The sequence below is a fragment of the Dyella sp. KRB-257 genome (assembly GCF_049445995.1).
Classification (GTDB): domain Bacteria; phylum Pseudomonadota; class Gammaproteobacteria; order Xanthomonadales; family Rhodanobacteraceae; genus Dyella_A.
This window is the reverse complement of record NZ_JBMSDZ010000012.1, coordinates 1-56,886: the sequence shown is the minus strand read 5'-3', so window position 1 is coordinate 56,886 and position 56,886 is coordinate 1. Positions and strand designations below refer to the sequence as shown.

Here is a 56,886-nt window from a genome sequence, read left to right as displayed (position 1 = left end):
GCACACGGTCGGGTAACCGGCCGGCTCGGCCGGTTCGAAGCAGTCGATCAGCACATCGTTCAGGCGCACGCTGCGACGGCCATCGTCGTGCTCGTCCCAGCGCACGAACTTCGCCGGCGAGCACACGCCGTGGCGGTTCGGCGAGGCCCCGGTGACATAGCTGGAAAGCTGGCAGCGGCCCTCGACCATGATGCACAGGCTGCCGAAGGCAAACACTTCCAGCGGCACCGGACTGGTCTGGCAAAGTCGCTCCACCTGCTGGACCGAGAGCACCCGTGGCAGCACCGCGCGGGCGATGCCGAAGCGTTCGTGCATGTAGCGCAGCGCCGGCGCGGTGGTGGCCGAGCCCTGCACCGACAGGTGCCGCGCCAGCGCGGGATGGTTGCGCGTGGCGTAATCGAGCACCGCCATCTCCGCGGCGATGATCGCGTCGCAGCCCAGCGCCGCGGCCTTGTCCACCGCGGCGTACCACTGCGCCAGCCGCGCGCTGTCCGGGTAGGTATTGAGCGCGAGGTAGACCTTGCGGCTGCGCGCATGCGCGTAGGCGATGCCCTGCTGCAATTCGGCGTCGGAGAAGTTCAGGCCGGGAAAGGCCCGCGCGTTGGTCTGGTCGCGCAGACCGGCATAGACCGCATCGGCGCCGGCGTCGACCGCCGCCTGCAGGGCCGGCAGGTTGCCGGCGGGGCACACCAGTTGCATGGGCGATCCTCGGCGCGATGGGGAGGCGCATGGTGGCGCGCGCGCCATGGCCTGTCGTTGACCTGGATCATGCGTGTCCGCGCCGCGGCTGTACGGTCGAGCGGTCCGCGCTGCGCGACGGCATGGCGCGCATCCGTTCGGCATTGGAAGCACTGCGTCACTACGAGTTGGGGCACATGGACGCGACCATGGCGCCGGACCGGGCCGGCCTGATCGAATCGGCCTGATCGAGCCGGCCGACGACGGAGCTCCCTTCTCACCCGCCCCGGGTAGGAGCGCACCCTGTGCGCGAATGCTCCTGCTCCTGATCGACATCAGAGCCAAGAGCATTCGCGCACAGGGTGCGCTCCTACGTGGTCAGCGTCGTCCACAGTGCATCGACCCGACGTTCGATGCCGGCGTCCGGGATGATTGGCCGACCCCAGCTGCGCGTGGTCTCGCCCGGCCACTTGCCGGTCGCGTCGATGCCCAGCTTGGAGCCCAGGCCCGCCACCGGGCTGGCGAAATCGAGGTAATCGATCGGCGTGTTCTCCACCAGCATGGCATCGCGCGCCGGGTCGACGCGGGTGGCGATCGCCCAGATCACCTGCGCCCAGTCGCGCACGTCGATGTCGTCGTCGGTGACGATCACGAACTTGGTGTAGGTGAACTGGCGCAGGTACGACCACACGCCCATCATCACGCGGCGCGCGTGGCCGGCGTACTGCTTGCGGATGCTGACCACCGCGATGCGGTACGAGCACGCCTCCGGCGGCAGATGGAAATCCACGATCTCCGGGAACACCTTCTGCAGGATCGGCACGAACACGTCGTTCAGCGCCAGCGCCAGCACCGAGGGTTCGTCGTGCGGTGCGCGGCCCATGTAGCTGCCGTGGTAGATCGCGCCGTGGCGCAGGTGCATGCGCTCGATCGTGAGCACCGGGAAGTGGTCCTGCGCATTGTAGTAGCCGGTGTGGTCGCCGAACGGACCTTCCAGCGCGGTGTCGTCCGGGTGGATGAAGCCTTCCAGCAGGATCTCCGCGCCGGCCGGGGCGTCCAGGCCGGTCAGCGGGCTGCGCCACACGCGCGTGCGCTGGCCGCGCAACAGGCCGGCGAACTCGTACTCGGACAAGGTGTCCGGCACCGGCGCCACCGCAGCCAGCAGCGTGGCCGGATCGACACCGATCGCCACCAGCACCGGAAACGGCCGCGCGGGGTATTCGGCGCACCAGTCGGCGTAGTCCAGCGCGCCGCCACGGTGCGGCAGCCAGCGCATGATCACCCGGTTCGGCCCGATCACCTGCTGGCGGTAGATCGCCACGTTCTGCCGCGGCTTCTGCGTGCCGCGCGTCACTACCAGGCCGAAGCTGATCAGCTTGCCGGCATCGCCGGGCCAGCAATGCTGGATCGGCAGGCGCGCCAGGTCGATCTCGTCGCCATGCAGGGTTTCTTCCTCGAACGCCGCCTCGTGCACGCTCAGCGGCGCCACATGGGCGAGCTGCGCCAACTCCGGCCACGTGGCAAGCGCCTGACGCAGGCTGGCCGGCCAGCGCGGCTCCTTGATCGCGGCGAGCAGCTGGCCAAGCTCGCGCAGGCTGGCCAGCGGCCGGCCGGCAAGCGCCAGTTCGATGCGCCGACGGTGACCGAACAGGTTGCCCAGGAACGCGTGCCGGGATCCGGCCGGGTGCTCCATCAGCAATGCCGGACCGCCTTCGCGCAAGGCGCGATGGCACAGGGCGGTGGACTCCAGATGCGGGTCGACCGTCGCCTCGACGCGGGCGAGCTGCTGCTGGCGTTCCAGCTGGGCGAGAAAGGTGCGGAGGTCGTGATGGCTCATGGTGGAAAGTCGGCAGAAGGGGGTCCGGATGGCCCGGATGGAAATTGCGCCGCCAGTAGACGTGATCGCGCAGGAACTCGACCAGCAGCTTTTCCAGCAGCGTGTCGTTCTCGCCATACGGGCCGAGGAAGCAGGCATCGAGCATGCGCTCGCGTTTCATGCGGCCAGCCCGTACAGCCAACCGAGCGGCTGGTGCATGTATGCCACGCCCAGGATGTAGAGGTACGTGGCCAGCGCCGCCGCAAAGCAGATCGTCCGCTGGCGCGGGCTGCGTCCGCGCCGGAGGGCAAGCATGCCCAGCACGACATAGGCCACCAGCAGCAGGAGCTTGGTGGCGAGCCAGCCGTTGGCGAACACCGCCGCGGGCAGGATGGTGAGCAGCATCAGCGCCGCGGTGAGCAGCGTGGTGTCGATGGCGTAGCTGAGATAGCGCAGCGGCGCCCAGTGCGCGGCGATGCCGCGGCCGACCAGCACCAGCGTGCCGCGCAGCGCAAACAGCAGGCCGCTGAGCAGGACGCAGGCGATGTGCACGGCCTTGATCTGGGGATAGAACTCGAACATCGGAGCACCGGGCAGGTGGTAGGAGCACACCCTGTGCGCGAACGCTCTTGCTCTTGCTCTTGCGGACGTTTCGACAAGAGCATTCGCGCACAGGGTGCGCTCCTACCGGGGCGGGAAGGGGCGCGCCGGACGGCGCGCCCCGGAGAGCTCAGGCACCTTCCCGCACCGCCTGCGGCAATGCCGCGCCCTTGGACTGGCGCTTGCGCAGCAGCCACAGCGAGGCGACGAACACCGAGGTGAGCAGGGCGCCGACCGCGAACAGGCTGTCGCCGGGCACGCGCATCCATACCAGCAGGTGCACCAGCGGCCGATCCATGAAGTGCTCGGAGCGGGCGAACCAGTAGCCGTGGTCCAGCGCGGCACTGAGCTGCAGCACGCCCAGCGGCAGCAGGGTGAGCAGGGCCATCAGCGACAGGCCGATGTTGAGCAACCAGAACGCCCCCTTCAGCCAGCCCTCGCGCCATTCGGCCTCCGGCTTGATGCCGCGCAGGCAGAACAGCATCAGGCCGATGCCGAGCATGCCGTACACGCCCATCAGTGCGGTATGGCCGTGCAGCGGAGTGAGGTTGAGGCCCTGCATGTAGTACAGCGCGATCGGCGTGTTGACCAGGAAGCCGAACAGCCCCGCGCCGACCAGGTTCCAGAAGCTCACCGCCACGAAGAACATGATCGGCCAGCGGTAGCGCGCCATCCACGGCGCGGCGTGCTGCTTCCTCCAGTTGTCGTAGGCCTCCAGCCCGATCAGCGCCAGCGGCACCACTTCCAGCGCCGAGAAGCTCGCCCCCAATGCGATCACCGCCGTGGTGGTGCCAGTGAAGTACAGGTGGTGCAGGGTGCCGAGCACGCCGCCGGCCATGAACACGATGGTGGCGAACAGCACGCTGGTGGACGCGCTGGCCGCGCGCAGCAGGCCGAGCTTGACGAACAGGTAGGCGATCACCGCGGTGGCGAACACCTCGAAGAAGCCCTCCACCCACAGATGCACCACCCACCAGCGCCAGTACTCGACCATCGCGATGTGGGTGTGCTCGCCCCACATCAGGCCGGCGCCGTAGAGCAGGCCGATCGCGACGGTGGACAGGAACAGCAGGCCCACGATGTTGGAGGTCTCGTCGCGGCGCCTGATCGCCGGCATCAGCGCGCGACCGACCAGGAACAGCCACAGCATCAGCCCGACGAACAGGAAGATCTGCCAGAAGCGGCCGAGGTCGGTGTATTCCCAGCCCTGGTGGCCGAACCAGAAGTTGTACTTCAGGCCCATCTTGTCCATCACCGCGAACCACTGGCCGGCGAAGGAACCGACCACGATGATCAGCAGGCAGACCCACAGGAAGTTGACGCCCAGCCGCTGGAACTTCGGTTCCCTGCCGCCGATCAACGGCGCCATGTACAGGCCGGTGGCCAGCCACGCGGTGGCGATCCACAGCACGGCCAGTTCGGTATGCCAGGTGCGGGTGATGCTGTACGGCAGCACGTCGGCCAGCGCAAAGCCATAGGCCTGCTGGCCTTCCACCTGGAAGTGCGCGGTGGTCGCGCCGAGCAGGATCTGCACCAGGAACAGGCCCATCACGGTCCAGAAGTACTTCGCCGTCGCCTTCATCGAGGGCGTGGCCTTGAAGTCGGCCAGCGGGTCGCGCACCGGCGGTACCGCCGGTGCCTCCCTGTGACTGAGTACCGCGTGGTGCCAGCCGAGCAGGCCGATGCCGAGGATCAGGAACAGCACGCTGAACACCGACCAGATGAACGTGGTGCCGCTGGGCCGGTTGCCGACCAGCGGGTCATACGGCCAGTTCTGCGTGTAGCTGACGCTGTGGCCGGGACGCTCGGCGGCGGCGGCCCAGCTGGTCCACCAGAAGAACGCGGTGACCGCGCGGCGATGTTCCATCTCGGGGATGGTGTCCTCGCGCATGGCGTAGGTGACGCGCAGCGCGTGGGTGGCCGGGTCGTTGCTGAACAGGCTTTCGTAGTGGCGCGCGACCACGTCCATCGCCTGCGCGCGCAGCGGCGAGACGGTGATGGTGCCGGTGGCCGCATCCCAGGTATTGCGGCGCTCCTCGGCCTGCACGCGCGCCTGCAGCGCGGCCTGATGCCCGGCATCGAGCGATGCGAACGACGCGGCGCCCTCGTCGCGGGCGAGCAGTTCCAGCATGGCGTCGGCTTCGCGGTGCAGCCAGTCGGCGCTCCAGTCCGGCGCCACCAGCGCACCGTGGCCCCAGATCGAGCCGAGCTGCTGGCCGCCGATGCTCTGCCACACTTCGCGGCCCCGTTCGATGTCGGCATGGGTATACAGCGTGGCGCCGTCGGTGGTGACCACCGCGTCGGGCAGCGGCGGTGCCTGCTGGTGCACCTCCTTGCCGACCCACAGCAGCACGGAGAACGAGGCCAGCAGCAGTACTGCCAGCCCCAGCCAGAGTTTTCGGGTGGTCGTCATTGCGCATCTCCCTGGAGGACATGCGCATGGTCGATGGCGCGCGCGCGACAGCCCCTGATATGGATCAGACGCGGCGCAGGCGATCGGCGCGGATTGTCGCAGGCGGCGCGGCCGCGTCCGTCCCGTCAGCGCTCGGCGATCGTCAGCGCCGCATCCTCGCCGGGCGCGAGCAGCCGGCGGTGGATACCCTGCAGCGCATCGATCAACTGCGCGCGCGCCTCTTCGGCGAACGGGTTCTCCTGCTGGATCGCGGCGAACAGGTGGCCGGCGTCGCCGCGCACCGCCGCCAGCATGTTCTTCAGGCCCTGGAACGACGGCGGCGCCACCGTCAGCTCGTCGTCCACGCCGATGTCGACCAGCCCCTTGGCGATGAAGAAGGCCAGCGCATGCGTATGCGCCATGGCGCGGTCGTGCACGGCCGGCGCCTGCTCGATGACCTCGCAGCCGAGCCCGGCGAACAACTGGCGCGTGCGCGCGGCGGCGTCCGGATGCCGTGGACTGGCGCAGACCACCGTGCGCAGCGGGCGTTCGCCGCGGGCCAGGCTGAGCGGGCCGAACAGCGGGTGCGTGCCGGCATGCGCAATGTCGTCGCCGAGCAGTTCGTCCATCAGCGCGCAGGGGTGCATCTTGACGCTGCCCACGTCGATCACCGTGTGCTCCGACCGCAGCCGCGGGCGCAGCGCGCGCAGTGCCGCGTCCATCTGCGGCACCGGCATTGCCAGCACCACCCACGAGGCGCCTTCGAGTGCCGCGTCGATGGAATCAGCGACATAGTCGGGCGGCACGTCGGCATGCGGATCCCAGGCCCGCACGGCGTGGCCGGCCTCGCGCAGCAGTGCGGCGAGGGCCTGGCCGAAACGGCCGTGACCGAGGATGGCGAACGACATGGAGAACTCCGCGACAGTCAGGCCGGCGCAGCGAACGCCGCGCGGACACTCATGCTAAGGCATCGCCATCGTCGAGGCCGCGGCCGTCGCGCTGCACCGCGCGCAGGCGCGCGCCCCACGGCGCGGTGTCGATGCCGTGCGCACGCAGCCACGCGCGGTCGAACAGCGTCTCGGCATAGCGCTCGCCGCGATCGCACAGCAGGCTGACGATGCTGCCGCGCTGGCCGCGCGCGTGCATCGCCGCGGCCAGCCGCAGGCAGGCGACGAACTGCGTGCCGGACGATCCGCCGTAGCGGCGGCCGAGCAGTTCCTCCAGCCACCACGCGGCGGCGATCGAGGCGGCATCGGGCACTTCCAGCACCCGGTCGACCACCTCGAACACGAAGCCCGGCTCCACCCGCGGGCGGCCGATGCCTTCGATCACGGTGGGCCGGCTGGCCAGCGCGTGGCGGTCGTGCCGACGCCAGCCTTCGACGAACGCGCCGCCCGTCGGTTCGGCCAGGCACAGCCGGGTAGACAGGCGGCGGTAGCGCAGATAGCGGCCGATGGTGGCCGAGGTACCGCCGGTGCCGGCGCTGCAGACGATCCAGGCCGGCTCGGGCGAGCGCTCGCGCGCCATCTGGCCGAGGATGGATTCGGCGATGTTGTTGTTGCCGCGCCAGTCGGTGGCGCGCTCGGCGAGGCCGAACTGGTCGAGGAAGCTGGCGCCGCGCGCGGCATGCGCGTTCGCCGCGGCGAGCACTTCGGCCGGGTCGTCGACCAGGTCGCAGCGCCCGCCCAGCGCCTGCACGTCGCGCACCTTGCCCGGCGCGGTGCCGGCCGGCATCACCGCGACGAACGGCAGCCCGAGCAGGCGTGCAAACCACGCCTCGGAGATCGCGGTACTGCCGGAGGAGGCGTCCACCACCGTCTGCCCCGCATGCAGGCGGCCGTTGCACAGCGCGTACAGGAACAGCGAGCGCGCCAGCCGGTGCTTGAGGCTGCCGCTGGGGTGCGCGGACTCGTCCTTCAGGTAGATGTCGATGCCGGGGAAGGCCGGCAGGTCGAGCCTGAGCAGGTGGGTGTCGGCCGAGCGTGCGGCCTCCTGCGCCAGGCATTCGAGCGCGCCGTGCACCCACTCGCGGCCGGACGACGACGGCAACGGCAGCAGGTCGGCGGCGATGCTCACGACCGCCGTGCCACGATCGGCACGCCGAGGTCGCGCCCGCGCGGACGCAGGCCCAGCCCCAGTTTCAGGCTCTGCCCGATGCGCTCGGCATAGTCGATCATCAGCGCCGCCCCACTCGCGTCCAGCACCTCGGCGCAGGTGGCGCGCCACAGCGCGAGCCAGCGATCGAAGTGTTCGGCGCGCACCGGATGACGCTGGTGCGCGGCCATCGGGTTGCCGCGGTAGCTGTTGGCACGGCGCGCAACCGAGCACCAGAACGTGGTCAGTAGCTTTTTGTGCTCGGCCCAGTCGTGCACGGCCGGGTTGAACACCGGACCAAGTTCGGGGTCGATCCGTACCTTGTCATAGAAACGGTCGACCAGGCGGGCAATGGTGGCTTCGTCGGGCAGGTTGGCTGGCATGTCGCGAGAGTTGCGTGGCAAGAAAGAAAAGGGCTGCGCCACCCGGGGCGGCGCAGCCGGCGTTTACCTGCCGACGCTCAAGGTGCCCTTCATCAGGGCGGCGTGGCCGGGGAACGAGCAGAAGAAGGCGTAGGCGCCGCCCGGCTTCAGCGCGGCGACCTTGATCGTGGTCGAGTCGCTCTCGCTGCCACCGATCACCTTGGTGTGGGCGATCACGCGGCTGTCGCCTGGCTTGAGATAGTTGTTGCCAAGACCAGCAGCCGAGCCGTCACCCAGCACGCCCGCCTCGTCGGCGGCGGTGGTCAGCACCCAGTTGTGGCCCATCGCGGCCTTCGGCAGTTTGCCGGTGTGCTTCAGGGTGACGGTGAACTGCTTGCAGGTCTTCGGCACCTCGATCGAGGACTTGTTGAACTGCATCGCGTCGTTGGCCTCGATGGTGGTCGAGCATTGGGTGGCGGCCCAGGCAGGCGCGGCGACGAGGTTGAGCAGGGCAAGGGCGAACCATGAACGCATCATGTGGATACTCCAGAGTCGGAATCGGTAGGGGACGGCTCAGAGGATGCCTGTTGTCCCGGTCCCCCGTTCTGATCTGGATCATCTTCGAGCAGCGGCACGATGCCGGGGCTGTCCAGGTCGTCGAACTGCTGGTGGTTCACCGCCCAGAAGAACAGCGCCGCGCCCACGCCCACCACCAGCAGCGTCACCGGAATCAGCACCAGGATGATGTTCATGCGCGCAGCACCGGCGGTGCAGCGGCGGTGCGACCCACGCGCAGCGCATTGAGCACCACGCCGAGCGAGCTCAGCGCCATGCCGATGCCGGCCAGCCACGGCGGCACCAGGCCGAACGCGGCGAACGGCACCGCGACCAGGTTGTAGCCCAGCGCCCAGCGTCGGCTCTGTGCGGCGATGCGCTGCATCTGCGTGGCCACGGCGCGCGCGGCGAGCAGACCGTCCAGACGGCCATCGGCGAGCAGCAGGTCGGCATGCGCCTGCGCCAGCTCGGTGCCGCTGGCCAGCGCGGCGGAGACATCGGCAGCGGCCAGCAGCGGCGCGTCGTTGCTGCCGTCGCCCACCGCCAGTGTCACGCGGCCGCCGGCGCGCGCGGCCTGCAGCAGGACCAGCTTGTCCGCCGGCGACTGGCGGGCGGACCACTCATCCACGCCCAGCGCATGGGCGACCGCCGCCACGCGCGCCGGATCGTCGCCGCTGGCGATGGCCACGGCGACCTTCTGCGCGCGCAGCGCGGCAAGGGTGGTGCGGGCCGCATCGCGCAGCCCGTCGTCCACCGCAAAACGGGCCAGCTCGCCCTGCGCATCGGCCAGCACCAACGTGCCGGCCGCTCCCTCCCCCGTATCTTTCTGACCGCTGGCGGCCAGCGCGAAATCGGCGCGCCCCAGCCACAGCGGCGTGTTGTCCACCACGCCGGACACGCCCGCGCCGGCGTGCACGCGCACGTCGCGCGCCGGCAGCGGCGCCGCGGCGTCGTCGGCCAAGGCCAGGCGGGTCAGCGCACGCGCCAGCGGATGGCTGCTCTCCTGTGCCAGCGCCACCGCCAGATGCAGCGCGCGATCGGCATCGAGCCCCCGCCGCGGATGGATCGCCGCGCGGGTGAACCGCGGTTCGGTGAGCGTGCCGGTCTTGTCGAACAGCGCGTAGTCGACCCGGGCCAGTGTTTCCAGCGCGGCGGCGTCGGTGACCAGCACGCCGCGCGCGGCGAGCACGCCGAAGGCGCGCGTGCGCGTGGCCGGCGCGGTGAGCGCGAAGGCGCAAGGGCAGGCGATCACCAGCACCGCCACCGCCGACTCGAACGCACGCGCGGGATCCACCAGCAACCAGCCCAGCGCGGTGAGCGCGGTGAGCACCAGCACCCGCGCGACGAAGCGCGCCACCACCGGATCGCCGCCGTGGCGCAGGCGGGCCAGCCGGCTGCCGCGCGCGCGCCGCGCCAGCGCACCGATGCGCGCGGCCGCGGTGGCCTCGCCGCTGTGGCTGACGCGCAACTCCGCGGTGCCGGACACCAGCACGCTGCCGGCCACCACCGCGGCGCCGGCGGCGCGCCGCTGCGGCCGCGACTCGCCCGACAGCAGCGACTCGTCCAGCTCGGCCCAGGCGCTTTCCAGCACGCCGTCGGCCGGCACCGTGCCGCCTTCGGCCACGTGCACGCGATCGCCCGGCAGCAGCGCCAGCGCGGCCACCGTCTCCAGCGTGCCGTCGGCGCGCCAGCGTTCGGCCAGCAGCGGCGCCGCATCCACCGCGGCATCGCCCAGCGCGCCGCTGCGATGGCGCGCGCGCAGCTCGATGTGCCGCGCCAGCAGCAACAGGAACACGAACATGCTCACCGAATCGAAATAGATCTCACCGGCGCCGCGCCAGGTGTTCCAGGCGCTGGCGGCGAACACCAGCAGCACCGCGAGCGCCACCGGCAGGTCGATGCCGAAGCGGCGCGCGCGCAGCTCGTCGAGGGCGCCGCGGTAGAACGGCAGCGCCGCGTAGAACACGATCGGCAGCGTGGTGAACAGCCCCAGCCAGCGGAACAGGTTGCGCGTGCTGAAGTCGACGAAGTCGACCACGCCGAGGTAGATCACGAACGCGTAGGTCATCACCTGCATCGCGCACATGCCGGCCACCAGCAGGCGCTTGAGCGCGTCGTGCGCCTCGCGGCGCGGGTCCTCGTCCACCCGCGCGCGCGGCAGCGGCTGCGCGCGGCAGCCGATCGCGGCGATCGCGGCGAGCAGGCCGGGCAGGCTCTGCCGGGCCGGTTCCCACACCACCGACACGCGCTGGCTGGCCAGGTCTACGCCTACGCGCTGCACGCCGGGCAGGGCGCGCAGCGCCTGCTCCAGCCGCAGCACGCGGCGGGCGTCGGCCAGCGGCGCCACGCGCAGGGTGACTTCGGCGCGACCGTCGCGCCGCGGCCGCAGTACCTGCGCGGCCAGCTGCGGCTGGGCCCAGACGCTGTTCATGGCGCGGTGGACGAAGACGCGGGCAATGCGGACGCCGAAGCTGCCGGTGGTGCGGCATGCCCGCGGGCGGGCACGCCGAACACCGGGTGCGGCGCGTCCACCGGCACGTCGTCATGCCGGGCGCCGATCACGATGATCCAGAGGCAGCCGGCCATCGACGCGGCGAACACCGCCGCACCGAGCCACAGCACCGGCTGGCGGTACCAGGCACCGCGGCGGTCAGGGCGAGGCCTGGGCATCGGCCGCGGCCGCCGTGGCCGGGTGGGCGAGGTGGTAGACGTAGGCGGCGAGCACGCGCATCTGGTCCTCGCTGAGGCGCGAACTCCACGCTGGCATCGCGCCCTGGCGACCGCCGCCGATGGTGCGCTCGATGTCGGCCACGCTGCCGCCATACAACCAGATGTCGTCGGTGAGATTGGGCGCGCCCAGCGCCTGGTTGCCCTTGCCTTGCGGTCCGTGGCAGGCGGCGCAGGTGGCGAACAGCGGCTGGCCGGCCGCGGCCATCGCCGCGTCGTGCGGCGCGCCGGACAGGCTCAGCACGTACTGCGCGAGGTTCTTCACGTTCGGCTCGCCCAGGCTGGCCCACGGCGGCATCACGCCCGCGCGGCCGTTCCGGATGCTGGTGAGGATGGCCTTGCCGTCGCCGCCGTACAGCCAGTCGTGATCGGTGAGGTTGGGCGCGCCCAGCAGGGTGTTGCCGCGACCCTCGCGGCCGTGGCACGCCTCGCAGTTGTCCAGGAACAGCCGCTTGCCCATCTGGATCGCCGCCGGATCGCCGGCCAGCTGCTCCACCGGGTACTGGCGGAAGCGCACCAGCAGTTCATCGAGCCTGGCATCGTTGGCGGCGACGTCGTGCGCCAGCTCGCGGTGTGCGGTCCAGCCCAGCACGCCCTTGTGGTTGCCGAAGCCCGGGTACAGCACCAGGTAGGCGAAGCCGCAGACGAACATCGCGCCGGAGAACAGCACCCACCACAGCGGCAGCCTGCGCACGCCCTCGCGCAGCACGCCGTGCGCCCACACGTGGCCGCTGGTGCCGTCCGGCAGCACCGGAATCTTCGCGCGCGGACCCCACAGGAACAGGAACAGCGTGATGCCCAGGTTGAACACGATCAGGGACATCACCCACCACGACCAGCCCGTGCTCATGCCTGCTCCTCCGAGTTCGGCGCGCCGTCTTCCATCGGCAGCGCGGCCATGCGCTGGAACGTGGCGCGATGATGCCTGCGCCAGGCCCAGATCCAGATCGCGACGAAGGTGACCATCAGCACGACGGTCACCACGCCGGTGACGTGACCCCACACCGGACCGATCATGGCGCCGCTCCCGTCTTCGCCGCGGCCGTCGGCTCGTTCCTGATGCCCAGGCCCTGCAGGTAGGCGATCAGCGCGTCCATCTCGGTCTTGCCGTCCAGCGCGGCGGGCGCGGCGGCGATGTCGGCATCGCTGTACGGGTCGCCGAGCCGGCGCAGCGTGCGCATGCGCGCCTGGATGTCGGCCGCGTCGAGCTTCTTGTCGGCCAGCCACGGATAGCCCGGCATGTTGGACACCGGCACCAGCTGGCGCGGGTTCATCAGGTGCAGGCGCTGCCACTGGTCGGAGTACTTGCCGCCGACGCGGGCCAGGTCCGGCCCGGTGCGCTTGGAGCCCCACTGGAACGGTCGGTCGTACACCGACTCCTCCGCCTCGGAGAAGTGGCCGTAGCGCTGCGTTTCGGCGCGCAACGCGCGGATCATCTGCGAGTGGCACAGGTAGCAGCCCTCGCGCACGTAGATGTCCTTGCCGGCCAGGCGCAACGCGTCGTACGGCTTCACTCCCGGCGGCGCCTTCACCGCGTGGGCCTCCATGAACAACGGGGTGATCTCGGCCAGGCCGCCGATCGACACCATGATCGCGATGAGGATGCCGAGCAGGCCGGCGTGCTTCTCGATCGCTTCGAAATGTTTGTAGGCCATGGCGGTCTCCTCAGCCCACAGCCGGCAGCGGGGCCGGCACCTGGTGCGGCACCGGCTCGGGGATCGGCACCGGGATCGGCTTGATCAGGTGCGCGCGCGCGTCGGCCGCGGTGTGCCACAGGTTCCACGCCATCACCCACATGCCCGACAGGATCAAGAGGCCGCCACCCCAGCGGATCAGGTACATCGGCTTGATCGCGATCAGGCTGTCGATGAAGCCATAGGTGAGCGAGCCGTCCGGCTGGGTGGCGCGCCACATCACGCCCTCGGTGATGCCGGCGGTCCACATCGAGCCGACGTACAGCAAGGTGCCGGCCATGTGCAGCCAGAAGTGCCACTCCATGCCCTTGTGCGAATGCATCGCCGGCCGGCCCAGCGCGCGCGGCGCCATCGCGTAGAGCGAGCCGATGGTGATCATCGCCACCCAGCCGAGCGAGCCCGAATGCACGTGGGCGATGGTCCAGTCGGTGTAGTGCGAGAGCGAGTTGACGGTCTTGATCGCCATCATCGAGCCCTCGAAGGTGGCCGCCGCGTAGAACACCAGCGACATCACCATGAACTTGGCCGCCGGGTCGGTGCGCAGCTTGTCCCACGAGCCGTTGAAGGTGAGCAGGCCGTTGGCCGCCGAGCCCCAGCTCGGCATCAAGAGGATCAGCGAGAACGCCATGCCGACCGACTGCACCCAGTCCGGCAGCGCCGTGTACATCAGGTGGTGCGAGCCGGCCCACATGTACACCGAGATCAGCGCCCAGAAGTTCACGATCGAGAAGCGGTAGCTCCACAAGGGCTGCTGCGCCTGGCGCGGCACGAAGTAGTACATCATCCCGAGGAAGCCGGCGGTGAGGAAGAACGCCACCGCGTTGTGGCCGTACCACCACTGCACCATCGCATCGACCACGCCCGAGTAGATCGGGTAGGACTTCCACAGCGACACCGGCAGCGCCAGGTTGTTGACGATGTGCAGCAGGCCCACCGCGATGATGAAGGCGCCGTAGTACCAGTTCGCCACGTAGATGTGCTGGATGCGCCGCCGGGTGAGGCTGGCGAAGAACACCGTGCCGAAGCTCACCCACACCACGGCGATCAGGATGTCGATGAACCACTCCGGCTCGGCGTACTCCTTGCTCTGGGTGATCCCCAGCGGCATCGTCACCATCGCCAGCACGCAGATCAGCTGCCAGCCCCAGAAGGTGAACTCCGCCAGCTTGCCCAGCGCCAGCCGGGCGTGGCCGGTGCGCTGCACCACGTAATAGCAGGTGCCCATCAGCGCCGAGCCGCCGAAGGCGAAGATCACGCCGAAGGTGTGATCCGGGCGGATCCGGCTGAAGGTCATCCATGGGATGTCGAAGTTGAGCGCCGGCCACATCAGCTCGGCCGCGGCATAGACGCCGAACGACATGCCGATGATGCCCCACACCGCCGCGGCGAGCAGGAACTGCCGCACCACCTTGTCGTTGTAATACTCCGTGTTCGGCATGCCGCCTCCCCCGATTGATGGCGCCATTGTGCGTACACTGTTCCGCGCCCGCGTTGATGTGGGTCAAGTCCATGCGTCATTCCACCGCGCGGAGGACGCCGCCCACCGCCTTGCTCCCTCTCCCTTGAACGGCTTCGCCGTTCGGGGGAGAGGGTCGGGGTGAGGGGGGCTCTGGCTTTCAAGCGACCACCGCCGCGCCCGCGGACAGCCAGCCTCCAGATCGCCCCCTCACCCAACCCTCTCCCCCGAGCACGCTCGGGGGAGAGGGCTAAAGCGGCGAGCACCACGCTGCCTCGACGCCCACGATCTGCTCCCTCTCCCTTGAACGGCTTCGCCGTTCGGGGGAGAGGGCTAAAGCGGCGAGGGCCACGCTGCCTCGACGCCCACGATCTGCTCCCTCTCCCTTGAACGGCTTCGCCGTTCGGGGGAGAGGGTCGGGGTGAGGGGGGCTCTGGCTTTCAAGCGATAACCGCCGCGCCCGCGGGCAACCAACCTCCAAAGCACCCCCTCACCCAACCCTCTCCCCCGAGCACGCTCGGGGGAGAGGGCTTGAAACCCGGCGCCTCGCGACGACCCAACCACCCTCGAAGCCCGCCACCGCGAGCGGCGAGCGACGCGCGGCGCGAACGGAGGGAAAGGCTCAACCCGGCAGGCGCGCCAGCCAGTCGCCGAGCTGCTTCATCACCTGGCTGCGCGCCGGCTCGGCCTCGTTGAACAGCTCGTGGTAGAGCGTGTCGAAATGGCGCGCGGTGAGCCGGCCGGTGGCCCATGCGGCGGCGGCGAACTCGCGGCTGCCGGCGGCGTCGACCAGGCGATCGGCGCCGGCGGCCAGCAGCAGGGTCGGCACCGTCAGGCGCGAGGCATCCGCGATGCACGATGGCCCGGCGCGAAAGATGAAATCGGCCAGTCGCGGCGTGATGCGCGCGCTGCACAGCGGGTCGTGGCGATACGCCGCCGCCACCGAGGCGTCGTGCGACAGGCGATCCACCGCCAGTCCGGTGCGCAGCGGCAGGTTCGGCAGGGCGCGCGCCAGACCCGCCGCCAGCGACTGCAGCCACCGTGCCTCGTGACTGCGAAACGCCGGCGAGGACAGCACCAGCGCCGCCGGCGCGACGCGGCCGTCCAGCACGGCGCGCGCCGCCACCAGGCCGCCCATGCTGTGACCGAGCAGCAGCGGCAGCGCCGGCGCGCGCGCCGCGTAGTCGGCGTACACGGCGGCGAGATCGGTCAGCAGGTCATCGCTCCGCGACAGCGCGCCGCGCGGTCCGCGGCTCAGGCCGTGGCCGCGCTGGTCGTAGCCCAGCGCGTCGTAGCCGCGCGCGTTGAACCAGGCGGCGACGTGGCGGTAGCGGCCGCTGTGCTCGCCCAGTCCATGCACCAGCAGCACGGCGCGACTGGCGCCGGGCAGCGCCCAGTGCCGGCGCACCAGCTCCTGTCCATCGGCCACGGGGCGGGCATCCAGCACGCCTTCCGGCGCACGGACATAAGGCGGTTGCGGGCGCGCGTCCACGTCCATGGGCATCTTCGGGGTTGGGGTAAAGGCCCATGATGCAACGTGGGTCGGTGCCACGCCAACGCGGCCACGGCGCCATCCTCACCGCATCTGCGGCATGCTCGCGCGTTGCCTCGCCAACCGGACGCCATCGATGGGCTGCCTGCCACTGCCGCTGTTGTTCCTGCTCGGATTCGGCATCGGCCATCTCGCCGCCGGCCGCGCCGGCGCCCTGTTGGGTGCCGGCATCGGCCTGCTGCTGGGCCTGTTCGCGATGGGCTGGCTGATCCGCGCGATGCGCGGCAAGCGCTGAAGCCGCATCCTGCCCACGCCACACGACGAAGCCCTCTGCAGATACCCGCTCGCGGGCGATGCCTTTTTCGCTTTGATGCAGCATCGGAGCCAGAGCATCGCCCGCGAGCGGGTATCTGCAGGGGTGGCGATTACGCGGTCAGGGCCTGGCGAGGGTGCAGGCGGCGAGGGTGCAGTGGGCGGCCGGGAGCTGGGTGGTGGCCTGGCCGGCGATGTCGGTGGCCGAGGCGCCGAGTTCGAAACGGTAGCTGCCGGCCGTGCGCTGCCAGCCGTGCGCGGCCGGGTCCCAGGAGGCCAGGCGCACCGGGCTGGCGGTGATCGTCACCTCGCGGCTCTGTCCCGGCGCCAGCGTCACGCGCTGCCAGCCGGCCAGACGCCGCGTGTCAGCACCGGGCGGGGTCACGTACAACTGCGGCACGGCCACGCCGGCGCGCTGGCCGGTGTTGCTGACGCGCACCGTGGCGGTCACCTGCCCGCCGCTCGTGTGCACCGTCGGCGTGCCGTAGCGGAACGTGGTGTAGCCCAGGCCGTAGCCGAACGGGAACAGCGGCTGCAGGTGCTTCCTCTGGAACCAGCGGTAGCCGACGCCGGCGCCCTCGATGTTGTAGTCGATGTCCTGCTGCGGCTCGCCCTGCGGCGGGATGCCGATCGCCGCCAGGCCGGCGCCGGGGATGGTCGGGCGCGGCAGCTGCGACTCGTCCTTCGGCCAGGTCAGCGGCAGGCGGCCGGACGGCTCGACCTCGCCGAACAGCACGCGGGCGATCGCCTCGCCGCCGTTGGCGCCCGGGTACCAGGCCTCGACGACGCCCTGCACCTGGTCGAGCCACGGCATCTTCACCGGGCCGTTGGTCTGAAGCACCACGATGGTGTGCGGGTTGGCCCTGGCCACCGCGGCGATCAGCGCGTCCTGGTTGCCGGGCAGGTTCATCGTCGGCACATCGAACGACTCGGCCACCCATTGCTCGGCGAACACCACGGCCACCTTCGACTGCGCCGCCAGCCTCGCCGCCGCGGCGATGTCCTCGCCGCTGGCGTAGGCCACCTTGCCGCCGTTGCGCCGGCCGATCGCCTGCATCGGCGAGGAGCGCTGGTACATCTTCGGGCCCGGCCAGGTGGTCGGCTCGATGCCGGTGACCGGGCTGCCGCCGCGCGGCTTCACCGCGGAGGAACCGCCGCCGGTGGTGACGCCCACGTCGGCATGGCTGCCGATGATCGCCACCGCGCCGACGCCCTTGCCCAGCGGCAGCGCGTTCGACGCGTTGCGCAGCAGCACCATGCCGGCCTCGGCCGCGCGCTGCGACACCTTGGCGTCGGCGGCGTAGTCGATCGGCGCCTCCTTGGCCGGGTGCTCGAACGCTCCCACCGCGAAGAACGCGCGCACGATGCGGTGGACCATGTCGTCGATGCGCGAGGGCGGCACCTCGCCCCTGGCCACCGCCTCGCGCAGCGGCTGGTCGAAGTACACCTCCTTGTCGAAGCGCTCGCCGGCCGATTCCTGGTCCAGCCCGGCATTCGCCGCCCTGGCCGCGCTGTGCACCGCGCCCCAGTCGGACATCACGAAGCCCGGGTACTTCCAGTCGCGCTTGAGCACCTGGTTGAGCAGCCAGTCGTTCTCGCAGGCGTAGACGCTGTTGACCCGGTTGTACGCGCACATCACCGAGCCGGGCCGGCCCTCGGCGATGGCGATCTCGAAGGCGAGCAGGTCGGACTCGCGCGCGGCGGTCTGGTCGATGTTGGCGCTGAGCGTGTTGCGCGCGGTTTCCAGATCGTTCATCGCGTAGTGCTTCACGGTGGACACCACGTGCTGGCTCTGGATGCCGGCGATCGCCGCGCCGACGATGCTGCCGGCCAGCAGCGGGTCCTCGCCGGCGTATTCGAAGTTGCGGCCGTTGCGCGGGTCGCGCGCCAGATCCACGCCGCCGGCCAGCAGCACGCTGAAGCCCATGCGGTGCGCCTGGCGGCCGATCATCGCGCCGCCATCGCGGGCCAGCTGCGGGTCGAAGCTGGCCGCGGCGGCCAGCCCGGCCGGCAGCGCGGTGTCGCCGTCGCCGAACGCGGCCGGACGCGCCACGCCCTGGCCGGCGTCGGTCTCGTGGATCGCCGGCAGGCCCAGCCTCGGCATCGCCGGAATGTAGCCGGCCGCATCCTTCGAGCCGGCCGGCTTGGGCTGGCCGTTGAAGATCGCGCCGTACTCGCTGCGGATCAGCCGGAACTTCTCGTCCTGGGTCATCGCCTTCACCAGCAGGTCGGCGCGCTGGTCTGGCGTGAGCGCGGCGTTCATCCACGGCCGGGGCGACGCCGCGGGCGCGGACGCCGCCAGCGACATGCCCGCGGTAACCGCCATGGCGCAGGCGAGGCTGGTGTTGAGCAGGGTGCGTTGCAGCGGGCGGCGTGGCGACATGGTGAATCTCCTTCGATGCGAAGCGGCGCGCGAGGCGGCGCCGGGGCGGGGCACCATCCAGCATGTGCAAGCCGGGCCGCCGGCACAAGTCGCAGGGCGACAAGGCGTGCGCACGGGCACGCCGCCCGCGCTTGCGGCGTTGCGCGCCAGGCCCTATATCCATGCGGTGACGCCGACCGCTCCCGCCCCCGCGCCGAGGCCGGACATGGACACCCCGCTCGCCGACTTCCATCCCGCCGTGGCCACCTGGTTCCGCGGCCGCTTCGACGCGCCCACCGCGGCGCAGGTGCGGGCGTGGCCGGCGATCCGTGCGGGTGAGGCCACCCTGGTGGCCGCGCCCACCGGCTCGGGCAAGACGCTCACCGCTTTCCTCGCCGCCATCGACGCGCTGGTGCGCGAGGGCGTGGCGAACGGCGGCGCGCTGCCGGACGAGACGCGGGTGGTCTACGTGTCGCCGCTGAAGGCGCTGTCCAACGACATCCACATCAACCTGGAAGAACCGCTGGAAGGCATCCGCGCCGAGCTGGAAAAGCGCGGCCTGCCCGACGTGGCGATCCGCACCGCCGTGCGCACCGGCGACACGCCGCAGGCCGAGCGCGCGTGGATGCGCAAGACGCCGCCGCACATCCTGGTGACCACGCCCGAATCGCTGTACATCCTGCTCGGCTCGGCGTCCGGCCGCGCCATGCTGGGCACCGCGCGCACGCTGATTGTCGACGAGATCCACGCCGTGGCCGCGAGCAAGCGCGGTTCGCATCTGGCGCTGTCGCTGGAGCGGCTGGACGCGCTGTGCGGCCGGCGCCTGCACCGCATCGGCCTGTCGGCGACGCAGAAGCCGATCGAGGCGGTGGCGCGGTTCCTGGTGGGGGCTGGCCACGATCCGAGCGGCGACAGACTTGCTCCCTCTCCCCAGCGGGGAGAGGGGGCGAACGCGAAGAGCGACGTCACTGTCATCGACGTCGGCCACCAGCGCCCGCGCGACCTCGGCCTCAGCGTGCCGCCGGTACCGCTGGAAGCGGTGATGTCCAATGACGGCTGGGAGCTGATCTACCACCAGCTCGCTGCGCTGATCGAAAGCCACCGCACCACGCTGGTGTTCGTCAACACGCGGCGGATGGCCGAACGGGTCACGCGGCACCTGTCCGAGCGGCTGGGCAAGCAACACGTCGCCGCGCACCACGGCAGCCTGGCCAAGGAGCAGCGGCTGGATGCCGAGCAGCGGCTCAAGCGCGGCGAGCTGTCCGCGTTGGTCGCCACCGCCTCGCTGGAACTGGGCATCGACATCGGCGACGTCGACCTGGTCTGCCAGATCGGCTCGCCGCGCTCGATCGCCGCGTTCCTGCAGCGCGCCGGGCGCTCCGGTCATGCGGTGATCGGCACACCGAAGGCGCGGCTGTTCCCCCCCACCCGCGACGAGCTGGTGGAGTGCGCGGCGCTGCTCGACTGCGTGCGCCGCGGCGAGCTGGACACCCTGACCATTCCCCCGCAGCCGCTGGACGTGCTGGCGCAGCAGATCGTCGCCGAGGTGGCCTGCCGCGAGTGGGACGAAGATGGCCTGTACGCGCTGGTGCGCGGCGCCGACCCGTACCGCGACCTGTCGCGCGCCGATTTCGACGCCGTGGTGCGCATGCTGGTGGAGGGCTACAGCACCCGCCGCGGCCCGCGCGAAGGCTATCTGCACCACGACGCCGTGCACGGCCAGCTGCGCGCGCGCCGCGGCGCGCGGCTCACCGCGATCACTTCCGGCGGCGCCATTCCCGACACCGCTGACTACCTGGTGGTGCTGGAACCGCAGGGTACGGTGATCGGCTCGGTGCACGAGGATTTCGCCGTCGAGAGCCTGGCCGGCGACATCTTCCAGCTCGGCAACACCAGCTACCGCATCCAGCGCGTGGAAGCCGGCCGCCTGCGCGTGGAAGACGCCCACGGCATGCCGCCGAGCATCCCGTTCTGGCTGGGCGAGGCGCCGGGGCGCAGCGATGCGCTGTCGTTCGGCGTGTCGCGGCTGCGCGAGGAAATCGACGCACGGCTTGAACCCCTCTCCCCCCGGGAGAGGGGCGGGGGTGAGGGTGCGCCCGAAGCGCGCGCCACCCCCGAACCCTCACCCCCAACCCCTCTCCCGGCGGGAGAGGGGAGCAAAACCGCGCGCGCCGTTACATGGCTGCGCGACATGCTCGGCCTCAGCGAATCCGCCGCGCAGCAGCTCACCGACTACCTCGCCGCCTCCAAGACCGCGCTCGGCGTGCTGCCCACCCAGTCCACCATCGTCTTCGAGCGCTTCTTCGACGAATCCGGCGGCACCCAATTGGTGATCCACTCGCCGTTCGGCAGCCGCATCAACCGCGCCTGGGGGCTGGCGCTGCGCAAGCGCTTCTGCCGCCAGTTCAACTTCGAGCTGCAGGCGGCGGCCACCGAGGACGCGATCGTGCTGTCGCTTTCCACCAGCCACAGCTTTCCGCTGGAAGAGGTCGCCCGCTACCTGCACTCGGCCAGCGCCGAGCACGTGCTCACCCAGGCCCTGCTCGACGCGCCGCTGTTCGGCGCGCGCTGGCGCTGGAACGCGGTCACCGCGCTGGCGCTGCCGCGCTTCCGCGGCGGCAGGAAAACGCCACCGCAGATCCAGCGCATGCGCAGCGAGGACCTGCTCGCCACCGTGTTCCCCGACCAGGTCGCCTGCCTGGAGAACATCGTCGGCGAGCGCGAGATTCCCGACCACCCGCTGGTGGCGCAGACCCTGCACGACTGCCTGCGCGAGGCGATGGACCTGGACGGCCTGCTCGGCGTGCTGCGTGGGCTCGAAAGCGGCGCCATCCGCGTGGTCGCCCGCGACCTCACCGGCCCCAGCCCGCTGGCCAGCGAAGTGCTCACCGCCGCGCCGTACGCCTTCCTCGACGACGCGCCGCTGGAAGAACGCCGCACCCAGGCCGCCGGCCGCTGGAACCCCAGCGACCACGCCGCCGACCTCGGCACGCTCGACCCCGCCGCCATCGACGCCGTGCGCGACGAGGCATGGCCGCAGGTGCGCAGCGCCGATGAAATGCACGAGGCCCTCGACGCCCTCGGCGGCCTCACCACCGCCGAAGTCGCGCAGCACGGCTGGTCCGCATGGATCGATGCACTCGAGGCCAACGGTCGCGCCACGGCTCTTGCTCCCTCTCCCCCCTTGGGGGGAGAGGGTTGGGGTGAGGGGGCCACGCCACCTCAGTCCCCCACTGGAAGCACGCCGTCCCTCCACACCACCACCGAAAAACTCCCGCTCTGGCTCGCCATCCACCCGCAAGCCAGCGTGGCACCCGCCGTCACCGTCCCGCCCGCCTTCGCCAGCAAAGCCTGGACCCGCGACGACGCCCTGCGCGAACTCGTCCGCGGCCGCCTGCTCGGCACCGGCCCGGTCACCGTCGCCACGCTCGCCGCCACGCTGGCGGTAGCACCGCAAGACATCAACCAAGCCCTGCTGCGCCTGCAGACCGAGGGCTACGTGATCCAGGGCCGCTTCACCCCGCAAGCCCGGGCCACCGAAGCGCCGATGGAATGGTGCGAACGCCACCTGCTGGTGCGCATCCACCGCTACACGCTGGGCCGCCTGCGCCGGGAGATCGAGCCGGTGAGCCGGCGCGACCTGATGCGCTTCCTCATCGACTGGCAGCACCTCGCGCCCGGCACCCGCCGCCGCGGCCCGGACGCGCTCACCGCCACGCTGGCCCAGCTGGAAGGCTTCGAGGCCGCCGCCGGCGCGTGGGAAACCGAACTGCTGCCCGCCCGCATCGAGGATTACGCCAGCCCCTGGCTGGATGAGCTGTGCCGCACCGGCCGCATCGGCTGGAGTCGGCTGCGCGCGGCCAGCGGTGGCGGCAACGGTCCGGTACGAAGCACACCGATCGTGCTGCTGCCGCGCCGGCAATTGGCCGTCTGGACGGCCGTGGCCGAACGCGACTCCTCCGAGCCGCCCGCGCTGTCCTCCCGCGCGCAGGCCGTGGCCGATGCATTGCGCGACGAGGGCGCACTGTTCTTCGACGAACTGATGGCCAGCGCCCGCCTGCTGCGCACCGAGCTGGAAGACGCGCTGGGCGAGCTGGTCGCCGCCGGCCGCATCACCGCCGACAGCTTCGCCGGCCTGCGCGCCCTGCTGCTGCCCGCCGCCAAGCGCGACAGCGGCCGCCACCGTCGCCTGCGCCGGCACAGCTTCGGCGGCATCGAGGATGCCGGCCGCTGGTCGCTGGTGCGCGCCAGCGCGCCGCGCGACGACGACGACGCGCAGCGCCGCGAGCAGATCGAGCACGTCGCCCGCACCCTGCTGCAACGCTACGGCGTGGTGTTCTGGAAACTGCTGGAACGCGAGGCCAGCTGGCTGCCCAGCTGGCGCGAGCTGCGCCAGGTCTACCAGCGGCTGGAGGCGCGCGGCGAAATCCGCGGCGGCCGCTTCGTCGAAGGCCTGGTCGGCGAACAGTTCGCGCTGCCCGAAGCCATCCCCGCCCTGCGCGCCGTACCCAAGCGCCCGCTCAACAGCCAGCACGTCATCGTCAACGGCTGCGACCCGCTCAACCTCGTCGGCACCACGCTCGCCGGCGATCGCCTGCCCGCCGTCGCCAGCACCCGCATCCTGTTCGAAGACGGCATCGCCGTCGCCGCCCGCGTCGCGGGCAAGCTGCAATGGCTGGTGGAAGGTGACGCGGACCAGCAGCAGCGCTGGCGTGCCGCGCTCAGCATCAAGGACCCGGCCAGCCGCGCGTGGGCTCGCGAAAGCGACCCGCAACATCCGGACACGCAACAGGCCTAACGCCGGCTTCCGCTCCGGCCGGCGTCAAGCGCGCAAGCAGGCGTCACCGTCGTCCACGGGCAGGACACACCGCCAGGCGCAGGCTCCGCGCCACACATCCAGGCCGCCCCCATGAAACTCTCGCCCCGCTCCCGCCGCATCGCCCTGATCGCCTTCATCGTCGCGCTGCTGGTCATGCTCGCGGTGGGGTTCTACCTCGCCGCCACGCATCAGGAAGCCCGGCCCGATACCGCGCCGGCGGCGGCGCAACAGGCAGCCTAGCTCTCACACGCGCTCAACGGTGCCTTCGGGCTCTTGCTGTTCTAGCCGCTCCACTCGCCGCGGCAGTGTTCGCCGCTTCGGGCCTCCCGCTAAACTGCTGCGTCGTCCATCGAAAGCGCACGGCGCCGCAGCCATGCGACCGCGAGGTTCTCCATGCAAGTCAGGGAAAGCACCATCGAGCAGGAGCTCATCGAAAAGCTCGGCGAGCTCAAGTACACGTTGCGACCGGACATCCGCGATCGCGCAGCGATGGAACGCAACTTTCGCGAGAAGCTCGAGGCCCTGAACCGGGTCAGCCTGACCGATGCCGAGTTCAAACGCCTGCTCGAAGAGATCGTCACGCCGGATGTGTTCAAGGCCGCGCAGACGCTGCGCCACCGCAATGCGTTCACCCGCGATGACGGTACGCCGCTCAACTACACGTTGGTGAATATCAACGACTGGTGCAAGAACGACTTCGAGGTCGCCAGCCAGTTCCGTATCAACACGGACTACAGCTACCACCGGTATGACGTGCTGCTGCTCATCAACGGCGTGCCGGCGGTGCAGATCGAGTTGAAGACCCTCGGTATCAACCCGCGCCGGGCGATCGAGCAGATCGTCGAGTACAAGAACGACCCCGGCAACGGCTATACGCGCACGCTGCTGTGCTTCATCCAGCTGTTCGTGGTCAGCAACCGCGATTCCACCTACTACTTCGCCAACAACAACGCGCGCCATTTCGCCTTCAACGCGGACGAACGCTTCCTGCCGATTTACCAGTACGCCGCGCCGGACAACAGCAAGATCAACGGCATTGATGCCTTCGCCGATGCGTTCCTGGCCAAATGCACGCTGGGCCAGATGATCAGCCGCTATATGGTGCTGGTGGCCAGCGAGCAGAAGCTACTGATAATGCGGCCGTACCAGATCTACGCGGTGAAGAACATTGTCGAGTGCATCGACAAGAACCTAGGCAACGGCTACATCTGGCACACCACTGGCAGCGGCAAGACACTCACCAGCTTCAAGGCCTCAACCCTGCTCAAGGCTAACCCGAAAGAACTTCGCATGTGAGGTTGAGCTGATGAGCCAGCGGATCATCATCATTGCCGGCCCCAATGGCGCGGGCAAAACCACCTTTGCCCGCGCTTTTTTGCCCGAAGGGGCAAAGCTGGCGCGTTTCATCAATGCCGACCTGATCGCCGCGGGTCTGTCGCCGTTCGCGCCGGAAGCGGCAGCGGTCAAGGCCGGGCGATTGATGCTGGAAGAGATCGAGGCGTGCGTCGCCCGCAACGAGAGTTTCGCGTTCGAAACCACACTATCCGGTGTCGGCTACCGGCAGCGCATCCGGCGCTGGCGCGAACTGGGCTACCACGTCAGCCTGTTCTTCCTGAGCCTGCCTGCGGCACAGACCGCCATCGACCGCGTGGCCATGCGCGTGCGCCAGGGAGGACACGACATTCCCGAAGATGTGATTCGTCGTCGTTTTGCCAGCGGACTGCGCAACTTCGATGCGGTGTACAAGGCCGAGGTGGACGACTGGGCCTTGTACGATAATGCAGGCGATGAGCCCGTCCTGCTCGACTGGAGCGAAAAGCCATGAAGCCACGCGATATTTCCCATGCACGCAACCCGGACCTGCGCGCCTCGCAGCCCGCGTTGCGCCGTGCAGCCGCACTGGCACGTAAAACCGCGATCGATAGTGGTACCGACTTGATCGTGGTACGCGACGGCCAAACAGTGCGGATTTCCGCCGATACCCTGCGCAGTCAGACGAAGGCTGAGAGGGATTCGGCACGGTGACGGAGAACGACCAGAAACAACTCGGCAAGACCCTTTGGAACGTCGCCGACCAACTGCGCGGCACGATGACGCGGACGATTTCCGCGACTACATGCTGTCGTTCCTGTTCCTGCGCTACCTCTCCGACAACTACGAGGCGGCGGCCCGGAAGGAGCTGGAATCGGACTACCCGGATCCGAACGCCATCGGCAACGCCGGCAAGACGCCGCTGTCGGTCTGGTATGCGGCCAACAAGGCGGACGTGACCGCGTTCGAGCAGCAGATGCGGCGCAAGGCGCATTACGTCATCCAGCCCAGGTATTTGTGGGGCCATATCGTCCATCTGGCCAAGACCCAGGACGACACGCTGCTGGACACGCTGCAAGGAGGCTTCAAGTACATCGAGGAAGAGTCCTTCCAGAGCCACTTCCAGGGTCTGTTCTCGGAGATCAACCTCGGCTCGGACAAGCTCGGCCGCAAGTACCACGACCGCAACGCCAAGCTGTGCGCCGTCATCAGCGAGATCGCGCGCGGCATGGCGCTGTTCTCCACCGACAGCGACACGCTGGGCGATGCCTACGAGTACCTGATCGGCCAGTTCGCGGCAGGCAGTGGCAAGAAGGCGGGCGAGTTCTACACCCCGCAGCAGATCTCCAACATTCTCTCGGCCATCGTCACGCTGGACAGCCAGGAGCCGAAGACCGGGCCGCGCCGAAAGCTGGACAGTGTGTTCGATTTTGCCTGCGGCTCGGGTTCCCTGTTGCTGAACGTGCGCCACCGCATGACCGAAGCCGGCGGCAGCATCGGCCGCATCGTCGGGCAGGAATCCAACATCACCACGTACAACCTCGCGCGCATGAACATGCTGCTGCACGGGGTGAAGGACACCGAGTTCGAGATCTGGCACGGCGACACGCTGAAGAACGACTGGGACTGGCTGCGCGAAAGCAACCCCGCCAAAAAGCCGAAGTTCGACGCGGTGGTGGCCAATCCGCCCTTCAGCTATCGCTGGGAACCCAAGGACGAGGCGAGCCAGGACGCGCGCTTCAAGAACCACGGCGTGGCGCCCAAGAGCGCCGCGGACTTTGCCTTTTTGCTGCACGGCCTGCACTACCTGAAAGACGACGGCGTGATGGCCATCATCTTGCCGCACGGCGTGCTGTTCCGCGGTGGCAAGGAGGCGGAGATCCGCACCAAGCTGCTCACCGACGGCCATATCGACACCGTGATCGGCCTGCCGCCGAACCTGTTCTATTCCACCGGCATCCCGGTGTGCATTCTGGTGCTGAAGAAGTGCAAGAAGCCGGACGACGTGCTGTTCATCAACGCCGCCGAGCACTTCACCAAGGGCAAACGCCAGAACCAGCTGAGTGAGGAAGACATCGAGCGGATCGTGTCGACTTACCGGGACCGCACGGAAAGGGACCGCTACTCCCGACGCGTGTCGATGAAGGAGATCGTCGACAACGACTACAACCTCAACATCTCGCGCTATGTCAGCACCGCCGAGGCGGAGAGAGAGGTTGACCTCAAGGCGGTGCATGCAGACCTGGTGCAGATCGAGCGGGATATTGCCAAGGCAAAGCAGCGGCACAACGCGTTTCTCGCCGAACTGGGGCTGGCACCGTTGCCGTGAAGGATCGGAACCGTTGATGCGGTGCATGGAAGTGAGCAGGCCTACGCTAGTTGGCAGCCAGGCACTGCAGGGCTCCGGGTGGCAACTACAGCGCGGGTAGACGCCGCTGAAAGACGCCAACCTGCCGCCGGTATTCGTTGCGCCCGCGAGCCCTAGTCCACGTCTTCCGACGCGCATGCCCGAGCATGCGTTCTCCCCAACCTTTTGCTCGGATGGCTATCGATGGCAAAACGACGTCAAGTAAAGGGCGCCCTCGGCAGACTCAGCCTCTTCGGAGCACGTCCTGCAAATCGAGATGCCGCTCGCCTCATGAGGCGCCATCAGGATGAGGGAGAGCTGCGGCCTTTGGATCGCCCAGCGAGGCCGAAGACGGCGAGGGAGGTTATCGACGGATGGAACGCCATGACTCCCGAACAGAAAGTCGAACATCTCAGGCGACTGAACAAGGCTGACAAATGAGAAGGCAGAGAAGACGATCGAATTGCTTCTCCCAAAGCTGATTCCGATCCGTTGCTGATCGAACCGCGGCAATCCTAAGCAGGTCAGGAGCAGTCAGAGGGTCAGCGCCGCCTTCATCGACCGCGACGAACGGCTCAGGTCCACTTATTTCGCGCGCGGAAGCGGACCCGACCCTGCGACGCCATCTTCTCCCGAAAAAACGCACACGCCCAACCCGTGGCTCTTGGCCCGGTACATGGCCGCATCCGCAGCGCGCAGGTAATCGTCGGTGGTGGCGAAGCCGGCCTGGCTGCTGACCACGCCGATGCTGGCGGGGCAGCTCACCGTGTGCGTGCCGATCTGATAAGGGGCCGCGAGGGCGGCGGCGATCTGCTGGGCGCGGTCGGTGGCACCGGCGTGATCGACCGACTCGAGCAGCACGTTGAACTCGTCGCCGCTCATGCGAGCGACCAGATCGATCGCCCGCACGCCCGATTCCAGCCGGCGGGCCACCTGTTGCAGCAGCAGGTCGCCGACGTGGTGGCCGAGGGTGTCGTTGACGGCCTTGAAGCGGTCGAGGTCCAGCAGCAGCACGGCGAACCGGGTGGGGTCGGCCTGGATCGGCGCGTCACCACGTTTGGACGCCCCGTCCTGATGCAGCGCGAGGGCGTGCTCGAGGCGATCGCGGAACAACGGTCGGCCGGGCAGGTTGGTGAGCGCGTCGTAAGAGCTGCCGCGCTCGGCCAGATCGCTGAGCGACCCGGCCATGCGCACGGCGACGCCGTTTTCGAACTGGGCGACGCCGCGCCAGTTGAGCCACACCGATCGCCCCGAGCCGTGACGCGCGCGGAAATCCACCGAAAAGTTGGGGCGCTGGCCGGACAGGTGCCGGCGATAGGCGGCCTGCACGCGCTCGCGATCGTCGGGGTCGATGAGCTGTTGCAGGTAATTCCAGCCGTGCGGATGCAGGGTGTCGCCCTGGTCGAGCCCGACGATTTCGTTGAAGCGCTCGGACACGTGCAGTTCGTCGGTCTGCAGGTTCCAGTCCCAGATGCCGTCGTTGGATCCGCGGGTGGCGAGTGCGTAGCGGTTGTCGGACGCCACCAGCTCGAGCTCGGTATTTTTCTGCCGGGTGACGTCGATCATCAGGCCGATCATGCGGTTCGGCCGGCCGGGCTCGACATCCACGCGGCACAGGTCGCGCACCCACACGATCTGGCCGGACTTGGCGATCAGCCGGTAACTCATCTCGTAGGCGTAACTGTGCGTGGCGTGGTACGCCGCCTCGTCGATGGCCAGCGCCTCCGGCAGGTCGTCGGGATGCACGTGCGCCCGCCAGAAGCCCGGGTCGGCGCGCCACTCCTCCACCGCGTAACCGAACAGGCGTTCCACCTGTGGGCTCAGGAAGGTGTTGCCCACGCCGAGCTCCGCTTCCCAGACCACGCCATCGATGGTTTCCAGCAGCCGCAGGAAGCGCTGGCGGTCCTCCATCAGCACCTGCTCGCCGATCTCGGTGATCTCGATCAACACGCCCTGGCGACTGATCACGCGGTCCGCGGCATCCGTCTTCGGCTGTAGCTGCAGGCGCATCCAGCGATGCTCGGCGTCGGCCCGCCGCAGCCGGAACACCGGCATGCCTGCCCTCAGCGCCCCGGTGTCGTCGGGATGCACGAAGTCCAGCAGCGACCGGCCGAGCGCCTCCTCCACCGGATGGCCCGTGAGGGTGTGCCAGGCGGGATTGAGGTAGGTGAGCGTCCACCCCGGGTCCGTCTGCACCACGGCTTCGGGCAGCAGCTGCAGCAGTTCGTCGGGAGATGCGGGAAGGGCGGGCATGTGTCGGCCATGCTCACCGAAGCGCCATCATTCAGTCCAGCGGACCGATTCAGGTTCACTTGGCGCCGTCGCGCTGCAGCTGGTCGGAGTTGAGCGCGAACAGCAGGTTGCCGCGGATGCGTGCCGGTCGCAGCTGTGGGCTCGCTTCGGCTTTTTGTAGGAGCGCACCCTGTGCGCGACCGGATGCGTGGGGGGTCGCGCACAGGGTGCGCTCCTACGGATTCATGCCTTGGGGCGGAAGCTGAGTCAGTCGCTGTGGTCGGCGATGTAGATCAGCAGGCCGTCGTGGATGCGGAACTCGGAGCGGCCGGGCATGCAGATGCTCTGGCCGGCGCGCACGCCGTTGGGCAGGTCCATGGCAAAGGTGCCGTCGAACAGGATGTGCGCGGTGGCGGTGTCGCCGACCTCGCTGTACGCGGTGATGATCTGCCGGCGCGTGCTGAACAACGGTTGCGTGCTGCGCGCCAGCCGCTCGAACTCGGCAATGCCCTGCACGTGCACGTTGAGCGTGCCGCCGCTGATGTTCTCGAACACGATGTCCGGGTGCAGGGTGAGCAGCATGGCGTCGACATCGATGCGGTTGTAGGCGTCGATGTAGCGGTCGATCAGGGGGCGCATGGCGGGGTGTCGCTGGGGAAAAGAGGATCGTAGCGACTGGCCGGAACATCGCAAAGCGGCGCGCGATCCAGGCCGTCATTCCGGCGAAAGCCGGAATCCAGTGCCTCTGGCGGACCATTCCAAGACGCTGGATTCCGGCTTTCGCCGGAATGACGGCTATGGCGCGTGAGGTGCCCAGAGCGTATCTGGCCACGTGGCCGGAATCGCACCGTGCAACTTCACGCGGCGGCCGGGAGGAATACGTTGGTCGAAGGCTATGTGCTGCAACGGCTGCCCGGCCTGCACTCTCCCATACCCCACTCGGTGCGCGAGGGGGGCCGTCCCTGGCCCGCCCGGTGGGTCACTTGACGTTGTCGGTGCTCTGGATGAACTTCGCCACGTTGTCATGCAGCTGCTTCAGCGACGCCTGGTGCGCGTAGACCATGTGGCCGGAGGGATACCACTGGGTGGTGATGTTCTTGCGCAGGCTGTCGGGGATCGGCAGGTGGTTCATCTCGTACTCGGCGGCGAAATACGGCGTGGCCAGGTCGTAGTAGCCGCCGTTGAGGAACACCTTGAGGTTCGGGTTGGTCTTCATCGCCATGGCGAGGTCGGGCATGACGTTGGTGGAGGATTGCCTCGCCCGGCCCCGCCCGCCCGGTGCCTTGTGCGCGAAGTTCCAGTGGTCGATGTCGGCATACAGGCGGTAGCGCATGTCCTGGCCGAACTTGAGCTGCGTGCGCACGTAGTCGTTGAACGCGGCGACGTAGGCGGAGCTGATCGCCGAGGACTGCGGATCGTATTCGGAGGTCTTGCCGAGCGGGTCGAGCGAGGGGCCGGAGAAGCGGCTGTCGAGGCGGCCGGTGGTGGTGTCGGTGGCCGCCTGCAGCTCGTGCTCGAACATGCCGCCGGTGACGCGCAGGTTGGCCTTGAGCAGGTAGTCCACCGGCAGGCCGGTGTACTGGTGCAGCCTCTCGGCCACCGCCTGCTTGCGCGCGCTGTCGAGCGCGGCGCCCTGCAGCAGCGCCTGCGCGTAGTCGCCCATGGCGTATTGCTCCACCTCTTTGAGGAACGGCTCCAGCGCGGCCGGCGGCTGCGGCAGCTGGTGGTGGTAGTAGGCAGTGGCGGCGAAGGTGGGCAGCGCCAGCACGTAGGGCAGGTCGATGCCGGGATTGAACTCGGGGCCATCGATGCTGGTGTCGAAGCTGAGGATCTGCGAGAGCAGGATCACGCCGTTGAGATCGACGCTGTCCTCGTTCTCCAGGATGTTGGCCACCACTGCCGAGCGGGTGGTGCCGTAGCTTTCGCCGAACAGGTATTTCGGCGAGTTCCAGCGGCCGTACCTGGACAGGAACTGGGTGATGAACCGGGCGAAGGCGTGGCCGTCGCCGTCGACGCCGTAGATCGCCTTCTTGCGTTCCTTCATCTGCTTGTCGCGCCTGGCCTTGTCCGCGTCATCGGCGATCAGGCGGCTGAAGCCGGCGCCGGGGGCGTCGATGAACACGAGGTCGGACGCGTCGAGCAGGCTGTAGTCATTGTTGACCAGGCCATAGGGCGCCGCGGGCGTGTGGCTGTCGTCGCTGGTGACCACGCGCTTCGGCCCGAACGCGCCCATGTGCAGCCACACCGTGGCCGAGCCGGGGCCGCCGTTGTAGATGAAGGTGATCGGCCGCTGGCCGGCCGGCACGCCCTTCTTGAAGTACGCGGTGTAAAACATGCTCACCGTCGGCTCGTGCTCCTTGTCGCCCTTGCCATGCAGCACCAGCGTGCCGGCGACGGCCTTGTAGTCGACGCGCCTGCCTTCGACGGTGACGCTGCCCTCGGTCTCCGAGGACTGCGGCTTGACCAGCGCCGCGTCGGGCGATTTCTCCTTCGACCTGGCGTCGTCGTGCTTGTCTCCGTGGGCGAGCGTGGCGGTGCTGACGAGCGCGCTGGCGAGCGCAACGGCGAGAACGAGACGGCGCATGTGGATTCCCCGGAACTTGTAGTCAAGTGGTTGAGCGTATGCCCTGGACCCTGGCGGGCCATCCCCCGGAAGTCATGTGTTGCCGAGAACTGCGGGCGCATGTTCTTGCCGGGCCGGGCGGCGCGCGACATCAGCCCAAGATCCGATCAACGAGTAGGCGCGTTCCAACGGCGGAGGCGGGTCATCGTTTTTGGTTTTGCATCGAAGCAGATGGATGACCGGCGACCGCCGTTGAAACGCCCCTCCCGCGTCCGCGGGAATGACAACCTGAGACTTTGGGGAAAACACGGAAGGCGCCGGCTCGGAGCCGTGCGCACGGTAACGCGACAAGAGGATCGTCTGGCATGAGGGCCGGAAACCTCTTGCGCTCAGGCCAGCGTGAGCAGGGCGATCGCCGCCGCCGCCAACAGCACGCCGATCGCATTGACCCGGCTCAGGCGCTCGCGGAACGCCAGCACGCCCACCAGCGTGCCCAGCGCCACCACACCGAGGTTCATGGTGGCGAACACCAGCGCCGGATCGTTCGGCAGCGCCACGTGCGCGCGCAGGTAGAACAGGATGTTGCCGAAGTTGAGCAGGCCCAGCAGCAGGCCGCCGGCGAGACTGCGCGCGGTGAAGCGAGCGCCGCTGCGGCGCCGCGCCAGCAGCGCGAAACCCAGCGCCACCGGCAGGGCGAGCGCGAACATCGCCTGCAGCGAGGCGGCGATCGGGATGCCGGTGGTGGCGACCTGCTTGAGCAGGATGTCGATCGCGCCGAAGCCGGCGAACACCACCAGCGGCCACAGCCAGCTGCGCGCGCCGTCCGCACTCGCCGTACGGCCGCGCCAGACCATCGCGGCCAGCGCCAGCAGGCCGAGCGCGAGGCCGGCCAGCATGCGCGCGGTCGGCACCTGGCCGAACCACACGAACGCGGCGAGCAGCGACACCAGCAGCGACAGCCGCTGCGCCACGTCCGAGCGCACGATGCCCGCATGGCGCACCGACGTGCCCAGCGCCAGGAAGATCGCCGGCAGCAACAACGCCAGGGCGAGCAGCGCGACGCGCGGGGCGTCCGGCTGGCGCAGCGGTGCCAGCGAGGGATGCAGCACCGCGGCCACCAGCGCAGCGGCGGCCAGGTAGTTCCAGGCCACCATCTGCGACACGTCCAGGCCGAAGCGGCGGGCGAGCTTGAGCCACACCGACACCAGCACGCTGCACAGGATGCTCAGGCACAGGAAGAGCATGGTGATCCGTCCGCAAAAGCCCGCAACGATAGCCGGACCGACCAGCCGCCGCATCGCGGGCGGCGGCGCGGACGATGAATTTACCCGGGCGATATTGACGCCGACATTTTATCCGGGTCAAATACGCCACCATGAAACCCGCCGACAGCACCCGCTGCACCGCCTTCGACGGCCATCGCCGCATCGCCTCCGGCTCGCCGGAAAAGGTGGCGCTGGCCGTCCGCACTCATCTGGCGCAGCACCGCGCGAGCACGCCACTGGTGCTGGACGACGCCAGCGGGCAAGCGCTGGAGTTCGACCTGCGCGGCAGCGCCGACGACGTGCGTGCGCGACTGCGGTCCGTGGCACCGGACGCCGCACCCGCGCCGCGCGGCCCCGGTCGACCGAAGCTCGGCGTGGTGGCGAAGGAAGTCACCCTGCTGCCGCGCCACTGGGACTGGCTGTCCCGCCAGCCCGGCGGCGCCTCGGTGACGCTGCGGCAGCTGGTCGAGGACGCCCGCCGCGCGGGCGGCGCCAGGGAACAGGCACGGCAGGCGGGCGAGGCGCTGGACCGCGCCATGCGCACCCTGGCCGGCAACCTGCCCGGCTACGAGGATGCCTCGCGCGCGTTCTGGCGCGGCGAGAAGCCGGCCTTCGAACGGCTCACCAAACCCTGGCCGGCCGACGTGCGCAACTACGTGCGCCGGCTGGCGAAGCTCGCCTGGAGCACGCCGGCCAGCGGCGACTGAACACCCCTGCCCCCTTCGGAAGGATGCCCGATGTCGCGACACCCGCTCGCTACCAACACGAATTTCCGCCTGCTGTTCGGCGGCAGCACGGTGTCGATGTTCGGCGACCAGTTCACCCTGGTCGCGCTGCCCTGGCTGGTGCTCAAGCTCACCGGCGATCCCGGCGCGCTGGGCCTGGTGCTGGCCGCCATGGCGGTGCTGCGTGCGGTGTTCATGCTGATCGGCGGCGCCGTGGTGGACCACTTCTCGGCGCGTGCCGTGCTGCTGCTGGCGCGCGCCGCCAACGCGGTGATGGTGGCGGCGCTGGCCGCGATGGTGCTGACCGGCGCGATCAGCATGCCGTGGGTCTATGTGCTGGCGCTGGGCATCGGCCTGGCCACCGCGTTCGCCTACCCGGCCGGCTCGGCGCTGCTGCCCTCGGTGATCGAGCCGCAGCAGCTGGCGCAAGCCAACGGCGCGATGATGGGCATGCGCCAGCTCAGCATGTTCATCGGACCGGCGTTGGCCGGCGTGGTGATCGGTACCGGCGCGCATGCATCCACCGCAGGCAGCGCGCTGGCCGATGCGCGCGGACTGGGCTGGGCCTTCGCCATCGATGCGGCGAGTTTCGGCACCTCGCTGCTGTCGCTGGCGCTGATCCGCGTGCCTGCCGCGGCGAAGCGCGCTCCCTTGCAACACGGCGTATTCGGCCAGGTGCTCGGCGGCCTGCGCGGCATTGCGGCCGATCCGCCGCTGCGCGCCTTCATGCTTTACGCCGCCGTGGTGTCGCTGTTCGTCGGCGGCCCGACCCAGGTCGGCCTGCCGGTGCTGGCGGACATGCGGCTGGACCACGGCGCCACCTCGCTGGGCATCGTGATGGCCGCCAGTGGTGGCGGCATGCTGCTCGGCGGCCTGTTTTCCGGTGCGGTGGCGAAGCTGGTGCGCGGCCACCTGGGCGCGATGATCCTGTGCTTCGACGCCTGCATCGGGCTGACGCTGGTGGGGCTGGCCGGCGTGCACTCAACCGTGCTGGCCGCGATGCTGCTGGGTCTGACCGGCCTGCTCGGTGGCATCGTCCAGATCACCCTGGTGAGCTGGATCCAGCGCCGGGTGCCGCGGGAGATGCTCGGCCGCACGATGAGCGTGCTGATGTTCACCTTCCTCGGCCTGGGACCCTTGTCCGCGTCCGGCGTCGGCGCTGCTCAAGGTGATCTCGCTGCCAGCGCTGTTCATCGCCGCCGGCCTCACCCTGACCGCGATCGCTCTGGGCTGCCTGACCAGCCCGGCCCTGCGCGGCATCCGCGCGCAGGACGCCGTGCCGCAGACCGCCTGAGGTTCAGCCCTTCAGCGAAGCCGCTTCGCGCGCCAGCAGCTCGATGGCCGCCCAGTCGCCGGCCTTGAGCTTGTCCGCCGGAGTCAGCCAGGAGCCGCCCACGCACAGCACATTGGGCAACGCGAGGAAGTCCGAGGCGGTGCTCAGGCTGATGCCGCCGGTGGGGCAGAAGGTCACCTGCGGCAGCGGGCTGGCCCAGGCGCCGATCAGCTTGGTGCCGCCGGCGGGCACGGCGGGGAAGAACTTGAGGAAGCGGTAGCCGCGTTCGAGCAGGCGCATCACCTCGCTGGCGGTGGCGGCGCCGGGCAGCAGCGGCAGGTCGCTGTCGTCGGCCGCGTCGAGCAGCTTCGGCGAGACGCCCGGCGACACCGCGAAGCGTGCGCCGGCGGCGCGCGCCGCGGTGAGGTGGTCCGCGTTGAGCACGGTGCCGACGCCGACGCAGGCGCCCTCCACTTCCTGTGCGATGGCGCGGATCGCGTCGAGCGCCGCGGGGGTGCGCAGGGTCACCTCGATCGCCGGCGTGCCGCCGGCGACCAGCGCGCGCGCCATCGGCACGGCGGCGGCCACGTCGTCGATGATCACCACCGGGATCACCGGCGCGAGCCGCATGGTGGCCTCGACCTGGGCCTGCCTGGATTCCATGGATGCAGTCACGGGTTCTCTCCGGAAATTGTCGGGGATCAGAGCACGCCGGCGCCGAGATCGGCGGTGACGGCGTTGGTGCGGAACAGGCCGAACAGCTCGCGGCCCATGCCGACGTGGTGCGAGTGGTCGGGCAGGGTGGCGCTGGGGCGCGCGGCGAATTCGGCGGCGTCGACCAGCACGTCCAGCGTGCCGTTCACCGCGTCGAGGCGGATCAGGTCGCCGTTGCGCACCTTGGCCAGCGCGCCGCCGGCCTCGGCCTCGGGGGTGACGTGGATCGCCGCCGGCACGCGGCCCGACGCGCCGGACATGCGCCCGTCGGTGAGCAGCGCGATGCGGTGGCCGCGATCCTGCAGCACGGCCAGCGTCGGGGTGAGCTTGTGCAGCTCCGGCATGCCGTTGGCGCGCGGGCCCTGAAAACGCACCACCGCGACGAAGTCGCGATTGAGCTCGCCGCGCTCGAACGCGCCGCGCACTTCGTCCTGGTCGTTGAACACGATCGCCGGCGCCTCGATCACCATGCGGTCCTCGGGCACCGAAGACACCTTGATCACGCCGCGGCCGAGGTTGCCGTCGAGCAGGCGCAGGCCACCGTCGGGACGGAACGGCTCGCTGATCGCGCGCAGCACGCCGCGGTTGCCGCTCTCGCCGGACACCTTCTGCCAGGCCAGCTTGCCGGCCGCGTCGAGCACCGGCACCTGGGCGTAGCCGTCCAGGCCGGTGCCGTTGACGGTCTTCACGTCGGCGTGCAGCAGGCCCTGCGAGAGCAGCTGGTCGATCAGGAAGGCCATGCCGCCGGCCTCGTGGAACTGGTTTACGTCGGCGTAGCCGTTGGGGTACACGCGCGCCAGCAGCGGCACCACCGAGGACAGCGCGTCGAAGTCTTCCCAGCGCAATTCCACGCCGGCCGCGCGCGCCATCGCCACCAGGTGCAGCAGATGGTTGGTGGAGCCGCCGGTGGCGTGCAGGCCGATCACGCCGTTGATCACCGCCTTCTCGTCGACGATGTGGCCGATCGGCAGGTAGTGCTCGCCCAGTGCGGTCATCGCGGCCGCACGGCGCACCGCTTCGGCGGTGAGCGCATCGCGCAGCGGCGTGTCGGGCGCCACGAAGCTGGCACTGGGCAGGTGCAGGCCCATGATCTCCATCAGCATCTGGTTGGAGTTGGCGGTGCCGTAGAAGGTGCAGGTGCCGGGGGCGTGATACGCGGCGGCCTCGGCTTCCAGCAGCTCCTCGCGGGTCGCCTTGCCCTCGGCATAGGCCTGGCGCACCTTGGACTTGGCCTCGTTGCTGATGCCGCTGGGCATCGGGCCCGACGGCACGAACACGCCGGGCAGATGGCCGAAGGCCAGCGCACCGATCAGCAGCCCCGGCACGATCTTGTCGCAGATGCCCAGGTACAGGCCAGCGTCGAACATGTCGTGCGACAGCGCCACGGCGGTGGCCATCGCGATCAGGTCGCGCGAGAACAGCGAGAGCTCCATGCCGGCGCGGCCCTGGGTGACGCCGTCGCACATCGCCGGCACGCCGCCGGCCACCTGCGCGGTGGCGCCGGCCTCGCGCGCGATATGGCGGATCAGTTCCGGGTAGCGCTCGTACGGCTGGTGCGCCGAGAGCATGTCGTTGTAGGCGGTGACGATACCGATGTTCGGCGTGCGGCCGGCGCGCAGCGCGGCCTTGTCGTCGCTGCCGCAGGCGGCGAAGCCGTGCGCGAGGTTGCCGCACGACAGATGCTGGCGGTGCGTACCGTCGCCGCGCGCGGCGGCGATCTTGGCCAGGTAGGCCGCACGCGATTCGCGGCTGCGTTCGCGCAGGCGCTCGGTGACTTCGCGGACGACGGGGTGCAGGGAACTCATCGATTCACTCCTGTAGCGGGTGGCGGTGCGCGGCGGTGGCGCGTCACGGGCACCAATAGACGGAAACGGGAACGCGCGCGCGCTCGAGCACGGCGCGCACCGGGTAATCGCGGCCGGCGCCGAGGCCGAGCTGCGCATCGGCGAGCACGCGGCGCTTGGCCTCGCCCTCCACGTGCAGGAACAGCGCGCGCGCGTCGAGCAGCACCGGCAGCGTGAAGGTGATGCGCGGTTCTCCGGCACCGGCGGCGCGCATCGGCAGCACGCGCTCGCTGCCCGCCGGATCCAGCGCGTCGGCGAGGCGATCACCGCCCGGGAAGAACGAGGCCGTATGACCATCCTCGCCCATGCCCAGCACCACCACGTCGAACGGCAGCGCCAGCGCATCGAGTGAGGCGCTCAGCGCGGCGAGGCCGTCTTCCGGCATGGCCGTGTCCTGATGCAGGGGCACGAACGTGGCCACTGCGGCGGCGTGCTGCAGCAGCAGCGATTTCACCAGTCGCGCATTGGAGCGCTCGCTGGATTCCGGCACCCAGCGCTCGTCGACCAGGGTCACCTGCACGCGCGACCAGTCCAGTGGCGCATGCGACAGGCGCGCGAAGAAATGCCTCGGCGTGCTGCCGCCGGATACGGCGAGCGAGGCCCGGCCGCGCGTGCCGATGGCCTCGCGCAGGTGCGCGGCGACCCGCTCGGCGAGCGCCTCGGCAAGGGCGTGGCAATCGGTGAAGCTGTGCGTGGCGATGTTCAACATGGACGTCCGTTCGGCGGCGCGTGGGGAGCCGCGGCGTGTGCTGCCGGTGCGCGCGGCGGGGGCAGGCGGCAGGCCTGTGTGGCGTTGCACACCGGTGTGGTGTTGCACACTAGGAAAACCGCCGGCAGCGCGCGGTGATGCGCGGTGCCGGATCGGTTCACGCCTCGCTTACTCGCCATCCTCGTTCCAGGTGCGGCCGTCGCGCTCGATCAGCGCCACCGACGCGCTCGGCCCCCAGGTGCCGGCGGTATAGGGCTTGGGCGCCTCGCCACCGGCCGACCAAGCGGCCAGGATCGGATCGGCCCAGTGCCACGCGGCCTCCACTTCGTCGCGACGCATGAACAAGGTGGGATTGCCGCGCACCACGTCCAGCAGCAGGCGCTCGTAGGCGTCCGGCTGCGACACGCCGAAGGCCTCGGCGAAGCTCATGTCCAGCGGCACGTGGCGCAGGCGCAGGCCGCCCGGGCCGGGGTGCTTGATGGTCAGCCACAGCTTCACGCCTTCGTCGGGCTGCAGGCGCAGCACCAGCCGGTTGTGCGCCAGCGGGCCGGCGGCCGGATCGAAGATGGAATGCGGCACCGCCTTGAACGCCACCACGATCTCGGAGACGCGTTCGGGCAGGCGCTTGCCGGTACGCAGGTAGAACGGCACGCCGGCCCAGCGCCAGTTGGCGATCTCGGTCTTCAGCGCCACGAAGGTTTCGGTGTGGCTCCTGGCGCCGTCGAGCTCTTCCAGATAGCCCGGCACGCCCTGCCCTTCGGCGGCGCCGGCGCGGTACTGGCCGCGCACGGTGAGCTGGGCGGCGTTGGACTCGTCGATGGGTTTCAGCGAGCGCAGCACCTTGAGCTTCTCGTCGCGCACCGCGTCGGGCGACAGCGAGGACGGCGGCTCCATCGCCACCATGCACACCAGCTGCAGCATGTGGTTCTGCACCATGTCGCGCAGCGCGCCGGCGTGGTCGTAGTAGGCCGCGCGGTTGCCCACGCCCAGTGTCTCGGCCACGGTGATCTGCACGTGGTCGATGTGTTCGGCATTCCACAGCGGCTCGAACAGCGCGTTGCCGAAGCGCAGCGCCAGCAGGTTCTGCACCGTCTCCTTGCCGAGGTAGTGATCGATGCGATACGTCTGCGATTCGCTGAAGACCCGACCGACGGCGTCGTTGATCTGGTTGGCGCTGTCCAGATCGCGGCCGATCGGCTTCTCCAGCACCACGCGCGACTCGCCTTCGTTGAGGCGGTGCGCGCCCAGGCGCGAGCAGATGTCGATGAACAGGTCCGGCGCGGTGGAGAGGTAGAACACGCGCACGTTGTCCGGGCGCTCGGCCAGCAGCGCGGCGAAGTCGTCCCAGCCGGCGTCCTTGCGCGCGTCGAGCGAGCGGTAGAACACCTGCTGCAGGAACGCCTCGACCTGCTCGGCCTGGCTGCCGCCGCCGACCAGCGCCTTGCGCATCTGGGCGCGATAGCCGGCGTCGTCGGTGGCCTCGCGGGCGATGCCGATGATGCGGCTGGTGGCGGGAATCTGGCCATCGACGAAGCGATGGAACATCGCCGGCAACAGCTTGCGCGCGGCCAGATCGCCGGTGCCACCGAAGATCACCAGATCGAAGGAATGGACCTGCGGATGGGAAGGACTCACAACGGGCACCTCGCGTGGAACGGAATGAAGGCCGCCGCGCAGCGGCGTGGGCGGCATGGACCCGTGATCGTACCAGTGTCATACCAGCTGCGACCAGCACGAACCGGCGAAAAGTGCGCCGCGCTCGCGATGTATTCGTTTGCAACCATTGGCACTGTCATTGGCACGGTCATCGGCACGGTCATCCGTTCCGCACGACCGACCCCAACTGGCATGTCCGGCATGGCGCGCCTTGCGGCCATTGGTTTGAAATTGGTATGGTCGCGGTATGGAAACCGTTCTCGCCAAAGAATACCGCCGGCTCTCGCGCGACCCCGGCACCCACCAGCCGCTGGCCTACCTGCGCCTGCGGCGGGCGATCCGCAACGTGGTCGAGCACCGCGACATCGAGCCCGGCCACGCGCTGCCGAGCGAACGCGACCTGGCCCGCGTGCTGGCGCTGTCGCGCGTCACGGTGCGCAAGGCGATCGCCGGGCTGGTCGAGGAAGGCCTGCTGACCCAGCGCCACGGCGCCGGCACCTTCGTCGCCGAACGCATCATCAAGCCGATGTCGCGCCTGACCAGCTTCACCGAGGACCTGCGCGCGCGCGGCCTCAACCCGCGCTCGGAATTCTTCGAACGCGGCATCGGCGAAGTGACCCCGGAAGAATCGATGGCGATGAACCTCTCGCCCGGCGTGGCGGTGGTGCGCCTGCATCGCGTGCGCTACGCGGGCGACGAACCGTTGGCGATCGAACGCAGCGTGGTGCCGGCGATCCTGCTGCCCGACCCCATGCTGGTCGACGACTCGCTCTACGAGGCGCTGGAGAAGCGCGGCTGCCGCCCGCGCCGCGCCCTGCAACGGCTGCGCGCCGTGCTGCTCAACGCGCAGCATGCCCGCCTGCTGCATGTCGCCGCCCACAGCGCTGGCCTCAGCATCGAGCGCCGCAGCTTCCTCGACGACGGCCGCGTGGTCGAATTCACCAGCTCCTGGTACCGCGGCGACATCTACGACTTCGTCGCCGAGCTGCATACCGACTGAGCTTGCTCAACACTGCGGTATCAACGCAGCCCAGAGCCTGCCGTCACGGCAACGCCGAACGGACCCCAGCATTCCAGCCGCCGCTACCGGCATGCGGCCAAGGATGCGAACCCGGCCCGCGATTACCCGCCGTGGCGGAATGGGTGGCGTCGTCGTCGCGGGCGCCGAAGGCAACGCCAGGAAGTCGTGGATGTATCGTCGTTGATGTTGCGTCAGTGATTACATCTTGCTATTTTGCAATCAAATACATCAGTACGAGGGTTTGAAATATGGCATCCATCACCGTGCGCAATGTACCTGACGAGGTGCATCGCGCTATCCGCGTGAGGGCCGCCCAGCACGGCCGCAGCGCCGAGGCCGAGATCCGCGAAATCCTGGAATCGGCGGTGAAACCGCAAGGCCGGATCAGGCTGGGTTCGCTGTTGGCCGAAATCGGCCGCAAGGCCAAGCTGACCGATAACGAGTTCACCATCTTCGAGAGTGTGCGCGACAAAGCGCCTGCCCGTGCGGTGAGCTTTGAATGATCCTGCTCGACACGAACGTGGTGTCGGAGCCACTGCGCCATGCGCCCGAGGCCCGCGTGATCGAGTGGATAGACGCGCAGCCCCTGGAAACGCTCTACCTGTCCGCGATCACCGTGGCCGAGCTGCGCGCCGGTGTGGCGCTGCTGCCCGCTGGCAAGCGCCGGGCCGGCCTGCATGACAACCTGGAAAAGCGGGTGCTGCCCTTGTTCGTCGGGCGGGTGCTGCCGTTCGACATGGCTTGCACGAACGCCTATGCCGAGCTGATGGCCAAGGCTCGCGCTGCCGGGTTGGCGGTGGGCACGGCTGACGGATATATCGCAGCCAGTGCCGCCGCCAACGGATTTGCCGTTGCCACCCGCGACACCGGCCCATTCCAAGCCGCTGGCCTGGCAACCATCAACCCCTGGAAGGTGTAGAGCCCCCGAGAGTTCAGAGCAGGAGCCGGCAGCCTGACTTGGCCCCGGGAACGACCTGGGGAACGAACGCGGCATCGGCGAAGTGACTGCGGAAGAGTCGATGGCGATGAACCTCTCGCCCGGCGTGGCGGTGGTGCGCCTGCACCGCGTGCGCTACGCGGGCGACGAGCCGCTGGCGATCGAGCGCCGCAGCTTCCTCGACGACGGCCGCGTCGTCGAATTCACCAGCTCTTGGTACCGCGGTGACATCTACGACTTCGTGGCGGAACTGCATACGGATTGACGCAGCCCGCGCGGGGTCAACGTGGGGATCAACGCAGATACGTCAAGAGTGCCTGCGCGGCTACTATGGCACGATGAATACCATTCCGCCTCATATCTCTGAGTCCATTCGTCTACGTCAGCTGGCGCATCGCCACCGCGAGGCCGGCGATTTTGCACAAGCGCAAGCCGCACTCGAGAAGTCTCTCCGGGTGCTCCCCAATGATGCAGAGGCAAGCGTCGAGCTGGCCGACGTGCTGTTCCTGCAAGGGCACCTGCAAGCCTCGACACTGCCGCTGCTGGCCTGCTTGAGGCACCTGCCACGCAATGCACCGCTGATCGTCAATCTCGTTCAACACTTGGTTGCCCGGGGTGAGATCGTGGCCGCGCGATCCTGCCTGGACCTGCTGGCGCAGGCTCCGGACCCACCCGCCCAATTGCTGGTGGCCCAGGCCCAATTGCGCTTCGGTATCGGGGACATCAGCCTTGCACGGGACTTGGCGGCGAAGGCCATCGCCAAGGGTGCCGACGCGCCCGACGACTGGCACCTCTACGCGATGCTGCTGCAGTTCGAGGGAGCGCTGGACGAAGCCAACGCGGTTCTCCAGCGTTGCCTTCAGCGTTGGCCCGACTTCGGCGACGCGGCGATGGTGCTGGTCAATCTGCGCAAGCAGAAACCCGAAACGCAGCAGCTTTCCTACCTGGAAACGCAGTGTGCGCGTCTCGAAGATGCGCAAACCTCCGAGCGGAAATTTGTGAAGGCCGAGTTTGCGTATTCCCGCTTCAAGACTCTCGACGATCTCGGCCGCTACGAGGAAGCTTGGCGCGCGCTTGATCAATGCAACACGCTGATGGCGGAGTTGAATCCTTACGATGCAGCCGCCGAGGAAGCACTCACCAACGCATTGATCGAGCTGCCGGAAAGACTGCCTACGAAGGCGACGAGCGTCTCCTCGAGTGGCCCGACCCCCATCTTCATCGTAGGCATGCCGCGATCGGGGACCACCTTGCTGGATCGCATGCTGTCCAGCCATTCTGCGATCACGTCAGCGGGCGAGATCATCGATTTCTGGAGGCAGTTGCACTGGGTCGCCGACGTGGTTCCCGCCCGGGCACGTGGCCTGCTTTCGATCATCGACAAGGCTGCGGATCTCGACTATCAGCAACTGGGCGAACGCTATCTGCGCCAGACGCAGTGGCGCGCCCAAGGCAAGGCGTTCTACATCGACAAACTGCCGGCGAACATACAAATGGTCGCCTTCATTCGACGCGCCTTGCCGCACGCGCCCATTCTCCACATGGCACGTGAGCCGATGGACACCTGCTTTTCGAACTTCAAGGCGATGTTCGGCAACGTGTCCTCCTACAGCTACCAGTTCGGCTCGCTGGCGCACTACTACAGGCAGTACTCCCGGCTTGTCGATGCGTGGCATCGGCAGTTGCCCGGAGCCATGATCGATGTGGACTACGCTTCGCTGGTGGATGACACGGCCGGTACCCTCGGCAAGGTACTGGAGCACTGCGGCCTGGCGATGGAAGAGGCGTGCCTCGCCCCGGAGAAAAATGCCGCGCCGGTGGCCACGCCCAGTAGCGCCCAGGTTCGCGAATCGATCCATCGGCGTGGCATCGACCAATGGCGCCATTACGAGGCACAGCTCGAACCACTTCGGCTGCTGCTGGAGGCAGGAAGCTCCCGATAGCCCTTCTCTATCGGGAGGCCTGCGCGGCGTCTTACGCCCGGCTGCTGCCGTGGCAAGGCTGCCCGGCCTGATCAACGGAAAAAAAACCACCGGCCTCTCGGCCGGTGGTTTTCTGGTGTCTATCGACGACGCTTATCAGTAGTCGTAGGTCACCGACAGTCGCACCGTGCGCGGGGTCTCATAGAACAGCGCCTGATGATAGCTGTTGTTGATGTAGATCGTGTCCGGTGCCGGGTTGCCATTGGCATCCGTACCGCCATTGTAAGCATTGGCGAACGTCGGATCCGTCTGGACGGGCTTCTGCTCGTTGAACACGTTGAAGATGTCCAGGTGGAAGCCCAGTTTGTGGTCGGCGAAGTCCGGGGTGTAGTGGATACCCAGGTTGAGAGGCTTGGTCCACGGCGTCGTACCGACCGTGCCCGGCGGCACGCGCTTGCCGGCGCACCAGTGGTAGTTGCCGCTACCGCCGCCATTGTAACCGGCCGGATCATCCACGCCGTACGGGCCGTAGTAACCCAGGCACGACTTCGGCTGACCGGACTGCGCCAGCAGGGTACCGGACACCAGCCACTCCGGGGTGATCTGGTAGGCACCACGGATGCGGATCTGGTGCTTGTGCACGTTCTGCAGATCACCGTACTGGCCGTCCATCAGCGCGTAGTTGTCCCAGTCTTCGGTCTTGGAGACGTCACCCTGGCCGAAGTCCGAACGCACCTGGCCTTCGGTGTTACCAAAACCGCGGGACCAGGTGTAATCGATGCGTGCCTGCCACTTGCCGTCGAACGGATGCTCCAGGTACAGGTTCACCGAACCGACCTTGCGCTTCACACCCTGGGTGAAGCCCCAATCCGCGTTGGTCATCGACACGATCTGATCAGCTTGACCGCTGCCGGCATTGGCGGTGACCAGGAAGTTATTGGTGCGACCGGGATTGAACAGGCGGCAGTAAGCCGGACCGTAAATGGAGTCGGAATAGTCATCCGGGTTCAGACCCAGCTTGCTCATCTTGGCCGCGATCAGATACGGCGAGCACTCATCGTCGATGGCGACCTTCAGATCACGCCACATCGCCTTGGCGCCATAGGTCCACTTCTCGTTGAGCTGCTTGTCGAAGCCCACGATGAACTCGTCCAGGTACTCCGGCTTCAGGTTGCGCGCGGTGACCTGCTGCGGATCCTTCGGCAGACCGAACTCACCATCGGGTGAAATCGGACCGTTGAACTTTTGCAGGCCGGTCGGCTGACCGTACTGGTCGATCCCGGTATAGGTGTAGTAATTGAGCACGTACGTGGAACGGTTCGCAGCGCGCTCGGCGGCGTTCTGCGGCAGCGCGAGGTAGTAGCGACCGGCGTTGCCGTAGACCTTGAACGTGGAATCGCCGTACACATCCCAGCTCGCACCGATGCGCGGCTCCCACTGATTCTTCAGGTCGACGAACGCCTTGCCGACGTCGTTGTAGTTGGTGAAGTGATCGTTGCGGATACCGATGTTCAGCAGCAGGTTCGAGGTGACCTGCCAGGCGTCTTGCACGTACCACGCCTTCTGCGAGGTGGTCATGTTGGTCTGCCAGCCGACCTCGCGCTGCTGAACGTAGGTCGGGTAGTAGCGCCAGTAGTAGTTGACGCTCGGGTTGAACGGGTTCTGCTGGGTCGGACCCTGGTTCTTGGCACCGTAGTTCATGTTGTCGATACCGACCGACAGGCCATGATCACCCAGGCGGTAGTCGAAGTCGACGCGCAGGCCGTGCGTCGAGAGCTTGGCCGAATCCGAGTACCAGCTGGTGTTCGTCTGGCAATTCCTGATCGGCGTGCCGCCGGTATAGGCCGGGTTCTGGTTGTATGCCTGCGAGATGAACGGGTACGGGCACTGGTTACTGTACTGCGTCGGCGTATTGAAGCTCGCCTTGCCGTACAGGATGCTCAGCGTGGCGTCGTCGGTCAGATAGCTGGTGAAGTGACCGATGTAGAAATCGGCGTCGTCCTTCCGGGTGTCGTTGGGAGCAAGGAAGGAACCAGTCTGCAGCGTGTCGTAGTCGAAGTTGTAAGTCTGACCCGGCGCGAACCCGTTCGCGTACTGCTTGTTCTTCAACATCGTCAGCTCGAAGACGTTGTTGTCGGTGATGTTCCAGTCCAACTTGCCGTAGAACTTCGAGCTCTTATCCTCGTTGTACTGCACGTGGCCCAGGTCGACGTTCTGGACGTTGGTGGAATGGGCCTTGGTCTGCTCGCCGGCCAAGAACAGGAACAGCTTGTCCTCGATCAGCGGACCACCGACGTACGCCGAATAGACGGTTTCCCACTGCTTGTTGTCGTTGCGGTACTGGTACAGCGTACCCGGCTTGCTTGGATCTTCCAGTTGGTAATGCGTCAGCCCATCGATGCTGTTCGGGTTGGCGATCGGGTTGGGAACGGCCGGGTTGCCATAGACATTGTTCTTCGGAGTGCCTCCCAGGAACTTGGGCTCCCAGATCACCTGACCGCCGAAATGCCACTCGTTGGTGCCGCGCTTGCCGATCTGGTTGATCACGCCACCGTCGGAACGACCGTACTTGGCGCTGTAGCCACCGGTGAGGGTTTCCTGCTGCTCGATCGCGCCATACGGCAGCTGGAAGCCACCGATGTTGCGGTAGGGTTCGCCGGTGTTGAAGCCGTTCACGTAGTAGGCGTTTTCGGACACGCTCGAACCGCCGAACGAGACGGCGTTGGCGAAGTAGTTACTGCCCTGCACGGTGCCCGGAGCGAGCAGCGCGATGGCTTCAGCGCTGCGGGTCACCGGCAGCCTCTGGAGGTCGGCAGCCGTGATCACGGTACTGGAGTTGACGCTGCTGACGTCAATGGAAGGCAGGGCGTTGCCGGTTACAGTCACAGCCGACAGATTGGTGGTGTCAACCGTGAAATTAACAGCGCTACCACCGCCCGGCGAGATCGTCACGTTGTCGCGCGTGCTGACGACGCTGCCGTCCTTCTTCAGGCTCACCGAGTAGGTGCCGACAGGGAGGTTGGCGACGCTGTAACGACCGCTGCTGTCCACTTGAACATCACGCGACACACCAGTCGCGGCAGACGTGACGGTAACGGTCTCGCCCGGCACGGCCTGACCGAAGATGGTGCCGGTGGTGCTCTGCGCGCTGGCGACGCCGGCGACGCCCGCCAGCCCAACGGCCAGCGCTGTCACCAGCGCATTGCGACGCGGCTGAACCCCGCGCGTGAAACGACTCTTGCTCATAACTCTCTCCCCAAGCGAACCCTTACGGGCTCAAAAAAACTAAATCAAGGCGACCCAAGAAATCCAACTCCGGTCAACCGATTCTGCAACAGGACATCTCCCACGCCCCAAAAATCGCCAACTACCATCAAGTCCTACTTGAGCTCCCGACAGCCGCAAACGCGACGTCGCCGGGCCACATCCGAGGCGACACTGCCAAACGCTAGCGTCAGATCTAACAGGCAGTCAACTTTTTTTTAGCATATCGCACGAATCTTCGAAGCGGCGCGATGCGCTTGCTGTCACCCAGGCATGTCCTGATCGGGTCGCCACAGTGACGATCGCCGCGTTCGACACATCTGCCCAAGCGGGCGCGTCGCTGGCCGCGACGCCTCGTAACTGCCTCATTCCGCTGGTGTGTGCTGCATCCATAGGCCATGGCCTCATCGCCAAGCGCCGAGTTTATTTCCTAGAAAACATCAATTTGGGCACACAGGCGTCTCTTTGCATGATTTGGAAACAAACATTGTTTGAACCTGCACCGATCGCCGGATATAGTGATCTTTGTTTCGGGTGTCCCATACATACGGTGTATGGGATGAAACGGGAAGCCGGTGCGTCGCGCGTTCGCGCGCAACCAGTCCGGCGCTGCCCCCGCAACGGTAGGCGAGTGAATCGCCGGGCCACACGAGCCACTGTGCCTAGGCATGGGAAGGCGTGGTCCGGTATGCGCGGTTCGCCGCGTGTCGCTCGCAAGCCCGGAGACCGGCCCGATTCGACTGTCCTGGCGGCTCGCGGTGGGCGAGGCTGCGGTACGGATCGCGCCCTTGTCGTGCGTCTGTCGCCGTGCTTTCCCCACGATGTCCTGCCAGCTCATCCCTTGTTGAGCCGCGCGCGGGTGCACGGCGAAGGAAATCAGACGATGAACAGGAATCTCGTGGCGACCGCCGTGGCGGTCGCGATCCTTGCAACAGCTGCACAGACGGCGCAGGCACGGCAGGCCGCCAGTCCGCCGATGGAGCCGGTGATCGTCACCGCCACGCGCACCGCGATCACCGTGGACGACGCCCTGTCGTCGGTGAGCGTGATCACCCGGGCGGACATCGAGCGACTGCAGCCGACCTCGCTGATGGACCTGCTGACCGGCCTGCCCGGCGTCACTTTCGCGCAATCCGGCGGCATGGGCGAGCAGACCTCGCTGTTCCTGCGCGGCACCAATTCCTCGCACACCCTGCTGCTGGTCGATGGCGTGCGGGTGGGCAGCGTGAGCGCGGGGCTGGCGGCGTTCGAGCAGATTCCGGTGGAGCAGATCGAGCGGATCGAGGTCGTGCGCGGGCCGCGCTCCAGCCTGTACGGCGCCGACGCGATCGGCGGCGTGATCCAGATCTTCACCCGCCACGGCCAGGCCGATGGCCAGCTCGCCCCGTCGCTGAGCGTGACCAGCGGCAGCCGGCATACCGTCGGCAGCCAGGTCGGCCTGTCCGGCGGCGACCGACACGCCTGGTACAACCTCAGCCTGGGCGGCGAGTACACCCACGGCATCAACGCCTGCCGCGTCGGCGCCGGCACCGTGTTCGCCGGCTGCTTCGCCAATGAGCCGGACAGCGACGGCTACCGCAACTACAACGCGCTGGCCAATGCCGGCTACCGCTGGGACGGCGGCACCGAGCTGGCCGCCACCTGGCTGCGCAGCCGCAATTTCGTCTATTTCGACGGCGCACCCTACGGCAACCAGGCGCTGAACCAGCAGCAGGTGGTCGGTGCGCGGCTCACGTTCCGGCCGCTGGCGTTCTGGCAGGTGACCGTGGGCGCCGGACAGAGCCTGGACAAGGCCACCACCTACAACGATGGCAGCTACGTGCGCTATTCGGACTCGCGCCGCAACCAGGCCTCGTGGCAGAACGACCTGACCCTGGCCGACAACCAGCTGCTGACGCTGGGCGCGGATTACCAGCTCGAGCACCTGTCCAGCGATATCGGCTATCTGGCCAGCCGGCGCCAGGACACCGGCGTGTTCGCCCAGTATCAGGGCACGTTCGGCCGCAACGAGCTCCAGGCCTCGGCCCGCCACGACCACAACGGCCAGTTCGGCAACCACGATACCGGCGCGCTGGCCTGGGGCTACCGGCTCGATCACGGCCTGCGCCTGTCGGCGAGCTACGGCAGCGCCTTCCACGCGCCGACCTTCAACGACCTGTACTACCCCTACGGCAGCGGCAACCCGAACCTCAAGCCGGAAACCTCGCGCAGCGCCGAGCTGGGCGTGGCGCAGCAGGGTGAGGGCTGGAACTGGGCACTGAACGCCTATCAGACCCGGATCAGCCAGCTGATCGCGCTGGACAGCAATTACTACCCGCTGAACATCAGCCGCGCGCGCATCCGTGGCATCGAGGGCCAGCTGGGCGCCACGCTGGCCGGCTGGCGCTGGCAGGGCTACCTGACCTGGCTGCAGCCGCGCAACGACGACGGCGGCGCGAACGACGGCCACTGGCTGCCGCGACGGCCGGAGCGCACCGCGCGGATCGATCTGGACCGCCGCTTCGGCGAGGTCGGCGTAGGCGCCACCTGGAACGTGGCCGGCGCGCGCTACGACGACGTGGCCAACACCCACCGACTGGGCGGTTACGCCACCGTCGACCTGCGCGCCAGCTATGCCTTCGCGCCGGGCTGGGCGCTGGAGGGGCGGCTGGCCAACGCGTTCGATCGCCGCTACGAGACGATCTACTACTTCAACCAGCCCGGCCGCAGTTGGTATCTGACGCTGCGTTACGCGCCCGGCGGCTGAGCGCGCCCCGTTGGGCGCTTCGACTTCGGCGCGGCGCGCCTGCATTCAGCGCGAACGGTGTGGGGATGGTGTGCCTACGCGCCTGCGCTCAGCGCGAACGCGGTGGGTGGCGGGCTTTTAGCCCCTCTCCCACCGGGAGAGGGGTTGGGGAGAGGGTGCGGGGGTGCCGATACGCGCTCGCTCCGCCCGAACCCTCACCCGCCTGTCGGCACCCTCTCCCGGAGGGAGAGGGACTCGGCCGTGTGGCCTTGAGGCAAGCGCTTCGACTTCGGCGCGGTGCGCCTGCGCTCAGCGCGAACGGTTGCGGGCTACCGGAACTTGAGTCCCTCTCCCGCCGGTAGGGTCTTTCGGCAGGGCCGGACTTAAGGCACATCCCGCTGCACCGGGCAGGAGCATAGGGTGCGGCATGCCCCCGCCCATCTTCTGGCCCACGAACCGCGCGCCGGTGGCACGCTACGCTAGCCACCCCGGCGCAGCCCCGGCCGCGCGCCCCATCCTTGGTAGGGACGCCCCATGAACATCTTCGCCCCGATGATCCGCCGTCCGGTCGGCACCTCCCTGCTCGCCGCGGGGCTGGTGCTGGCCGGCATCTGCGCCTATCTGCTGCTCGGCGTGGCGGCGCTGCCGTCGCTGGAGTTCCCGGGCGTCTACGTGGTGGCGCAGCAGCCCGGTGCCAGCGCGCAGACCATGGCCAGCACCGTGCTGGCGCCGCTGGAACGACACCTGGGGCGCATCCCGGGCGTGGACGAGATGTACGGCAACGCCAGCGAGGGCTCCGCCTCGGTGATGGTGCGCTTCACCTTCGACCGCACGGCCGACAAGGCCGCGCGCGACGTGCAGTCGGCGATCAATGCCGCCGCGCCGGACCTGCCCAGCGGCATGCCCGCGCCGCCGCAGTATTTCAAGTTCGACACCGCCAGCATCCCGATCCTGTTCATCACGCTGACTTCCAGCGGCCTGCCGCAGGACAAGCTGTTCGATCTGGCCGACACCCTGCTCAAGCCGGCGGTAGCGCAGATTCCCGGCGTGGCGCAGGTGCAGGTGTTCGGCGGCACGCCGCACGCAGTGCGGATCGAGCTGGACACGGCCGCCTTGGCCGCCAAGGGCCTCACTCCCACCGACGTCAGCAACGCGCTGCGCGCGGCCAATGTCACCTCGCCGCAGGGCATCCTGAGCAACGGCCGCACGCAATACACCGTGGTCGCCAACGATGCGCTGCACGAGCCGGAGGAGTTCGCCCGGCTGCTGATCGCCAGCCGCAACGGCACCGCGGTGCGCCTGTCCGACGTGGCCAGGGTCTACGGCGGCCAGCAGGACAAGTACCAGGGCGCCTGGTTCAACGGCAGCGACGCGGTGGGCCTGCAGATCAGCAAGCGCCCGGAAGCCAACGCGGTGGCCACGGTGGAGGCGATCCGCGCCAAGCTGCCGCAGCTGCGCGGCTCGCTGCCGGCGAACATCGCCATCACGCCGGTGTTCGACCTCACCCAGACCACCAAGTCGGCGCTGCACGAGGTGGAGACCGCGCTGCTGATCTCGATCGCGATGGTGGCGCTGGTGATGCTGGTGTTCCTGCGCCGCGTGCGCCCCACCCTGATTGCCATGCTCAGCGTGCCGCTGTCGCTGGCCGGCGCGTTCGTGGCGATGTGGGCGCTCGGTTATACGCTCAACACGCTGTCGCTGGTGGCGCTGGTGCTGTGCATCGGCTTCGTGGTGGACGACGCGATCGTGGTGATCGAGAACATCGTGCGCCACATGGAGCACGGCGACGCGCCGCTGGAGGCCTCGCTCAAGGGCGTGCGCGAGATCGGCTTCACCGTAGTGTCGATCACGCTGTCGCTGGTGGCGGTGTTCGCCCCGCTGCTGTTCGGCAACAACATGCTGGTGATGCTGCTGCGCGAGTTCTCGGTGACGCTGACCGCGGCGGTGGTGATCTCGGCCATCGTCTCGCTCACGCTCACTCCGGCGCTGTGCGGACGCCTGCTCAAGCACGAGCCGGTGCCGCCCAAGCCGCCCGGACGCATCGAGGCGGCGGTGGAGCGCTTCGATCGCGCCATCCTCGTGCGCTACCAGCGGGCCCTGGACTGGGCCATGCATCACCGCCGGCTGATGCGCTGGCAGCCGCTGCTGCTGCTGATCCTCACCGGCGTGCTCGGCTTTGCCGTGGTGAAGACCGCCGGCGGCACCTTCATGCCCGACGAGGACACCGGCCAGCTGCAGGTGTTCATCAGCGCGGACACCAACATCTCGCCCGCCCTGCTCACCCAGCGCGCGCGCGAGGTGAGCGACATCATGAAGCGCGATCCGGCCGTGCTCGACCAGCTGACCATGCTGGGCGGCGGCTTCGGCGGGGCGGTGGGCAACTCGGCGCAGATGTTCGTCGACCTCAAGCCGCGCGGCGACGGCCCGGGCATGCGCAAGGAAGGCATCAAGACGGTCGTCGAGCGGCTGTCGAAGCAGTACAACGCACTGCCCAACGTGCAGGTGTCGGTGAGCGCGGCGCAGTTCCTCGGCGGCGGCGGCAGTGGCGGCAACGGCGGCCAGTACGAGTTCCAGCTGATCAGCTCCAGCGGCGAGGACCTGCAGCCGTGGACGCTGAAGATGGTGCGGCAGATGCGCACCATCAAGGAATTCCGCGACGTCAGCAGCGAGTTCGAGCACACCGGCAAGGAACAGCGGCTGATGGTGGACCGCGAGGCCGCCGGTCGGCTGCATGTGGGCATGGGCACGATCGATTCGGCGCTGTACAACGCGTTCGGGCAGAACCAGGTGTCGGTGATCTACTCCGACATCAACCAGTACCGCGTCATCCTCACCTCCGGCTCGGCCGAGGATTTGAGCCCCGGCGCCCTGCTCAACCTCCACGTGCGCAACGACCAAGGCAAGATGGTGCAGCTGTCGGCGCTGGCGAGGATCGCGCCGAGCATCGCGCCGACCCGCATCCGCCACCACAACCAGATGCAGGCCGCCACCATCAGCTACAACCTGGCCAAGGACGTCACCCAGGATCGCGGCATCGCGCTGGTGAATCAGGCCGCGTATGCGGTGAACCTGCCCGACGGCGTGCGGGTGGAATTCACCGGCAACAACCAGCGCCTGCAGCAGGCGCAGAACAACGGCATGATCCTGCTGCTGGCCTCGATCGTGGCGATGTACATCGTGCTGGGCATCCTCTACGAGAGCCTCGGCCATCCGCTGACGATTCTCTCCACCCTGCCGGCGGCCGGCGCCGGCGCGTTCCTCGCCATGCTGGTGACGCAGACGCAGCTGTCGCTGATGGCGATCATCGCGATCCTGATGCTGATCGGCATCGTCAAGAAGAACGCCATCCTGATGGTCGACTTCGCCCTCGTCGCCGAGCGCGAGCGCGGCCTGAGCCCGCCCGAGGCAATCCGCGAAGCCGCGCTGGTGCGCTTCCGCCCGATCACCATGACCACCCTGGTGGCGATGGGCGCGGCGCTGCCGCTGGCGATCGGCTTCGGCATCGGCGCGGAGATGCGCCAGCCGTTGGGCATCGCCATCGTCGGCGGCCTGCTGGTGTCGCAGCTGCTCACGCTGCTGAGCACCCCGGCGATCTACCTGTTCAACCACGACCGCAGGATCCGCAAGGCCGCCCGCCGCCTGCGCCGCGAGGAGAAGCGACGACTCAAGACGCTGCGCCCGCAGGCGAGCGCGGGCTGAGGTTTCATCAGGCGCCCGCGCCCTCCCGCGGCGGGTCGGCATCGGGCGACCCGATCCCCGCCGCGAGCGCCTCTCGCGGGCCTGCGAGGATGGCAAAGGTCCTGCCTGTCCAGACCGCGGTCTTGCTATCGTCGCCCGACCATCCAGGAAGGAGTTTCGTCATGCACCACCCACTGCGGGCCGTCGTCCGGCTCGCCTCGTTCACGTTGCTGGCGGCCGCCGCGTTCGTGCCGGCACCGGTCGCCGCGGCCGAGCTGGCCGTCCCGCCGATCCACTACCGCGAGCGCACGCTGCCCAACGGGCTGCAGGTGCTCAGCGTGGAAGACCACGCCAGTCCTACCGTGACGGTACAGGTCTCGTACCACGTGGGCTCGAAGGATGATCCGGCCGGGCGCTCGGGCTTTGCGCACCTGTTCGAGCATCTGATGTTCAAGAGCACCAAGCACATGCGCGCCGAGCAGATGGACCGGCTCACCGAGGATGTCGGCGGCGCCAACAACGCCTCCACCAGCGACGACGTCACCAATTACTACGAGGTCGTGCCGGCGAACTACCTGCGCACTTTGCTGTGGGCCGAAGCCGAGCGCCTGTCCAACCTCAACGTGGATGAGAAGAACTTCAAGTCCGAGCGCGCCGTGGTGCAGGAGGAATACCGCCAGAGCGTGCTGGCCAACCCCTACGGCAAGCTGTTCAATGCGATCGGCCCGCACTCGTACACCGTGCACCCGTACCGGCGCCCGACCATCGGCAGCATCGAGACCTGGACGCCGCCTCGCTGCAGGACGTGATCGACTTCCACAACACACCCAACGAGGCGGAGAAGCGGCTGCGCGCGGAGATCGAACGGCTCGCCACCCAGCCGATTCCCGACGCGGAGCTGACCATGGTGAAGACCCTGCTGCTCACCGCTCAGCTAGCGTGCGTCGTGCCGGCCTGCCGCTGGTCACCGCGCAACTGCTGATCCGCCGCGGCGGTGAAATGGATCCGCCCGGCAAGGCCGGCCTGGCCAGCCTTACCGCCAACCTGCTGACGAAAGGCGCCGCCGGCAAGACGGCGCCGCAGATCGCCGCCGCCGACGGAACGCTCTGTTGTGCAAAACAACGCACGAATATTCATTGCGGCTGCACGGATCTTTATTAAACTATTGGGTGCAGTAACAACAAAAATACACAAGGAACCCTGACCGTGCACGCCATCTCCTCCCCCCGTCGTCTCGCCGCTGCATTTGCCCTGCTGGCCCCGGCGCTCTCCCAGGCCGCCACCCACATGGAAGTGCAGGCCGGCCGCAGCTACATGGATTCGCACGGCACCCATACCGCCTTCGTCGAGGCGGTGTTCGCGCCGCATGCCATCGGCAACAGCCGCTACACCTGGTCGCCGGATCTCTCGGCCGGCTGGATCGACGGCCGTGACCTGACCAAGCGGTACAGCCAGACCACGCGCCCCTCGGTGGCGCTGGTGGCCGCCGGCGCACGCCTGCGCACCACCGACAGGAGTGCGTGGTACCACCCGCTGTTCTTCAGCTTCCAGCTGGCCGGCACCAACCACACCACCCAGGCGCTCTCCAGCCACTACCAGTTCGTCAGCACGCTGGGCCTGCAGTTCGAGCACGTGAGCTTTGCCATCCGCCATATCTCCAACGGCGGCCTGCACCACCCCAACAGCGGCGAGACCATGGCCCTGGTCGGCGTGGGCTTCGATCCGTGAGGTGATAGCTGGCGGTTTTGCCTGCCGCCCTGTGGGAGGCATTTCACGCTGTGGGAGGGGCTTTCAGCGCCGACAGCATGCGCCTGCCGAAGCGTCACGGCTGAAGCCGCTCCCACAGGGGCGCGCAGCAGCTCAGAGCAGCTTGATGCCGAACGGCTTCACCGCCAGCGCGAACAGCGCGAAGCACGCCACGGTGATCGCCGCGCTGATCGCCAGCGCCGGCCAGAAGCCGAAGCGCGCCAGCAGGCGCGGAAAGGCCAGGAACATCGGCAGCGTGGGCACCACGTACCAGAAGGTGTACCAGGCGTGGTTGGCGATCTTCGCGGTGGATTGCTTTTCCACGTGCAGCCAGATCAGCGCCAGCAAGGTCACCAGCGGCAGCGAGGCGATCAGCGCGCCGGCGCGGTCGCTGCGTTTGGCGACTTCGGACACGACCACCACCACGGCGGCGGTGATCAGATACTTGGTGATGATCCAGGGCATGGCGCGACTCGCTTGTTCGGTAAGAGTGTGATGGCATAACGGGGCGACGGCATCGTATTGTCGCGCGGTCTTCGCCACCTCGCCGAACGCTTCCTGTGACCTCCCACGACCACGACGGCAACCGCCCGCATGATCACGCCGCACGTGGTGGGCATGCACACGCGCACGGCCACGCCATCGCCCAGGACGCCGACCGCCGCTATCTCGCCGTGGCGCTGGCCCTGCTGCTGGGCTTCACCGTGGTGGAGGTGGCGGTCGGCCTGATCGCCGGCTCGCTGGCACTGATCTCCGACGCCGGCCACCTGCTCACCGACGCGGCGGCGATCGCGCTGGCGCTGTGGGCGATGAGCCTGGCGCGCCGCCCCGCCGGCGGCAGCTACACGTTCGGGCTCAAGCGCGCGGAAATCCTCAGTGCGCAGATCAACGGGCTGTCGCTGCTGCTGCTGTCGGCGTGGTTCATCATCGAGGCGGTGGTGCGGCTGATCACGCCGCCGCGGGTCGACGGCGCGCTGGTCACTGTGGTGGCCACGGCCGGCATCGGCGTGAACCTGGCCGCGGTGTGGGTGATGAGCAGGGCCAACCGGCAGAGCCTCAATGTGGAAGGCAGCTTCCAGCACATCCTCACCGACCTGTATGCCTTCATCGCCACCGCCGTCGCCGGCGCGATCGTGTGGTGGACCGGCTGGAACCGCGTCGACTCGATCGCCGCGCTGGTCGTGGCCGCGCTGATGTTCAAGGCCGGCTATGCGCTGGTGCGCGATTCCGGTCGCGTGTTCCTGGAAGCGGCGCCGCGCGGGCTGGACCCGGCCACGATCGGTCAGGCGATGCGCGCGGTCGACGGCATCACCGCGGTGGAAGACCTGCACGTGTGGGAGGTCACCTCCGGCATGCCGGCACTGTCGGCGCACCTGTTCGTGAGCCGCGCGCTGGACTGCCACGACACCCGCCGCGAGGTGCAGGCGATGCTCGCCGAGCGCTTCGCGATCGCCCACGTCACGCTGCAGACCGATCACGCCGACGCCGGCGCCCGCCCGGAAGCGGAAGGAGGGGCACATCGCTGCGCACTCTCCACCGGGTCGCGCCACTGACGATCCGCAGCGCGTGCCCGCGCGACGGGCGCAACACTAGGA

General features: G+C 68.5%; 48 protein-coding genes, 1 pseudogene and 1 riboswitch (1 of these 50 only partly in view). Of the genes and pseudogenes, 22 read left to right on the top strand and 27 right to left on the bottom strand.

Annotation, left to right across the window (positions count from 1 at the left end):
* A protein-coding gene (ubiU, locus tag ACO2Q2_RS10965) for a ubiquinone anaerobic biosynthesis protein UbiU (RefSeq protein ID WP_423255814.1) crosses the window boundary here: on the bottom strand, positions 1-699 show its 5' portion. Its footprint begins 300 nt before the window's first position; 699 of the gene's 999 nt are visible here — the first part of the coding sequence; its start codon is at positions 697-699; the stop codon falls past the left edge of the window.
* A 29-nt stretch (positions 700-728) separates the two neighbouring features.
* Between ubiU and ACO2Q2_RS10960 the strand changes: the two genes are divergently transcribed.
* Positions 729-926: a hypothetical protein gene (locus tag ACO2Q2_RS10960; protein WP_423255813.1), complete on the top strand. Its 198-nt coding sequence runs from the start codon at positions 729-731 to the stop codon at positions 924-926.
* Between the two features lie 122 nt (positions 927-1,048).
* On the opposite strand, the gene ACO2Q2_RS10955 is transcribed toward ACO2Q2_RS10960, so the two are convergent.
* From ACO2Q2_RS10955 to ACO2Q2_RS10885, 15 genes are all read right to left on the bottom strand, one after another.
* A complete protein-coding gene (locus tag ACO2Q2_RS10955; RefSeq protein ID WP_423255812.1) occupies positions 1,049-2,515 on the bottom strand; it encodes a UbiD family decarboxylase in 1,467 nt (488 codons plus the stop codon).
* A 156-nt stretch (positions 2,516-2,671) separates the two neighbouring features.
* The gene (locus tag ACO2Q2_RS10950; protein WP_423255811.1) at positions 2,672-3,076 is read right to left on the bottom strand and encodes a SirB2 family protein; all 405 of its coding nucleotides are present in this window, start codon (positions 3,074-3,076) and stop codon (positions 2,672-2,674) included.
* Between the two features lie 148 nt (positions 3,077-3,224).
* Positions 3,225-5,507, bottom strand: coding sequence for a nitric-oxide reductase large subunit (locus tag ACO2Q2_RS10945; protein ID WP_423255810.1), 2,283 nt, complete (start codon positions 5,505-5,507; stop codon positions 3,225-3,227).
* Between the two features lie 125 nt (positions 5,508-5,632).
* Positions 5,633-6,394, bottom strand: a complete 762-nt coding sequence (locus ACO2Q2_RS10940; RefSeq protein WP_423255809.1) for a prephenate dehydrogenase/arogenate dehydrogenase family protein — start codon at positions 6,392-6,394, stop codon at positions 5,633-5,635.
* A 49-nt stretch (positions 6,395-6,443) separates the two neighbouring features.
* The gene (locus ACO2Q2_RS10935) at positions 6,444-7,562 is read right to left on the bottom strand and encodes a PLP-dependent cysteine synthase family protein (protein ID WP_423255808.1); all 1,119 of its coding nucleotides are present in this window, start codon (positions 7,560-7,562) and stop codon (positions 6,444-6,446) included.
* On the bottom strand, positions 7,559-7,963 hold the full coding sequence (locus tag ACO2Q2_RS10930) for a group III truncated hemoglobin (protein ID WP_423255807.1): 405 nt from the start codon (positions 7,961-7,963) through the stop codon (positions 7,559-7,561). The genes ACO2Q2_RS10935 and ACO2Q2_RS10930 overlap by 4 nt, the downstream gene beginning before the upstream one ends.
* Positions 7,964-8,026: 63 nt before the next feature.
* Positions 8,027-8,476 carry an azurin gene (gene azu, locus ACO2Q2_RS10925; RefSeq protein ID WP_423255864.1) on the bottom strand — a complete coding sequence of 150 codons (450 nt, stop codon included), beginning with the start codon at positions 8,474-8,476 and terminating at the stop codon, positions 8,027-8,029.
* Complete coding sequence (gene ccoS, locus ACO2Q2_RS10920; RefSeq protein ID WP_423255806.1) at positions 8,476-8,694, bottom strand: cbb3-type cytochrome oxidase assembly protein CcoS; 219 nt, start codon at positions 8,692-8,694, stop codon at positions 8,476-8,478. The genes azu and ccoS overlap by 1 nt, the downstream gene beginning before the upstream one ends.
* Entirely contained in the window at positions 8,691-10,928 is a 2,238-nt protein-coding gene (locus ACO2Q2_RS10915; RefSeq protein ID WP_423255805.1) for a heavy metal translocating P-type ATPase, read from the bottom strand. Before ACO2Q2_RS10915 ends, ccoS begins: the two co-directional genes overlap by 4 nt.
* Positions 10,925-11,167 carry a hypothetical protein gene (locus ACO2Q2_RS10910; protein ID WP_423255804.1) on the bottom strand — a complete coding sequence of 81 codons (243 nt, stop codon included), beginning with the start codon at positions 11,165-11,167 and terminating at the stop codon, positions 10,925-10,927. The genes ACO2Q2_RS10915 and ACO2Q2_RS10910 overlap by 4 nt, the downstream gene beginning before the upstream one ends.
* Entirely contained in the window at positions 11,148-12,074 is a 927-nt protein-coding gene (gene ccoP / locus ACO2Q2_RS10905) for a cytochrome-c oxidase, cbb3-type subunit III (RefSeq protein ID WP_423255803.1), read from the bottom strand. Before ccoP ends, ACO2Q2_RS10910 begins: the two co-directional genes overlap by 20 nt.
* A complete protein-coding gene (locus tag ACO2Q2_RS10900; protein ID WP_423255802.1) occupies positions 12,071-12,241 on the bottom strand; it encodes a CcoQ/FixQ family Cbb3-type cytochrome c oxidase assembly chaperone in 171 nt (56 codons plus the stop codon). The genes ccoP and ACO2Q2_RS10900 overlap by 4 nt, the downstream gene beginning before the upstream one ends.
* The gene (gene ccoO, locus ACO2Q2_RS10895; RefSeq protein ID WP_423255801.1) at positions 12,238-12,879 is read right to left on the bottom strand and encodes a cytochrome-c oxidase, cbb3-type subunit II; all 642 of its coding nucleotides are present in this window, start codon (positions 12,877-12,879) and stop codon (positions 12,238-12,240) included. The genes ACO2Q2_RS10900 and ccoO overlap by 4 nt, the downstream gene beginning before the upstream one ends.
* 10 nt (positions 12,880-12,889) lie before the next feature.
* On the bottom strand, positions 12,890-14,356 hold the full coding sequence (gene ccoN / locus ACO2Q2_RS10890; RefSeq protein ID WP_423255800.1) for a cytochrome-c oxidase, cbb3-type subunit I: 1,467 nt from the start codon (positions 14,354-14,356) through the stop codon (positions 12,890-12,892).
* A gap of 640 nt (positions 14,357-14,996) precedes the next feature.
* Positions 14,997-15,872: a lysophospholipase gene (locus tag ACO2Q2_RS10885; protein ID WP_423255799.1), complete on the bottom strand. Its 876-nt coding sequence runs from the start codon at positions 15,870-15,872 to the stop codon at positions 14,997-14,999.
* Between the two features lie 94 nt (positions 15,873-15,966).
* On the opposite strand from ACO2Q2_RS10885, the gene ACO2Q2_RS10880 reads away from it, so the two are divergent.
* Positions 15,967-16,161: a hypothetical protein gene (locus ACO2Q2_RS10880; protein WP_423255798.1), complete on the top strand. Its 195-nt coding sequence runs from the start codon at positions 15,967-15,969 to the stop codon at positions 16,159-16,161.
* A 138-nt stretch (positions 16,162-16,299) separates the two neighbouring features.
* Here the strand turns inward: ACO2Q2_RS10880 and ACO2Q2_RS10875 are convergent, their stop codons facing one another.
* Complete coding sequence (locus ACO2Q2_RS10875; RefSeq protein ID WP_423255797.1) at positions 16,300-18,561, bottom strand: beta-glucosidase family protein; 2,262 nt, start codon at positions 18,559-18,561, stop codon at positions 16,300-16,302.
* A gap of 205 nt (positions 18,562-18,766) precedes the next feature.
* Here ACO2Q2_RS10875 and ACO2Q2_RS10870 point away from each other — a divergent pair, with 205 nt between their 5' ends.
* The 6 genes from ACO2Q2_RS10870 to ACO2Q2_RS10845 all read left to right on the top strand — a co-directional run bounded on the left by ACO2Q2_RS10870 (position 18,767) and on the right by ACO2Q2_RS10845 (position 26,999).
* Positions 18,767-23,338, top strand: coding sequence for a DEAD/DEAH box helicase (locus tag ACO2Q2_RS10870; RefSeq protein WP_423255796.1), 4,572 nt, complete (start codon positions 18,767-18,769; stop codon positions 23,336-23,338).
* Between the two features lie 111 nt (positions 23,339-23,449).
* Positions 23,450-23,599 (top strand): hypothetical protein, encoded by a 150-nt coding sequence (locus tag ACO2Q2_RS10865; protein ID WP_423255795.1) that lies wholly within the window; start codon positions 23,450-23,452, stop codon positions 23,597-23,599.
* A 153-nt stretch (positions 23,600-23,752) separates the two neighbouring features.
* A complete protein-coding gene (locus ACO2Q2_RS10860) occupies positions 23,753-24,655 on the top strand; it encodes a type I restriction endonuclease (RefSeq protein WP_423255794.1) in 903 nt (300 codons plus the stop codon).
* A 10-nt stretch (positions 24,656-24,665) separates the two neighbouring features.
* Positions 24,666-25,184, top strand: a complete 519-nt coding sequence (locus tag ACO2Q2_RS10855) for an AAA family ATPase (RefSeq protein ID WP_423255793.1) — start codon at positions 24,666-24,668, stop codon at positions 25,182-25,184.
* Positions 25,181-25,384: a hypothetical protein gene (locus tag ACO2Q2_RS10850; RefSeq protein WP_423255792.1), complete on the top strand. Its 204-nt coding sequence runs from the start codon at positions 25,181-25,183 to the stop codon at positions 25,382-25,384. The genes ACO2Q2_RS10855 and ACO2Q2_RS10850 overlap by 4 nt, the downstream gene beginning before the upstream one ends.
* A 34-nt stretch (positions 25,385-25,418) precedes the next feature.
* Positions 25,419-26,999, top strand: a complete 1,581-nt coding sequence (locus tag ACO2Q2_RS10845; protein WP_423255791.1) for a type I restriction-modification system subunit M — start codon at positions 25,419-25,421, stop codon at positions 26,997-26,999.
* A gap of 603 nt (positions 27,000-27,602) precedes the next feature.
* On the opposite strand, the gene ACO2Q2_RS10840 is transcribed toward ACO2Q2_RS10845, so the two are convergent.
* The 4 genes from ACO2Q2_RS10840 to ACO2Q2_RS10825 form a co-directional block, all read right to left on the bottom strand.
* A complete protein-coding gene (locus ACO2Q2_RS10840) occupies positions 27,603-29,270 on the bottom strand; it encodes a PAS domain-containing protein (protein WP_423255790.1) in 1,668 nt (555 codons plus the stop codon).
* A 246-nt stretch (positions 29,271-29,516) separates the two neighbouring features.
* Positions 29,517-29,888: a nuclear transport factor 2 family protein gene (locus ACO2Q2_RS10835; protein ID WP_423255789.1), complete on the bottom strand. Its 372-nt coding sequence runs from the start codon at positions 29,886-29,888 to the stop codon at positions 29,517-29,519.
* A gap of 340 nt (positions 29,889-30,228) precedes the next feature.
* Complete coding sequence (locus ACO2Q2_RS10830) at positions 30,229-31,833, bottom strand: S10 family peptidase (protein ID WP_423255788.1); 1,605 nt, start codon at positions 31,831-31,833, stop codon at positions 30,229-30,231.
* A 368-nt stretch (positions 31,834-32,201) separates the two neighbouring features.
* On the bottom strand, positions 32,202-33,056 hold the full coding sequence (locus ACO2Q2_RS10825) for an EamA/RhaT family transporter (RefSeq protein ID WP_423255787.1): 855 nt from the start codon (positions 33,054-33,056) through the stop codon (positions 32,202-32,204).
* A gap of 131 nt (positions 33,057-33,187) precedes the next feature.
* Between ACO2Q2_RS10825 and ACO2Q2_RS10820 the strand changes: the two genes are divergently transcribed.
* Both ACO2Q2_RS10820 and ACO2Q2_RS10815 read left to right on the top strand, forming a co-directional pair.
* Positions 33,188-33,784 carry a DUF2239 family protein gene (locus ACO2Q2_RS10820; RefSeq protein WP_423255786.1) on the top strand — a complete coding sequence of 199 codons (597 nt, stop codon included), beginning with the start codon at positions 33,188-33,190 and terminating at the stop codon, positions 33,782-33,784.
* Between the two features lie 30 nt (positions 33,785-33,814).
* Positions 33,815-35,164 carry an MFS transporter gene (locus ACO2Q2_RS10815; RefSeq protein ID WP_423255785.1) on the top strand — a complete coding sequence of 450 codons (1,350 nt, stop codon included), beginning with the start codon at positions 33,815-33,817 and terminating at the stop codon, positions 35,162-35,164.
* On the opposite strand, the gene eda is transcribed toward ACO2Q2_RS10815, so the two are convergent.
* From eda to zwf, 4 genes are all read right to left on the bottom strand, one after another.
* Entirely contained in the window at positions 35,100-35,738 is a 639-nt protein-coding gene (eda, locus tag ACO2Q2_RS10810) for a bifunctional 4-hydroxy-2-oxoglutarate aldolase/2-dehydro-3-deoxy-phosphogluconate aldolase (RefSeq protein ID WP_423255863.1), read from the bottom strand. The two genes, ACO2Q2_RS10815 and eda, sit on opposite strands and share 65 nt — an antisense overlap.
* 38 nt (positions 35,739-35,776) lie before the next feature.
* Complete coding sequence (gene edd / locus ACO2Q2_RS10805) at positions 35,777-37,594, bottom strand: phosphogluconate dehydratase (protein WP_423255784.1); 1,818 nt, start codon at positions 37,592-37,594, stop codon at positions 35,777-35,779.
* Positions 37,595-37,637: 43 nt separating this feature from the next.
* Positions 37,638-38,342 carry a 6-phosphogluconolactonase gene (pgl, locus tag ACO2Q2_RS10800; protein ID WP_423255783.1) on the bottom strand — a complete coding sequence of 235 codons (705 nt, stop codon included), beginning with the start codon at positions 38,340-38,342 and terminating at the stop codon, positions 37,638-37,640.
* A 168-nt stretch (positions 38,343-38,510) separates the two neighbouring features.
* Complete coding sequence (gene zwf / locus ACO2Q2_RS10795) at positions 38,511-40,034, bottom strand: glucose-6-phosphate dehydrogenase (protein ID WP_423255782.1); 1,524 nt, start codon at positions 40,032-40,034, stop codon at positions 38,511-38,513.
* A 211-nt stretch (positions 40,035-40,245) separates the two neighbouring features.
* On the opposite strand from zwf, the gene ACO2Q2_RS10790 reads away from it, so the two are divergent.
* The 5 genes and pseudogenes from ACO2Q2_RS10790 to ACO2Q2_RS10770 all read left to right on the top strand — a co-directional run bounded on the left by ACO2Q2_RS10790 (position 40,246) and on the right by ACO2Q2_RS10770 (position 43,899).
* Positions 40,246-40,998: a GntR family transcriptional regulator gene (locus ACO2Q2_RS10790; RefSeq protein WP_423255781.1), complete on the top strand. Its 753-nt coding sequence runs from the start codon at positions 40,246-40,248 to the stop codon at positions 40,996-40,998.
* Between the two features lie 269 nt (positions 40,999-41,267).
* Positions 41,268-41,522, top strand: coding sequence for a FitA-like ribbon-helix-helix domain-containing protein (locus tag ACO2Q2_RS10785; protein WP_423255780.1), 255 nt, complete (start codon positions 41,268-41,270; stop codon positions 41,520-41,522).
* Positions 41,519-41,938: a type II toxin-antitoxin system VapC family toxin gene (locus tag ACO2Q2_RS10780; RefSeq protein WP_423255779.1), complete on the top strand. Its 420-nt coding sequence runs from the start codon at positions 41,519-41,521 to the stop codon at positions 41,936-41,938. Before ACO2Q2_RS10785 ends, ACO2Q2_RS10780 begins: the two co-directional genes overlap by 4 nt.
* Before the next feature lie 64 nt (positions 41,939-42,002).
* Positions 42,003-42,221, top strand: a pseudogene (locus tag ACO2Q2_RS10775) (UTRA domain-containing protein); the annotation flags it as partial.
* 73 nt (positions 42,222-42,294) lie between these two features.
* Entirely contained in the window at positions 42,295-43,899 is a 1,605-nt protein-coding gene (locus ACO2Q2_RS10770) for a tetratricopeptide repeat-containing sulfotransferase family protein (RefSeq protein ID WP_423255778.1), read from the top strand.
* Positions 43,900-44,034: 135 nt separating this feature from the next.
* On the opposite strand, the gene ACO2Q2_RS10765 is transcribed toward ACO2Q2_RS10770, so the two are convergent.
* Positions 44,035-47,124, bottom strand: coding sequence for a TonB-dependent receptor (locus tag ACO2Q2_RS10765; protein ID WP_423255777.1), 3,090 nt, complete (start codon positions 47,122-47,124; stop codon positions 44,035-44,037).
* 533 nt (positions 47,125-47,657) lie between these two features.
* A riboswitch (cobalamin riboswitch) is annotated at positions 47,658-47,891 on the top strand.
* A 134-nt stretch (positions 47,892-48,025) separates the two neighbouring features.
* Here ACO2Q2_RS10765 and btuB point away from each other — a divergent pair.
* From btuB to ACO2Q2_RS10735, 6 genes are all read left to right on the top strand, one after another.
* Positions 48,026-49,888, top strand: a complete 1,863-nt coding sequence (gene btuB / locus ACO2Q2_RS10760; protein ID WP_423255776.1) for a TonB-dependent vitamin B12 receptor — start codon at positions 48,026-48,028, stop codon at positions 49,886-49,888.
* A 513-nt stretch (positions 49,889-50,401) separates the two neighbouring features.
* Entirely contained in the window at positions 50,402-53,566 is a 3,165-nt protein-coding gene (locus ACO2Q2_RS10755) for an efflux RND transporter permease subunit (protein ID WP_423255775.1), read from the top strand.
* Positions 53,567-53,727: 161 nt separating this feature from the next.
* Positions 53,728-54,354, top strand: a complete 627-nt coding sequence (locus tag ACO2Q2_RS10750; protein ID WP_423255774.1) for a M16 family metallopeptidase — start codon at positions 53,728-53,730, stop codon at positions 54,352-54,354.
* The gene (locus tag ACO2Q2_RS10745) at positions 54,351-54,527 is read left to right on the top strand and encodes a hypothetical protein (RefSeq protein ID WP_423255773.1); all 177 of its coding nucleotides are present in this window, start codon (positions 54,351-54,353) and stop codon (positions 54,525-54,527) included. The genes ACO2Q2_RS10750 and ACO2Q2_RS10745 overlap by 4 nt, the downstream gene beginning before the upstream one ends.
* Positions 54,485-54,706: a hypothetical protein gene (locus tag ACO2Q2_RS10740; protein WP_423255772.1), complete on the top strand. Its 222-nt coding sequence runs from the start codon at positions 54,485-54,487 to the stop codon at positions 54,704-54,706. Before ACO2Q2_RS10745 ends, ACO2Q2_RS10740 begins: the two co-directional genes overlap by 43 nt.
* A 45-nt stretch (positions 54,707-54,751) precedes the next feature.
* On the top strand, positions 54,752-55,273 hold the full coding sequence (locus tag ACO2Q2_RS10735; protein WP_423255771.1) for an acyloxyacyl hydrolase: 522 nt from the start codon (positions 54,752-54,754) through the stop codon (positions 55,271-55,273).
* Between the two features lie 132 nt (positions 55,274-55,405).
* On the opposite strand, the gene ACO2Q2_RS10730 is transcribed toward ACO2Q2_RS10735, so the two are convergent.
* Positions 55,406-55,756, bottom strand: coding sequence for a DUF3147 family protein (locus tag ACO2Q2_RS10730; RefSeq protein WP_423255770.1), 351 nt, complete (start codon positions 55,754-55,756; stop codon positions 55,406-55,408).
* A 95-nt stretch (positions 55,757-55,851) separates the two neighbouring features.
* On the opposite strand from ACO2Q2_RS10730, the gene ACO2Q2_RS10725 reads away from it, so the two are divergent.
* On the top strand, positions 55,852-56,844 hold the full coding sequence (locus ACO2Q2_RS10725; RefSeq protein WP_423255769.1) for a cation diffusion facilitator family transporter: 993 nt from the start codon (positions 55,852-55,854) through the stop codon (positions 56,842-56,844).
* The last annotated feature ends 42 nt before the right edge of the window (positions 56,845-56,886 follow it).

Bases quoted from the DNA above. Each gene is read 5' to 3' on its own strand.
- ACO2Q2_RS10960 (WP_423255813.1), top strand. From the start codon at position 729: ATGGTGGCGCGCGCGCCATGGCCTGTCGTTGACCTGGATCATGCGTGT.
- ACO2Q2_RS10955 (WP_423255812.1), bottom strand. From the start codon at position 2,515: ATGAGCCATCACGACCTCCGCACCTTTCTCGCCCAGCTGGAACGCCAG.
- ACO2Q2_RS10950 (WP_423255811.1), bottom strand. From the start codon at position 3,076: ATGTTCGAGTTCTATCCCCAGATCAAGGCCGTGCACATCGCCTGCGTC.
- ACO2Q2_RS10945 (WP_423255810.1), bottom strand. From the start codon at position 5,507: ATGACGACCACCCGAAAACTCTGGCTGGGGCTGGCAGTACTGCTGCTG.
- ACO2Q2_RS10940 (WP_423255809.1), bottom strand. From the start codon at position 6,394: ATGTCGTTCGCCATCCTCGGTCACGGCCGTTTCGGCCAGGCCCTCGCC.
- ACO2Q2_RS10930 (WP_423255807.1), bottom strand. From the start codon at position 7,963: ATGCCAGCCAACCTGCCCGACGAAGCCACCATTGCCCGCCTGGTCGAC.
- azu (WP_423255864.1), bottom strand. From the start codon at position 8,476: ATGCGTTCATGGTTCGCCCTTGCCCTGCTCAACCTCGTCGCCGCGCCT.
- ccoS (WP_423255806.1), bottom strand. From the start codon at position 8,694: ATGAACATCATCCTGGTGCTGATTCCGGTGACGCTGCTGGTGGTGGGC.
- ACO2Q2_RS10915 (WP_423255805.1), bottom strand. From the start codon at position 10,928: ATGAACAGCGTCTGGGCCCAGCCGCAGCTGGCCGCGCAGGTACTGCGG.
- ACO2Q2_RS10910 (WP_423255804.1), bottom strand. From the start codon at position 11,167: ATGCCCAGGCCTCGCCCTGACCGCCGCGGTGCCTGGTACCGCCAGCCG.
- ccoP (WP_423255803.1), bottom strand. From the start codon at position 12,074: ATGAGCACGGGCTGGTCGTGGTGGGTGATGTCCCTGATCGTGTTCAAC.
- ACO2Q2_RS10900 (WP_423255802.1), bottom strand. From the start codon at position 12,241: ATGATCGGTCCGGTGTGGGGTCACGTCACCGGCGTGGTGACCGTCGTG.
- ccoO (WP_423255801.1), bottom strand. From the start codon at position 12,879: ATGGCCTACAAACATTTCGAAGCGATCGAGAAGCACGCCGGCCTGCTC.
- ccoN (WP_423255800.1), bottom strand. From the start codon at position 14,356: ATGCCGAACACGGAGTATTACAACGACAAGGTGGTGCGGCAGTTCCTG.
- ACO2Q2_RS10885 (WP_423255799.1), bottom strand. From the start codon at position 15,872: ATGGACGTGGACGCGCGCCCGCAACCGCCTTATGTCCGTGCGCCGGAA.
- ACO2Q2_RS10880 (WP_423255798.1), top strand. From the start codon at position 15,967: ATGCTCGCGCGTTGCCTCGCCAACCGGACGCCATCGATGGGCTGCCTG.
- ACO2Q2_RS10875 (WP_423255797.1), bottom strand. From the start codon at position 18,561: ATGTCGCCACGCCGCCCGCTGCAACGCACCCTGCTCAACACCAGCCTC.
- ACO2Q2_RS10870 (WP_423255796.1), top strand. From the start codon at position 18,767: ATGGACACCCCGCTCGCCGACTTCCATCCCGCCGTGGCCACCTGGTTC.
- ACO2Q2_RS10865 (WP_423255795.1), top strand. From the start codon at position 23,450: ATGAAACTCTCGCCCCGCTCCCGCCGCATCGCCCTGATCGCCTTCATC.
- ACO2Q2_RS10860 (WP_423255794.1), top strand. From the start codon at position 23,753: ATGCAAGTCAGGGAAAGCACCATCGAGCAGGAGCTCATCGAAAAGCTC.
- ACO2Q2_RS10855 (WP_423255793.1), top strand. From the start codon at position 24,666: ATGAGCCAGCGGATCATCATCATTGCCGGCCCCAATGGCGCGGGCAAA.
- ACO2Q2_RS10850 (WP_423255792.1), top strand. From the start codon at position 25,181: ATGAAGCCACGCGATATTTCCCATGCACGCAACCCGGACCTGCGCGCC.
- ACO2Q2_RS10840 (WP_423255790.1), bottom strand. From the start codon at position 29,270: ATGCCCGCCCTTCCCGCATCTCCCGACGAACTGCTGCAGCTGCTGCCC.
- ACO2Q2_RS10835 (WP_423255789.1), bottom strand. From the start codon at position 29,888: ATGCGCCCCCTGATCGACCGCTACATCGACGCCTACAACCGCATCGAT.
- ACO2Q2_RS10830 (WP_423255788.1), bottom strand. From the start codon at position 31,833: ATGCGCCGTCTCGTTCTCGCCGTTGCGCTCGCCAGCGCGCTCGTCAGC.
- ACO2Q2_RS10825 (WP_423255787.1), bottom strand. From the start codon at position 33,056: ATGCTCTTCCTGTGCCTGAGCATCCTGTGCAGCGTGCTGGTGTCGGTG.
- ACO2Q2_RS10820 (WP_423255786.1), top strand. From the start codon at position 33,188: ATGAAACCCGCCGACAGCACCCGCTGCACCGCCTTCGACGGCCATCGC.
- ACO2Q2_RS10815 (WP_423255785.1), top strand. From the start codon at position 33,815: ATGTCGCGACACCCGCTCGCTACCAACACGAATTTCCGCCTGCTGTTC.
- eda (WP_423255863.1), bottom strand. From the start codon at position 35,738: ATGGAATCCAGGCAGGCCCAGGTCGAGGCCACCATGCGGCTCGCGCCG.
- edd (WP_423255784.1), bottom strand. From the start codon at position 37,594: ATGAGTTCCCTGCACCCCGTCGTCCGCGAAGTCACCGAGCGCCTGCGC.
- pgl (WP_423255783.1), bottom strand. From the start codon at position 38,342: ATGTTGAACATCGCCACGCACAGCTTCACCGATTGCCACGCCCTTGCC.
- zwf (WP_423255782.1), bottom strand. From the start codon at position 40,034: ATGCCGCCCACGCCGCTGCGCGGCGGCCTTCATTCCGTTCCACGCGAG.
- ACO2Q2_RS10790 (WP_423255781.1), top strand. From the start codon at position 40,246: ATGGAAACCGTTCTCGCCAAAGAATACCGCCGGCTCTCGCGCGACCCC.
- ACO2Q2_RS10785 (WP_423255780.1), top strand. From the start codon at position 41,268: ATGGCATCCATCACCGTGCGCAATGTACCTGACGAGGTGCATCGCGCT.
- ACO2Q2_RS10780 (WP_423255779.1), top strand. From the start codon at position 41,519: ATGATCCTGCTCGACACGAACGTGGTGTCGGAGCCACTGCGCCATGCG.
- ACO2Q2_RS10770 (WP_423255778.1), top strand. From the start codon at position 42,295: ATGAATACCATTCCGCCTCATATCTCTGAGTCCATTCGTCTACGTCAG.
- ACO2Q2_RS10765 (WP_423255777.1), bottom strand. From the start codon at position 47,124: ATGAGCAAGAGTCGTTTCACGCGCGGGGTTCAGCCGCGTCGCAATGCG.
- btuB (WP_423255776.1), top strand. From the start codon at position 48,026: ATGAACAGGAATCTCGTGGCGACCGCCGTGGCGGTCGCGATCCTTGCA.
- ACO2Q2_RS10755 (WP_423255775.1), top strand. From the start codon at position 50,402: ATGAACATCTTCGCCCCGATGATCCGCCGTCCGGTCGGCACCTCCCTG.
- ACO2Q2_RS10750 (WP_423255774.1), top strand. From the start codon at position 53,728: ATGCACCACCCACTGCGGGCCGTCGTCCGGCTCGCCTCGTTCACGTTG.
- ACO2Q2_RS10730 (WP_423255770.1), bottom strand. From the start codon at position 55,756: ATGCCCTGGATCATCACCAAGTATCTGATCACCGCCGCCGTGGTGGTG.